Source organism: Ruegeria sp. 6PALISEP08 (assembly GCF_001238295.1).
Classification (GTDB): Bacteria; Pseudomonadota; Alphaproteobacteria; order Rhodobacterales; family Rhodobacteraceae; genus Ruegeria.
The window spans coordinates 173,015-230,685 of sequence record NZ_LGXZ01000005.1 but is presented as its reverse complement, the minus strand read 5'-3'; the positions used below and the strand labels follow the sequence as shown (position 1 = coordinate 230,685).

Below are 57,671 nucleotides of genomic sequence, written 5' to 3'. Positions count from 1 at the left end.
CGTCAGAGTCGCGCGCTAAGGACGCAAGGTCCTCTAGCGGGGCAAGATCGCCTTCCATGGAATAAACGCTTTCCACTGCAATCCAGATTTGGTCCGCCCCACCCGTTGCCCGCCACTCGGCCAAAACCTTGCGCGCATCTTCAACGTCATTGTGGCGAAAGGCGCGCAGATCGGCGCGACTGGCACGCATCCCTTCATGGGCACTGGCATGGACTAATGCGTCATAGAGCACCAGATCTCCGGCGGCAGGCAAGGTTGAAAAGATCGACTGATTGGCCTGGAACCCTCCACCCATGAAAAGCGCTGCTTCAGACCCGAAGAATGCGGCGGCTTCCTGTTCCAGTGCCTCATGCTCGGGGTGATTGCCGCGCAGCAAGCGCGAGCCCCCCGAACCAACCGGCACACCGCGCGTCAAGGCCGCCAGTGCTGCATCTTGCAACAGTTTTGATCCGGCCAAACCCAGATAATCGTTCGACGCAAAATCCAGCCCGCGCGCAGGGATCAAAGCCCGGCGACGGTGCCGGGCTTCAAGCGCATCAAGCATGGAGTTCAGCCGATCGACTGCTTTCATTCGGCAGCTTCCGTGCGATTATGTTCTTCAGCCGTTTCAGCCTGAAGCCCGAGCTTGGCAAACAGGATCGAGTCGGTGTCTTCTTCGGGGTTTTCTGCCGTCAGAAGCGTTTCACCGACAAAGATCGAGTTCGCACCGGCGAAGAAACACATTGCCTGCATCTCGTCGCTCATGTCGCTGCGCCCGGCAGACAGGCGAACATAGGATTTGGGCATCAGAATACGGGCGGTTGCAATGATCCGCACAAAGTCGATGGGATCGATCGGTTCTGCTTCGGCCAGCGGTGTGTCAGCCTGCGGCATCAGCATGTTGATCGGCACAGAATCCGGCGGAGGGGTCATGTTCGCCAGGGTCAGCAACATGTCGATACGGTCGCCGGTATGTTCACCCATCCCCAGGATACCACCCGAGCACACCTTGATACCTGCTTCCTGCACCCGGTTCATTGTGTCGATCCGATCCGAGAATGTACGGGTGGTGATCACTTCGGAATAATAACGCTCTGAGGTATCGATATTGTGGTTGTAATAGTCCAGCCCGGCGTCGCGCAGTTGGACGACCTGAGTGTCGTCCAGCATGCCCAGGGTCATGCAGGTTTCCATGCCCATCGCTTTGACACCTTCGACCATGGCGACCAGAGCAGGCATGTCGCGCGATTTGGGCTCTCGCCATGCGGCCCCCATGCAAAACCGGGTTGCGCCGCCATCCTTGGCCTTCTTAGCCTCAGCCAGAACGCGCTGAACCTCGATCAGTTTCGACGCCGGAAGTGTTGATCCGTTGCGGGCCGATTGCGAGCAATAGGCGCAGTCCTCGGCACAACCACCGGTCTTGATCGAAAGGAGTTTCGATGTCTGGACCTTATTGGGGTCAAAGTTTTCGCGGTGCACGGTTTGTGCCCGAAACAGAAGATCCATCAAGGGAAGATCATGAACAGCTTGCGCAGACTTTCGGGTCCAGCCGGAATGAGGGATGATCATTTTATCTATAAAACTTCCTGCAGCTTGCGTTGCGGCAGATTTATTATCAATAAAATTGAATTGCGCAAGCGTGTTGGCGCAAACGATCCCAATTCAAGCGGAAATGCCGCGCCCTTAGAAGTCGAGACCCAGATCAACAGTACGCGCCGAATGCGTCAGCGCACCGGACGAGATATAATCCACGCCGGTTTCAGCGATGGACGCTACGCGCTCTAAGGTCACGTTGCCGCTGGCTTCGGTTTTCATCTGACCATCCACCATTGCGACAGCTTCGCGCAGCATGTCGTTGTTCATATTGTCCAGCAACACGACAGAGGCACCGCCAACCTTGAGCACCTCTGCCAACTGGTCCAGACGGTCGACTTCAATCTCGACCGCCATCATGTGGCTGGCCTGGGCCTTTGCGGCCTCCAATACCTGAGGAACCCCACCCGCTGCAGCGATGTGATTGTCCTTGATCAAGATCGCGTCGGACAGGGAATAGCGGTGATTGAACCCACCGCCATGCAAAACGGCCTGCTTTTCTACGATACGCAGGCCAGGCGTGGTCTTGCGTGTGCAGGTTACTCGGGCTCTTGTGCCTTTGGTCTGCTCGCTAAATGCCGCAGTCATCGTTGCAATACCAGTCAGGCGACCGGCAAAGTTCAACGCGACCCGCTCACCCGACAGAATCGAGGCGGCAGATCCCTTGATTGTCATCAGCGTATCACCCCGGCAGCAGCGCGCGCCGTCTTTGACCAGCACCTCGACCTCAAGCGTAGGGTCCACAAGACGGAATGCGATTTCGGCGACCTGCATCCCGGACACGACAGCATCTTCGCGCGCGTTCAGCCGGGCCGTATACGTGGTGTCCTGCGGGATCACCGTCCGGGTGGTAACATCGCCGTAACTTCCCAAATCCTCCATCAGCGCCGCGCGGATCACAGGCTCAAGGATCAGATCTGGCAGGGTTGCAAAAGTCATGTCAGTTCCTTGCAGGCTTCGGCCCGAATGCTCAGGGCCTCAGAGAGATACATCTTGGACCGTTCGCCGAGTCCATCACCGGTTTCCGGGAAGTCAGAGCGTTCATGCGCTCCGCGGCTTTCTTCGCGCTGCAAGGCAGCGGCGGCAATCAGAGTTGCGGTCGCGCACATGTTTCTGAACGAGGGGCAATTGCCGTGGCGGGCCTCCAACTCGGCAATGGTTTGCAATGCACGGCTCAGCCCAGAACCTTCACGGACGACGCCGACATCACGTGTCATGGTATTGCGCAACTCCTGAACCGCTTGCGCCGTATCGGGTGCGTTTCCCGGAGCAAACCGCAAGTCTACCTCGCTGACATTTGTACCTGCAGGCAGCGACCCTGCTATGCTTTCGGCACAGATGCGGGCAAAGACCAGCGCTTCGAGCAGCCCATTCGATGCCAGACGGTTGGCCCCGTGCAGACCCGTCGAAGACGCCTCACCACAGACCCACAACCCGTCCAGAGTCGCCCGACCATCCGTATCCGTGGCGATCCCGCCCATGTGATAATGGGCCGCCGGGGCGACTGGGATCGGGTCGTTGGCCGGGTCAATGCCGTTGCGCGCGCAAGAGGCTGCGACCGCAGGAAACAGCTCACGAATCCGTGTACCCAAAGCGTCGCGTGTGTCCAGCATGGGTCGATTGCCCGCCTGCACTTCGGCAAAGATCGCGCGCGCAACAACATCTCGCGGGGCCAGTTCGGCCTCTGGATGAATGGCTTGCATGAACCGGTCGCCTTGCTTGTTGACCAGAATCGCCCCTTCCCCACGCAGCGCTTCGGTGGCCAAGGGCGCTGGGTCCTCGCCCACGTCCATAGCTGTTGGATGGAACTGAACAAATTCAGCGTCAGCAATCAACGCCCCGGCGCGTGCAGCCATGCCAATGACTTGCCCCCGGATTCGCTCTGGGTTGGTCGTCAGCGCGTATAGCCCGCCAGAGCCGCCGCCAGCCAGCAACACCGCTGGTCCACGTAATGTAACGTGCGCAGTGCCGGTCTGTGTTGCGTCTTGCAGCACAACCCCTGACACAATGTCCTCGTCCATGCCCAAAGCCACGGCAAGGACGCCTTCTAATACCTGAACTGAAGGCGTCTCACGCACGCGCTCGATCAGGGCAGCCATGATCTCGCTGCCTGCCTGATCCCCTTTTACACGGACGACACGCGCGAAACTGTGTGCGGCCTCCCGCGAAAGAACGTAACCGCCATCTTCGGTACGGTCGAACGGCGTGCCGATCTCGGTCAGGTCAAGGATGTACTTGCGCGCTTCGCGGGTGACCAAGTCTGCCACATCAGGCTCGACGGTGCCTGCCCCTGCATTGACCGTGTCCACAGCGTGGCTTTCCGGGCTGTCGGCCAGGTCCATCGCCGCTGCAACACCGCCCTGCGCCCAAACCGAACTTGCGCCTTCCCCCAACGGGTCGGGCGAGATCACCACCACAGGTCGCGGTGCCAGTTTCAGCGCTGCGTAAAGCGCACCGATTCCGGCCCCAACGATAATGACCCGATCCGTGGTGATGTCCGTCATTTCAGGTCAGATGCCGAGCTTGCGGGACAGATCAATCATGGCCTGAACGGATTTACGTGCCTTTTTCGCCACGTCTTCTGCAACCTCGACCTGACCATCCATCGTGTGCAGAGCGTAGAGGATCTTTTCCAGCGTGATCTTCTTCATGTACGGGCACATGTTGCAGGGGCCCACGAAATCGACCTCGGGCAGCTCATCTGCAATGTTCGACGCCATCGAACACTCGGTAATCAGCATCGCCTTTTCAGGCTTCACGTTATGCACATAGTTGATGATGCCGCTGGTCGAACCGGAATAATCTGCCTCGGCCACAACATCCGGTGGACATTCGGGGTGGGCAATCAGCTGCGTGCCGGGGTTCCATTCACGGAAATCGCGCAAATCCTGAGCCGTATATTGCTCGTGCACGATGCAGGACCCGGGCCAAAAAACCACGTTCTTGTGGCTTTGGTTTGCGACGTTTTGGGCAAGATACTGATCCGGCGTCATGATAACCGTGTCGCTTTCCATCGCGTTCACGATCTGTAGCGCGTTCGACGACGTGCAGCAAATATCCGATGCTGCTTTGACCTCGGCGGTTGTATTGACATAGGTGACAACCGGCGCGTCGGGATATTTGGCGCGCATCTCATCAATCCCGTCCGCAGTGATCGATTCTGCTAGCGAACAGCCCGCCTCCATATCCGGCATCAAAACAGTCTTTTGCGGGCTCAGGATCTTCGATGTCTCAGCCATGAAATGCACACCAGCCTGGACGATCACTTCCTCTTCGACTTCACTGGCCTTGATCGCCAGTTGCAGACTGTCTCCAACGAAATCGGACACACCGTGATAGATTTCGGGCGTCATGTAATTGTGCCCAAGGATCACGGCGTTACGTTCTTTCTTGAGCGCGTTTATGGCCCGCACATACGGCGCGTAGATCGCCCAATCCGGGGGGCTGACCACACGATCCATGCGGGCAAACGTGTCTTTCATCTCATTAGCCAGTGTGGCCGATGGGGCGAGGTCGTAGACGTCCGAAAGAACCGAGCGGACATGTGTAATATCGAGCAACGGGCGAGCCACCTTTGTCAGTTGTCGTTAGCCTTGCGGGCTGCTTAACGGCTTAGCCCTAGCCGAAAGACACCTGGTTCGAAACCGGAAATTTCAACGTTAGCGCTAAGCCATGCCGACAAATTCAAAGATGAATGAGCAAATCAGCCCAGAATACCCGGCAGACGCAGCCCATGCTCGCGTGCACAGGCCTTGGCATCCTCATACCCGGCATCCGCGTGACGCCACACACCCGAGGCCGGGTCGTTCCAGAGAACCCGCTCCAGCCGCTTGGCCGCTTCGTCGGTGCCGTCGGCGCAAATGACAACACCTGCGTGCTGAGAGAAGCCCATGCCAACGCCGCCGCCATGATGCAGCGAAACCCATGTTGCACCTGAGGCGGTATTGACCAGAGCGTTCAACAGGGGCCAATCGCTGACAGCGTCAGAGCCGTCTTGCATCGCCTCAGTTTCACGGTTTGGCGAAGCGACCGAACCGCTGTCCAAGTGGTCTCGGCCGATGACTACGGGCGCTTTCAGCTCACCGTTGCGGACCATTTCGTTAAAAGCCAGGCCAGCGCGGTGACGGTCACCCAATCCGATCCAGCAGATGCGGGCGGGTAGGCCTTGGAAGGCGATACGCTCGCGCGCCATATCCAGCCAATTGTGCAGATGGGTGTTCTCGGGGAACAGTTCCTTCATCTTGGTGTCCGTCTTGTAGATATCCTCGGGGTCGCCCGACAGAGCGCACCAGCGGAACGGGCCGATGCCGCGGCAGAACAGAGGACGGATATAGGCAGGCACGAAGCCGGGGAAAGCGAAAGCGTTTTCCAGCCCCTCATCCTGAGCCACCTGACGGATGTTGTTGCCGTAATCCAACGTTGGAACATCGGCGTTCCAAAAGTCGACCATCGCGGCCACGTGTTGCTTCATTGAGGCGCGGGCGGCTTTCTCAACTGCCTTGGGATCGCTTTCCCGCTTGTCCTTCCATTGCGCCATGGTCCAGCCCAGCGGCAAATACCCGTTGACCGGATCATGGGCGCTGGTCTGGTCGGTGACGATGTCGGGGCGCATCCCGCCCGCCTGCATCCGCCGGTAGATCTCAGGGAAGATTTCGGCCGCATTGCCCAGCAGGCCGACCGATTTGGCTTCGCCCGCCTTGGTCCAGCGGTCGATCATCTCAAGCGCTTCGTCCAGTGTCTCGGCCTTTTCGTCCAGGTATTTGGTACGCAGGCGAAAATCGATGCTGTCGGGGTTGCATTCCACCGCCAGACAGCAGGCCCCGGCAAAGACAGCCGCCAAAGGCTGCGCGCCACCCATGCCGCCCAAGCCGCCGGTCAGGATCCATTTACCGGTCAGGTCGCCGCCATAGTGTTGACGCCCGGCCTCGGCAAAGGTCTCATAGGTGCCCTGCACAATGCCCTGCGTGCCAATATAGATCCACGAGCCAGCGGTCATCTGGCCGTACATCATCAGACCCTTCTTATCGAGTTCGTTAAAGTGATCCCAATTGGCCCAATGCGGTACGAGGTTTGAGTTGGCGATCAGCACACGCGGCGCATCCGTATGGGTACGGACAATGGCCACCGGCTTGCCGGACTGCACAACCAGCGTTTCATCCTCTTCCAGATCCTTGAGGCTGGCGACAATGGTGTCGAAATCGTTCCACGTCCGCGCAGCGCGCCCGATGCCGCCATAGACCACCAGCTCATGCGGGTTTTCGGCTACGTCGGGGTGCAGGTTGTTCATCAGCATCCGCAGCGGCGCTTCGGTCATCCAGCTTTTGGCGTTCAACTCCGGTCCTGTGGGCGGATAGATGTCACGGGTGTTCTTGCGGGGGTCGGTCATCGGGGTCCTCCGGTGAGCTGAGGGGCCAGCGCGGCCAGGCTGTCGAGTATGGTTTTGAGATAAGAGCGCAGACGATCGGCTTTGCCTGTATCAAAGGTCCAGGGTGCGGTCTCGGCGCTCAGATAGGTGGATTGTGCCAGTTCCATCTGGATTGCATGAAGGCCGTCAGCCGGACGGCCATAATGGCGTGTAGTCCAGCCGCCCTTGAAGCGGCCATTGAGTACGGTGCTGTAGCCCGCCGCTGTTTCGCAGATGTCCAGGACAGCTTTCTCGACCCGCGCGTCACAGGTTGCGCCGAGATTGGTGCCGATGTTGAAGTCTGGCAGCACCCCGTCGAACAGGAACGGGATGTGGCTGCGGATCGAGTGACAGTCATACAGAATGGCAAACCCATGCAGCGCCTTCACCCGCGTCAGTTCAGCCGAAAGAGCGGCGTGGTAAGGCACGTGGAAAGCTGCGCGCCGTGCGTTAATTTCGCCCCCGGACGGGAGCTGCGCCCAGATATCCTGTCCGTCAAAATCCGTCAACGGCACCAGCGTCGTGGTGTTCTGGCCGGGATAAAGCGACACGCCGGACGGGTCGCGGTTGGCGTCGATCACATAGCGGTGGAAAGTGGCCCGAACCGTGGTGGCACCGGGAAGCAACCCGTCATAGAGTGTGTGGATGTGCCAGTCAGTGTCATCCAGTCCCCGGCCCCGGTCATTCAGCTGGGACGCGATCTCGGGCGGCACATAGGTGCCAGTATGCGGCAGGCCCAGGACGATGGGACTGTCGCCGCGGGTGATCTCAACCGCGTCAGTCACGTGCCAAGCTCCGGCATGTCGACGCCCGTGCCATGGGCAATCTCGCCGCTGGCGATCAGGGCTGACGCTGCTTCGATGTCCGGCGCGGTATAGCGGTCATCACCCAGGGGTGGCACGACCACACGCAGCCGCGCCATCACGCCCTGCAAGACCTCGCTGGTGGGCAGCGGCGCGCGGAATTCGACCCCTTGCGTGGCACAGAGCAGCTCGACACCCAGAATGCGCTCCAGATTTGTGACCATCTGCCCCAATCGACGCGCGCCATGGGCAGCCATGCTGACATGGTCTTCCTGATTAGCCGATGTGGGTGTGCTATCCGTCACGCAAGGGTTGGCCAGGTGCTTGTTCTCGCTCATCAGTGCTGCCGTTGTAACTTCGGCAATCATCAGCCCCGAGTTCAGCCCGGGATTGGGCGTCAGGAAGGGTGGCAGATCAAAACTGAGCGCCGGGTCAACGATCAGAGCAATGCGGCGTTGGGCAATTGCCCCGATTTCGGCCAGCGCCAGTGCAATCATGTCGGCGGCAAAGCCCACCGGTTCCGCATGGAAGTTGCCGCCCGAGACGATCAGCCCGGCCTCGGGCAGAACAAGCGGGTTGTCGGTGGCGGCATTGGCTTCGATCTCGAGGGTCGTAGCCGCCTGCCGAAGCACATCCATCGCGGCACCAACAACCTGCGGCTGGCAGCGAATGCAATAGGGATCCTGCACCCGGGTATCGCCTTCGCGATGACTTTCACGGATCACCGAACCGGCCAGAATGGCACGCATGGTGGACCCTGCCTCGATTTGACCGCGATGGCCGCGCAGCGTATGGATTTCCGGCTGCAATGGCGCAGTCGAGCCCATGATGGCATCTGTGGTCAGCGCTGATGTGACCAGCGCACTCTGCGCGGCCTGCCATGCTCCGAACAGACCCGCCAGCGCAAATGCCGTCGAGAACTGGGTGCCGTTGATCAGCGCCAGACCTTCCTTGGGGCCCAGCTCGATGGGCGTCAGACCCGCTGCCGCCAAGGCCTGATCGCCGGGCATTACAGTGCCACTGAACTCGGCTTCACCGGCCCCCATCATCACAGCGGCCATATGCGACAGCGGTGCCAGATCCCCTGAAGCCCCGACAGAGCCCTGCGCCGGGATCACCGGGGTCACACCCTTGTCCAGCATATCCTCCAGCAGGACGATCAGTTCCATCCGTACGCCGGATGCGCCGCGTCCGAGGCTGAGCAGCTTCAGCACCATCATCAGCCGCGCGATCGCGCGCGGAATTGTAGGACCCACGCCGCAACAATGAGACAGGATCAGGTTACGTTGCAGGGTCGCGGTATCCTCAGCCGCGATCTTGACGCTGGCCAGTTTGCCAAAACCGGTGTTGACCCCGTAAACCGCCGCCTCACCCGCGGCTGCATCGGCGATGCGCGCATGGGCCGCCTCGATACCAGGCCGGCAAGCCGGCTCCAGCCGCACTGGACATTCTTCGCGGTAAACCTGTTCCAGCTGTGCCAGAGAGACTTCGCCTGGAGTAAGCGTCAGGGTGGTCAAGTTGTGTCTCCAATAATGCGGGTGTGAAGCGGGTTAAAGCCAATGCGATAGGCTAGCTCGGCCGGATGGGCGACATTCCAGACAGCCAGATCGGGGCGCAGGCCGGGGATAATGCTGCCACAATCCGTTAAGCCCAGTGCGCGGGCCGCATGGATGGTCACGCCCTGCAGTGCTTCTTCGGGCGTCATGCGGAACAGGGTGCACCCCATGTTCATGGTCAGCAGCAGCGAGGTCACAGGGGCCGACCCCGGGTTGCAATCGGTGGCCAGCGCCATCGGCACCTTATGCTGACGCAACAAATCAATAGGCGGGGCTTGGGTCTCACGCAGGGTATAAAAGGCTCCGGGCAGGATCACACCCACGGTGCCAGCCTCGGCCATAGCCTTCACGCCATCTTCATCGAGGTATTCGATGTGATCCGCCGAAAGAGCGCCATAAGAGGCGGCAAGTTTTGCACCCCCCAGATTGGACAACTGCTCGGCATGGCATTTGATCGGCAAGCCAAGCTCTTTCGCCACGTCAAACAGCGGCACCAGCTGGTCCGGCAAGAACGCGATCCCTTCGCAAAACGCATCAACCGCATCCACCAAACCTTCCCGGTGCGCCGCGCGCAGGGTTGGGATACAGACCTCTGCGATGTAAGCTTCGGGGCGGTCTTTGTACTCGACCGGAACCGCATGGGCGCCCAGAAAGCTGGTCACAACCCGCACCGGGCGATGATCGGCCAAGGCCCGAGCGGCGCGCAGCATGTTCAGCTCAGTTTCACGATCCAACCCGTATCCCGACTTGACCTCGATCACCGAGACACCCTCGGCCAGCATTGCATCCACACGGGGCAGCGCCTGTGCGATCAGATCGTCAACTTCAGCCTCTCGTGTGGCCTTCACCGTCGAGATGATCCCGCCGCCTGCCCTTGCAACCTCTTCATAGCTGGCTCCGTTCAGGCGCATCTCGAATTCTACGGCGCGGTGACCGCCATGCACAACATGGGTGTGGCAGTCAATCAGCGCAGGCGTCACCAGACGACCTTCGAAAGACGTGCGCGGCAACGCCGCATATGCGTCTGGAACGTCAGACTGACACCCAACCCAGACGATCCGCGCACCCTGTACGGCAATTGCCGCATCCTCGATCAATCCATATGCGCCTTCACCGGTCATGGTGGCGGCATTCAGATCGGTGAACAGCTGATCGCGAACTTGCATTCGAATCCCTCATTCCCGCAATTCTCTCTTTTCTCGTACATGGCTTTGTGTATTATGTCTATTCATAAAATTGGAGAACAGCGTGACGACCATTTTCGCGAACCGCGCCCTATTGGCGACTGGCTGGGCCGAGAATCTGCGGCTTGAGATTGAAGGCGGGCTGATCGGGCGTCTGACGCCGAGTGCGATGGCGCAACCAGGCGACACGCAGGTCGACACTCTGCTGCCTGCGCTGGCCAACCTCCACAGCCATGCCTTCCAGCGCGCCATGGCAGGCATGACCGAGTACCGCATGGCCGGACGTGACAGTTTCTGGACCTGGCGGGAAATGATGTATCGCTTCACCGCCCATCTCAGCCCCGAACAGGTGCAGGCCATTGCTGCGCTGGTCTATCTTGAGATGCAGGAGGCCGGATATGCCTCGGTCGGAGAGTTCCACTACCTCCACCATCAGCCGGACGGGCAGCCCTATGATCGCCTCGCCGAGCTTTCAGACCGGATCATGGAAGCCGCAGCCGAGACCGGGATCGGCCTGACCCATCTGCCGGTGCTCTATTCTTATTCAGGCGTCGGGGAAAAACCCCTTGAGGCCGGGCAAGCCCGGTTCGGCAATGATGTGGACCGCTTCTGCGCGATGGTCGAACAGGCGCGCGGCGCGCTTGGTGCCTTGCCAAACGACTGCCGCGTCGGCATCGCGCCGCATTCCCTGCGCGCCATCTCACCCGCTGATTTGGCAAGAGTTGTGGCCGCACAGGACGATGGTCCGATCCATATCCATATCGCAGAACAACCCAAAGAAGTGGCCGAGATTCAGGCTGGCCTGGGCGCGCGTCCGGTCAAGTGGCTGCTGGACAATGCGGCAGTCGACACCAAATGGTGCCTGATCCACGCCACCCACATGACCGAGGAGGAGACCCGCGCCATGGCCGCCACCGGTGCCGTCGCGGGCTTGTGCCCTGTGACCGAGGCCAATCTGGGCGATGGACCTTTTAACGGTCCGACTTACCTGAGCGCGGGCGGAGCCTTTGGTGTAGGTTCGGATTCGAACGTGCTGATTTCCCTGACCGAAGAACTGCGCACGCTGGAGTATTCCCAACGCCTGCGCGATCTGTCCCGCAATGTGATGGTTGTCGGTGAAGGCTCGGTCGGACAGACCTTGTACACGGGCGCGGCCTTGGGCGGTGCGCAGGCTCTGGGCCGCGACGCCGGAGAGATCGCCCAAGGCAAACTGGCCGATCTCGTCGCCATCAACAGTCAGGACCCGGCGCTTTGCACGCTGAGGTCGGATCAGTTGCTGGATGGTCTCGTTTTTGCTGCCAAAGACCATGTTGTCACCGACCTGTGGTCTGCAGGCCGCCATCAGGTGCAGAACGGCCGTCATGTGGATCGCGAACGAATCACGTCCAATTACCGGACTTTGATGACCGGGCTTCTGTCGGACCTTTAAGCGGGAACTTCCGCAAAGCGGACATGCAGCACTTTGGAGTCAGGAGCCGGAGCGAGCATCGCGGCGCCAGCCGTCCTAATCGCGTCCCCCGCCACCAGCCACGTGCGGTCCGTCGAGACTGTCCCCGACACAACAAAGACAAATTCATCTTCCGCAACATAGAAAGCCTGCTTACCTGAATGAACATCCACAGTGATCGAGACGATCTGCGGGTCATAAATCACGTTGAACGCTCGGCATGGTCCGTCCAGCAGCCGCGCTGTCACGGCCAGCGCCCCGTCAAACCGAAGAGGTTCAAACGGACGTGCGCTGAGCACCTCATCCGCGCCATGCAAGGCCAGCCCAGCCCCTTCGATAATCGTGTGCACCCGCGCCAGCCCCGGAAAGCGCGAGAAGGGCCCTTCCCTTTCGATCTCAGCCACGCTGATGCGCCAAGCGACCTGACCCCCGACCCGTTTGGCCGCCAGTTCCCGGGTCACACCACCGCCATTGGCCCAGCGGGTGGCTTTGCACGCGTCCACTCTCATCATCAGTCGGATCAATTTCTTTGCATATCCCTATTATTCTGGACATAATATGATTATGAGCATCAAAAATACAGGGGCAGAGCGTGTCTGAACAAAAGAATGTCGGTTTCCAGGACATCCGCGACGAAGTGCTCAACCGCATTCAGACCCGCGTTTGGCCGCAGGGCAGCCTGCTGCCCACCGAAATCGAATTGGCCGCAGAGTTTGGATGCGCGCGCGCCACTGTCAACCGCGCCCTGCGCGAACTGGCCGATCAGGGCATTGTCACCCGCAAACGCAAAGGGGGCACCCGTGTTGTCACCACACCGGTCAAACAGGCCAAACTGCCCATCACCGTGGTCCGCAAAACCATCGAAGAGATGAACGCCCAGTACCGCTATGCCCTCGTCAGTCGCACCGTGATCGACTGCCCTGCATGGCTGCAGGCCAAGCTCGGCCTGCCAGAGGCCGCGAATATCGTACATCTGACTTGCATGCACCAGGCCGACAACCGACCTTTCCAGTTCGAAGAACGCTGGATCAATGTCGATGCAGTGCCACATGTGACGAACGAAGACTTTCTGACCACCGGCCCCAACGAATGGCTGCTGGCCGAAGTCCCGTTCTCAAACGCGGAAATCGCTTTCTCGGCCGTCCCAGCAACCGGCCCTCTGCAAGAGTTCCTATCCGTTCCGACAGGTACACCACTCTTCCAGCTCGAACGCACAACATGGTTCCAAAACAAACCCGTCACGTTTGTGCGCATGACGTTCCATCAAGGGTATCAAATGAGAACGACTTATTGAGGCCATGGAAGTGAATAGGTTTTGACGTTGGTGAAAAATTTCATCGCTTCGATAACGCCTTCCTTGACGCCATTGCCGCTGTCCTTGATCCCCCCGAAAGGTGACATTTCGATCCGATAGCCGGGCTGTTCCCAAATGTTACAGGTGCCCACGTCCAGCCCATTAATATAGGCGATAGCCCGGTTCAGATCGTTGGTGCACACACCCGACGACAGGCCAAACGCGGTGCTATTTGATATTTGCATAACCTCCGCGTCGTCATCCGGCACACGCACGATAGGAATGACAGGGCCAAAAGTCTCTTCCATGACCAACTCGCTGCCATGGGGCACTTTGTCGACAACGATCGGCGGCAGCAATGCGCCCTGCCGACCCGGATGGTACAGGATGTCCGCCCCCTGTTCTGCCGCTTTTAGCACGCGGTTCTCAAACAGCTCTGCGGCCTCGGCATGGATGACACAGCCCAACTCGGTCTCGAGGTCCTGAGGATCACCGAACCGGATGGCTTTGGCTTTCTCCAGCACCATGGGAACAAAACGATCCGCTACGCTGGCTTGAACCAGGATTCTCTTGATGGCGGTGCAGCGCTGACCCGAGTTCCCCGTGGCGCCAGCAACCGCAATTGTCGCAGCGCGTTCCAGATCAGCGTGACCCAGATCATTCAGCACAATCAGGGGGTCATTCCCGCCCAACTCAAGCGCCTGTCGCTTGTAGCCTGCCTTTGAGGCGATGAGCTTGCCTACAGGGACGCCGCCGGTGAAAGTGATGATGTCGATATTGTCATTGGTGATCATTTCGTCGCCAATGTCCTTTGGCCAGCCGGTGACGACCTGGAACATCTCGGGCGGCAGGCCCGCCTCGTACAGAATGTCGGCCAATGTCAGTGCTGTCAGTGGTGTCAGTTCGGTTGGTTTGCAAACCATACAGTTATTGGTTGCAATCGAAGGCGCGATCTTGTGGCTAACCATGTTCAGGGGGTGGTTGAACGGAGTAATCGCACTGATCGCTGTGACAGGTTCACGCTTGGTGAAGATTTTTCGCGCTTTGCCATTTTGCGTCAGATCGCAGGAGAACACTTCTCCATCATCTTTCATGGCTTCGGCGGCGGCGAATTGAAACACGTCTTGCGCGCGTTTGGTTTCATATACCGAATGCTGATGGCATATGCCCAGCTCCAGTGTCAGCCATTTAGCCAGATAGTCGCGTCTTTCTCCTATCAACTCCGCTGCTCGTCGAAGAATCTGGCTTCGCTCGTATCGGGTCAGGGTTGGGGTGTAGATTGCCGCAACCTCAAAAGCTTGCCGTACATGTTGGACAGTTCCAGCTGGAACGGTGCCGACCACCGCATTTGTATAGGGATAATGCACAGGAACAGTGTCTTCCGTGAACACAACCTGTCCACCGATGCGCATACCTTCGTGTCGGATCTCGGTTTCGGCCATGTCCCTGTTCCAATTTTTCGGCGGCCACAGTTACGCGTGGCCGACCATCCGGATATCAACGAAACAACCGATAGTGCTGCACTTTGCCTTGCGTCAATAGAATGTACGGATAGTCCCGCTCTATTTCGTGGAACCAAGTCTGTGGCTCAATAGGCAGCTACATTTTCTCGGGCACAGGTTCAGAATTGGTGGGTCTGAGTGGAGTCTCGTTTTCCGGCTGATAGGTGGGGATTACACCAACCGGCGGGTTTTCCAAGATGTAGGCTCCGATACGCGCTAGCATCGGCTTTCTGGGGCAGTTTGGTCGGGTGGCCGCGCCAAGATCCCGCAGGTGTCCCGGGGCGTCAAATGGAATGAAACACAAAGGCCAGTTATCCCGTTTGAATTGTTCCGCTGCCAAAGCCGAGACAATGGTGCAATCGTCGGAATGGCAGAGATGACGGCAGATCGTCTCAAACCGCAATGCGGTCAGATCAAAGCGCTTGCTGATCCGGGTTGTCCCGTCTTGCTTGGGCAGCCGATCTTCGAGATCGTATCCGAAGCTATGTGGTAACCGGATGAAGTCATGTTTTGGCACCTCTTCAGGGGCGATGGAAGACAGTGTGCACAGGGGGTGCCCTTCGCGCAGAGCCAAAAACAAGGGTTCGGACCAGATCGAAGTGAAGTCCAAAGATGCACTGTTGTTGATCTTGGCGACCAGCGCCATGTCCAGCGTGTGATCCTCGACCCTGCGCAACATGTTTTGTGGCAGGTCCTCAACCAGCGTGACTCGCATCTTGGGAAACAGAGTACTGAAGAGCGTGGAAAAATACCCGGTCAGATACGGGGCCAACGTAGGGGTCATGCCGATTGTCAGGGGGACGGCCTCGGGGTCGCGGAATTCAGTGGCCGTATCGCGGATTTCCCGCGCGTCGTTCAGAATGCGCCGCGCGATTTCCGCAACGCGGGTGCCGTATAGTGTCGGGCGCACCTCATTATTGAGGCGCAGGAACAGGTCGGTGCCCAATTCCTGCTCGAGCTTTTTGATCTGGTTCGACATGGCGGGCTGGGACACGTTGCAAGAAGATGCCGCCTGACTGAACTGGCCGTGTTTTGCGATGGCAAGTACATATTCCAGATCTCTGAGGTTCACGGGGCATCCATTCCTGAAGCAACTTCTTCCAGATAATCGTCTATCAAAATACGATCTGGCGACAGAATTCAGAAGGCCACTGAGACGATTCCGGCCGGTTTGCCGCTCACATCCGTTAACAAATCTGTCAAACCCCGAAATCGAATAGACTTGCAGCCAACCCAGCCTGGACGAAAACGCCGTGTTTGTTGCGACTTCGATGTTTCGTTCCTCACGAAGATCGTGAGTATTTGCGATGGTTATACACCCGATTTGGATCATGAATTTCAGATGCTGTGCGGGGCGGCCTAGTCCTTTGTTGCGTCGGCTGCCCAGAAAACGGGCCGCCAGCACGAACGCAACTTAATGACGGAGTGATCCATGCTGTCCCAATTTGCAGAAGGCCTACGCGCCCGTCTCTTGACCACGTCGACCCTGGCACAAGAGACATCCCGCGATGGTCAAACCCTCATCAACAACTTCTTTCAATCCACGGTCGTTGACGACACGCCGGCCTTTGTTTTGGCATATGATTTTTCGCGCCTGCTGAACTTTGGCGAGATTGTCACCAACAACGCCGTTGCCGCTGTTCAGGCACAGGGTCAGGATGTTGATATCTTCAACTTCCGCTCGGGTCTGATCGAGGCGAATAATGGTCCTGATGCCCTTTCAACTGGTGTTCAGGTCACCGGCGGCGCCTCGGTTCGTAACTTTGGCGAGATCGCGGGTGAATTCAACGGTGTGCAATTTGCGGGCGCTGAAAGCTCAGGCAATCTGGACAACTTCCGCAGTGCCGTCATCTCTTTTGACAGTCGTGCGGTCGATATTCAGGGCCAGGGGGTCAATGTGCGCAACTTCGGCGATATCATCGGCACCGGCGACCAGCGCAACGGCACCATCTATACCAACTCGACTGCCGAGGATGTGTCGATCTCGAACTTCACCGGCGGCCTGATTGATGCGGGTGAAGGCAATCAGGGTGCTGGCATCTCGCTGCAAATTGGAGATGAGGTTGATGATCGCGTCGAAACCGATGTGTTTAATGGGTTTGGGGCGACCATTCAGGGTCGTGGTCAAGCGGCGTCGAACACATCACTGTCCGGTGACGGTATTCGTATCGATGACGGTGCTCAGGGCACCGTTCTTGAAACCGAGATTGTCAACAGCGGCCTGATCTCGACCGAAAGCAATCAGGGCACCGCAGCTGGTATCCGTATTGCCGATGGCGCAAATGCCGAAGGTGAAATCCTGAACACCTCGACCGGGGTGATCGAAGGCCCGCGCAATGGCCTGTATATCGGTGATGGTGAGCACGATCTGGATGTGCTGAACTTTGGCACCATCCGGTCCGGCAGTCGCGCGGTGAATATCGACGGCTCGGGCGTCGATATCATCAATGGTGGCGACATTCTGGGCAAAGGTGACCAGCGCAATGGCACGATCTATGCCGATGACACGGCCCGTGACTATTCGATCAACAACCTTGCCACAGGCACGATTGATGCGGGTGAGCACAACAACGGCGCGGGGATTTCACTGTCGTTGGCCGAAGACGGAAATGGCGAGGTCGAGATTGAAAACGTCGGAACTATCGCCGGGCGCGGCAACGCGGGGGCGGCACTGGGTACTGCGGGTGACGGTATTCGCCTGGAAGGCGTGCGTCAGGAAGATGGCTTTGCCCCTGCCTCGTTTACCGGCACCATTACCAACAGTGGCACTGTCACATCGGAAGGAGCAAACGGTACTGTCGGTGCATTCCGTGCCGTGAACAACGTCAATTTCCAGGGACAGCTGGTCAACGAAGAAACCGGCGTTTTCGCGGGTGGTCAGAACGGCGTTTATTTCGGCACTGGCGACCATTCTGGCGGTTCGTTCCTGAACCAGGGTACCGTGACCTCGGACAGCCGCGCGCTCAACATTGACGGTGTCGGGCTGTCGGTCGAAAACGACGGATACATCCTAGGCACTGGAAACCAGCGCAACGGTACTGTTTATGCAGATGGCTCCGCGGACAACTATACCTTCACGAATACGGGTGTGGTGGACGCAGGCGAAGGCAACAACGGCTCGGCCGTGTCGCTGCAGACCGGCGACGTATCGGGCGATGTGGTTTCGGCCGCTGTTCTGAACGAAGGCACGCTGCAAGGTCGCGGTGACGCTACCGAGGGCAATCAGGTTGGCGATGGTCTGCGTCTGTTTACCAGTCAGGATGAGGCGTCCTTTGCCGGTGTTGTGGTCAACGAAGGTCTGATTGCTGGATCCGAGGACTCGGATGCCGCTGCCGGTATCCGCGTGGATGGTGGTCTGAACCTGCTGGGTGCAATCCTAAACGAGCGCGAGATCCGTGGCACCGTCAACGCCATCGACGCGTCGGATGCAGGCATAGTCACAATCATCAACGACGACGAAGGTGTGATCAACGGCGACGTTCTGCTGAGCGATGGCGATGACATATTTGTCGATCTGGGCACCACCAATGGCAACATTTACGGTGGAGCTGGCGATGATGTTCTGATCGCGGGCGAAACAGACAATGTTCTGACTGGTGGTCTGGGCAATGACTTCATCGACGGTGGCGACGGCATCGACACGGCCGACTTCTCGGATCTGGATGTCGCAGTCGAGGTTCGCCTGGATGCCAATGGCAACGGGACAGCCACACGAGACACCGGGTTCAGCGTATCGATCACGGACGCGGTTGTCGCGGCACCTGATCAGTTTGGGGCAGACATCCCGGACGGTGCATGGTTTGTTGAGGAAGCGGTTCAAGGCAACCTGTACTACAACATCCACACGGAAGAATTCCCGGCTGGTGAAATCCGTGGACAGTTGCTGGTTGATAGCGATGTGACGGAAGGCGGTTTTCGCACTGTCACACTGAGCGGCGATCTGGATGCTACGCAGGAGCCGGGACCAACCTCGGACAGCGCAGCAACGGGTGACGCAACCGTTGTCATCACTCAAAACCTGGCAACCGGTGAAGTCACCTATTCCAGCGAACTGAACGTTGTGGGCCTGAACGAAGCTGACCTGAATACCCCGATCCCTGGTGTCGTTTCTGCCATCCATTTGCACAATGCACCTGCCGGACAAAACGGCCCGGTTGTCCAGGATACGCTTGTGGATGCTGGCGCTACTTTGGACGAGGATTCTGCGGACGGCACCGGTGTCATTGGTCAGGACGTCATCGATAACCAGATCGAAACCGACACTCTGCGGTCAATTGAAAACGTTATCGGTTCCGATGAGGGCGACGTGATCGTCGGCGGTAGCTCAACCAACGTATTGTACGGCGCAGGCGGAGAAGACGTGCTGAACGGTGAAGGCGGCGATGACGTCCTGATCGGTGGCGCAGGAGCGGATACGTTCCAGTTCGGCGCGAACTTCGGCAACGACACCGTCGAGGACTTCGAAGTTGGTCGTGATCAGCTGCAATTCAGTGATTTCGGACCAGACTTCGGTGCTCAGGTCAACGTGGCCCAGGACGGCGATGATGCCGTGATCAGCTTCGGCGAAGAAGGCACGGTCCGTTTGGTCGGCATCAACACAGCCGATCTGAACGAAGACGATTTCGTCGCCTAAGCAAACAATTGGCGGGGCGGCCCAGGGTCGCCCCACTTTTTCCAGTCGGAAAGGATCAACACGATGTTGCAGAAAACCAATCCCGTCAAAGCCGCCTGGGGGTCGCTGCGCAAAGGATTTGTCGCAGTTGCCTTCTTTAGCCTGTTTCTGAACCTGCTGATGCTGGCTGGACCGATCTATATGCTGCAGGTCTATGACCGTGTACTGACCAGTCAGAACGCTGACACGCTGATCGCCCTGTCGCTGCTGCTGGCGGGTGTCTTTGTGGTCATCGCCTGCCTTGACCTGATACGGATGCGCATTCTGGGCCGACTTGCCGCACGGTTCGAGATGAACGTCGGCGCCCCTGTACTTGGGGCTGCCATGAAACGCAGGGTCCAGGGTGAAGCTGGCGCGGGCGACAATCTGGTCGAGGACGTGAACGGATTTCGCGAGTTCCTCTCGGGCACAACCCTGACCGCTTTTTTCGACGCCCCGTGGATACCGATTTACCTGTTGGTTCTGTATGTTCTGCACCCCCTTCTTGGATTGCTCGGACTGGTCGGGGCTTTGACGCTGACCGCTATGGCGCTGATCAACAATGCCCGTGCACACAAGTCGATGCAGCAGGCAGCACAGGCGCGCGGCCGCTCGGATGCGCTGTTTCGAACCGGAGATACCAATGCCGAGCTGGTCCATGCGTTGGGCATGAAGTCCGATCTGGTTCGGCGCTGGACTGCTTTGCAGATCGAAGCACATCGCCAGAAGACCCGTGTCGCCGACCGGATCGCCAGTTTTTCGGTCATGTCCAAGACACTGCGCATGGGGCTGCAATCCGCAGCTCTTGGTCTTGGCGCGGCACTGGCCATCACAGGTGAAACCACAGCAGGCGTCATGATCGCGGCCACGATCGTGCTGGCCCGTGCTCTGGCCCCAATCGATCAGTTGATCGGGCAGTGGCGCACCTTTCTGGCCGCGCGTGGCTCATATGCCAAGATCACAAAACTCACCGAAGATTTTTCGGAAACACCTGCCAATCTGCACCTGCCCCGTGCTTTTAAGTCTCTGGACGTGAGAATCGCGCAGGCGGGTCCGCCACGCGCGGTCAATGCCACCCTGCGTAGTATTGATTTCAGCCTGTCTGCCGGCGATGTGCTGGCGATCATCGGCCCCAGCGGCTCCGGCAAAACAACGCTAGGCAAGATGCTGGCCGGGATCTGGCACCCGCAACGCGGCGAGGTTTTGTTGGATGGCAGCCCGATGTCGAAATGGAACCATGAAGATCTGGGCAAGCAGATCGGCTATCTACCGCAGGACGTGGACCTGTTTGACGGCACGATCCGTGAAAACATCGGTCGCTTTGCAGTTGCCATCGACGACGCCGAGGTCCTGCGCGTTGCTCGCGAGGCCGGAGTGCATGAGCTGATCAGCAGTTTGCCCGACGGGTATGAAACGCGCATCGGTCAGGGGTTTTTCCTGTCCGGCGGACAGCAGCAGCGCCTTGCCTTGGCCCGCGCTCTTTATGGTGATCCGTTTGTGCTGGTGCTGGATGAACCCAACTCGGACCTGGATGAGGATGGTGAAAAAGCCCTGCGTGACGCTATTCTGGCGGCTCAGGCCCGGGGTTCGATCAGCATCGTTATGACCCATCGCCCAGCCACATTGCAGGCGGCCAACAAGGTCATGGTCATTCGCAACGGATCACAAACCCAATTTGGCGACAAGGACGACGTGTTGAAGGTCAAGGCCCGCAACGTGCTGAAATCCGCGGCGCAACACGCAGCCTCCGGCAAACCTGCCCTGTCCCTTCCAGAAACCACCCGCCTTCAAGGAGCCGCCCAATGACCCGGATCGTTCCCTTTACTTCGAGCAACTCCTTGCCAGACCTCCATGATGCGCAAGTTGTCGACATGACCGAAACCACACCCGGCATCCGGATGTATGTTCTGTTTGGTCTCTTCACATTGCTGGCCTTTGTCAGCGGCAGCATCTACTGGGCTTTTGCGTCCCGGCTTGACGGTGCTGTTGTCGCGCCTGCGTCCTTTGTCGTCGAAGGCGATCGCAAAACAGTTGAGCATCTGGACGGCGGCATCGTCCGGTCCATTCTGGTCGCCGATGGTGAAGCCGTCGAGCAGGGACAACCTCTGATCCGTCTCGACAGCACAGAGATCGACGTTGATCTTAGCGTGCTTGGTAGCCAGATCGGAGAGCTTTCCGTACGCCGCGCACGACTAAACGCCCAGATGCAGGGGTCGGCTCAGTTTGGTGAAGCCGCAGCGTTCCAGAACTTTGAGGAAGATATGAACCGTCTGCACTGGTCCTCGGCCTTCCTAACGCAGAAACAACTGTTCGATGCGGAATACCGCGCCCGCGCGACCGAAGCAGAGATCAACGCGCAACGTATTTCGGCGCTGCGTGATCAAATCGATGGCCTGAATGAGCAACGGATCAGCACGCAGAACCAGATAGCAATCACTCGGACAGAGTTGGAAAGCCTGCAGACCCTTCTGGACAAAGGCTTGGTTGCCGTCACGCGGGTGAGCTCACGGCAGATTGAGGTTGAACGGCTTTCGGGCACTGATGCTTCGCTTCGGACACAGATTGCCCAGGCAGAAAACCAGGTCAGCGAGTTGCAATTGACAATGATCAGCCAGCAAAAGTTACGGGATGAAGTACTTGCCAGTGAGTTGGCCGTTGTCGATGCCCAGCTTGACCTCTTGCGCCCGCAGTTTTCCGGCGCCGTGGAACGCCGCAAACGGATCGAGATCCTTGCGCCAGCCAGCGGCCGTGTTGTGAACCTTGCCGCGTCGACCACTGGCGGGGTGATCAGACCCGGTGAACACATCATGGAAATCGTGCCTGCAGATCAGGCGCTGATTGTCGAAGCCCGTGTGAAACCAGGTGACATCGACAAGCTGAAGATCGGTCAGGCCACACGTATCCGCCTGTCCGCTTTTGCCCAAGCCGATGTGCCCGAGGCCCAAGGTGCAATCTTTGATATATCGGCTGACGCATTGGAGGACGAGCGGACGGGTGAGGCCTACTATGAAGCGCGGGTAAAACTGGATGAACAACAATCCGAAGAGGTGGCAGCTTTGGAACTGGTGCCCGGTATGCCCGCAGACCTGTTCGTCACCACAGGCGAGCGTTCTGTGATCGCTTATCTGGCACAGCCCGTCAGCGAACGCTTGGCGCGAACTTTTATCGAGTAAAGAGTTTCACAAGACTTTTACCCGTAGGTTGATCAGTATCGAGTGTTTTGTTGCGTGAGCGATGGTCTGTGTCCCATTTCGGGGCACGGGCCATCACTTTAAAAAATTAGCACCCGTAACGGGCCAGGAACATGTCCACAGCCTGTGTCGCAACTTCGTCTATCTCACTCTGACTAAAGTTGTTCTGAATACCAAACGCCGCGCGGGTCCATATACGGACCTTACACAGTTCGGAAAACTGCTCGGCCGCGATTTGCACGTTTTCTATCGCCAGTTCCCCTTTGGCCACGGCCTTTTCCAGATACTCTACCATCTGCCGCTGGCCGTTTTTTGGCCCCGCCTCGTAAAACGCGAGGCCAAGCTCGGGGAAACGGTCCCTCTCGGCCACACAGATCCGAAACACTTGCTGCGCGAATTCCGAGACCAGAAAAGCGGTCAGCTGCGTGGCCGCGATTTGCAGCACTTCGCGCGCCGGTTTGGTCTCATCGATCATCGAAATAATGCGCTCTGACATCAGGCGGCATTCCGTTTGCGCAACTTCCATGAACAGCAAGCGCTTGTCCGGGAAATAGCTGTACAGGGTTGCCTTCGACACACCGGCCGCGCGGGCTATGTCGTCCACGCTTGCACCTTCAAACCCATCTGCCATGAAAACCTCTCGGGCCCCGCGCAAAACTTGGTCGAACTTTCGGCCTGTGCGCAGGATGGTGGCAGTCTGAGTCATGTCTTCTCCGGGATCATTGATTGCGCCAGCTTATAAACCGCTCGGTTCAGATACAATGGTTTTCAACTTTTTTGAGAAAACCTTCCGATCCGTCATTGGCGGTGACAGGGGCTTGCCGCGCGCACAAACCGTGCTAGGAGTTTGCCCATGGTCGATGTCTTTTTGCGCACACTTCCCTTTTTTGCAATCATCGGTCTGGGCTATTGGGCCGGACGCACACGGTTTTTCAGCGCTGAGGCAACCGCATATCTGACCAAGTTTGTTTTCTACTTTGCGCTTTCGGCAATGTTGTTTCGGTTTGCGGCCACATTGCCCTTCGCCGAGATCTTCAATGCACGCCTTATCCTTGGATATCTGATCGGTACGGTTGCGGTCTATGCTCTGGCGACATGTGTCGCATGGTTGCGGCGGCTGGATGTTCCGACAGGCGCGGTCGAGGCGCAATGCGCGGCCATCGGCAATGTCGGCTTTCTGGGCTTACCCATGCTCGCGCTTTTGTTCAGCGAAGCCGCCATCGGTCCGGTGATGATTGTTCTAACAGTTGATCTGGTCGTTTTTTCATCCCTCATCGTGATTTTGATTAATGGCGGGCGTGATGGCAGGCTGACGCCGGCCACGTTCAAATTGATTGGTCTGGGTCTGGTCAAAAACCCGATGATCGTTTCCATTTCCGCGGGGTTGATCTGGTCATCTCTTAAGATCCCAGTTCCCGGACCCTTGTACGACTTCCTGACCATTCTAGGTGGCGCAGCCACGCCCGGCGCATTGTTCGCCATCGGGGCGTCTCTGGCGGGCAAATCGGCAGAACGCATCGAAATCGCAGCCTGGCTGAGTTTTTGTAAACTGGTGATCCACCCGATCTGCGTTGCGGTTGCTCTGCTCTGGCTTGTGCCAATCGACATCTTCCCGGCCACGGTTGCCATTGCGGCAGCCGCCTTGCCGGTCGCCGGCAATGTGTACATGCTGGCCGCGCATTACAGGATTGCTCCTCAGCGGGCCTCTGCCGCCATTCTGCTCTCGACTGTTTGCAGCATTTTGACTGTACCGCTTGCCATCTCGTGGCTGAATGGTCTCTGACCTTCACCTTTTCGAAAAATACTCTCGCCGAAGGCTGTCGGACTTTACGCCGGGTCTTAGGACCGTTAGCCATATCGCGACTCTAATGTAAGGACCATGCCTGATGGAAACCCTCTCGGAAAACGCCTGTTTTGGCGGAGTGCAGGGCGTATACCGCCATGCCTCTTCGGCTTGCCAATGTGACATGACCTTTGGCCTTTTTCTTCCGGCCGAGGCGAAAGATGGTCCGGTTCCGATCCTGTGGTACCTCTCGGGCCTAACCTGCACCCATGAAAACGCCATGACCAAAGCCGGTGCTCAAGCCTGGGCCGCAGAACAAGGGATAGCCATCGTATTCCCTGATACGTCGCCGCGTGGCGAAGCGGTTGCGGACCACGAAGACTATGATCTGGGTCAGGGCGCAGGGTTTTATGTAAACGCGACGCAAAACCCGTGGGCCCCGCATTTCCAGATGTGGGACTACATTGCTGAAGAACTGCCCGCCTTTCTGGTTGAAAACTTTGCAATCGACAGCGAACGCCAGGCTATCACCGGACATTCCATGGGTGGTCACGGAGCCCTGACGCTGGCGATGAACCTGCCCGGACGATTCCGCTCAGTATCGGCCTTTGCACCGATTTCGAACCCGACGGGTGCAGATTGGGGCCGCAAGCAGCTTAGCGCTTATCTGGGCGGTGATGAGACCCTCTGGGCCAAGCATGACGCGTCTTTGCTAATGAAGGAAAAAGGGTTCGATGGCCCGATCCTGATCGACACCGGCGCCAATGACCAGTTCATGGACCTGCTGCGCCCCGAAGCACTGGCCCAAGCCATCGCCGAACGCCGTCAGCAGGCGACATATCGCTTTCAGCCGGGTTATGACCATTCGTACTTCTTCGTTTCCACCTTCATGGAAGACCACGTCACGTTCCATGCTGAAGCGCTGTACGGAGACTGAGACATGAGCAAATACGATTACGACCTGATCATCATCGGGTCCGGCCCTTCGGGGCGATCCGCTGCCATTCAAGCGGGGAAACTGAAGCGTCGGGTATTGGTCATCGATCGCAAAGATCGGTTTGGTGGTGTGTCGGTCCATACTGGCACTATCCCATCCAAAACCCTGCGCGAGACGGTGCTGAACCTCTCGGGCTGGCGTGAGCGTAGTTTTTACGGCCGCTCATATCGGGTCAAAGATCAGATCCGCGCCGAAGATCTGAAGGCCCGTCTGCATATGACGCTCGACCACGAGGTCGACGTGTTGGAGCACCAGTTCAACCGCAACCATGTCGAAACGTTGGATGGCCTGGCCAAGTTCATTGGGCCTCATGAGGTGGAAGTTGCCACCGACGCCGGTGAAACCACACGGGTGACGGCTGCCAAGTTTCTGATCGCCACAGGAACCAAAACCTACCGCCCGGAATACGTACCTTTCAACGGCAAGACCGTGGTCGACGGCGACGAATTTCTGGAAATGGCAGAGATTCCACGGTCACTGGTCGTTATTGGCGCGGGCGTCATTGGGGTCGAATATGCCACAATGTTTTCGGCCCTGGACGTGCGAGTGACATTGATCGAACCGCGCGACACCTTCCTGGACTTCATCGACAGCCGTTTGATCCATGATTTTACCCATCAGATTCGGGAAAACGGCGTTGACCTGCGATTGGGTTCGGCTGTTGAAAAGATCGAAGATGCTGGCGAGCACGTGGAAGTGACGCTGGAAAACGGTCGCCATCTTCGGGCCGAAATGCTTCTGTTCGCAGCCGGGCGCATGGGCGCGACGTCAAAACTCAATCTCGATTTCGTTGGGTTGGAAACTGACCACCGCAACCGGATCAAGGTCGATCGCAAGACCTATCAGACATCTGTGTCTCATATCTATGCGACCGGCGATGTCATCGGGCACCCCTCTCTGGCCTCGACCTCGCTGCAACAGGGACGTGTGGCCGCCTGTCATGCACTTGAAACTCCCACGTTGCCGGAAAGCCCTTGGTATCCTTATGGCATCTATTCAGTGCCCGAGATTTCCACTTGCGGCATGTCCGAGGAAGAACTGCAGGAACGCGGTATCCCTTATGAGGTTGGTGTTGCCCGGTTCCGCGAAACATCACGCGGGCATATCATGGGGCTGGAGCACGGGATGCTGAAAATGCTGTTCTCGCTCAAAACCCGCCGGGTCTTGGGTGTGCAGATCGTTGGCGAAGGCGCGACCGAGTTGATCCACATCGCGCAGGCTGTGTTGAACCTTAAGGGCACTGTGGATTACTTCGTTCAGAACACGTTCAACTATCCAACTCTGGCCGAAGCCTACAAGATTGCCGGGCTGGATGCGTTCAATCGGATGCCGATCCCCGAAGAGTTCAAGGTGCGCAAACAACCAGCCGAGCCCGCCAAGAAGGAGGCCAAGAAGGCGTGACCACGCTTTATGTCGATGGCGATGCCTGCCCCGTGAAGGCTGAAGCTGAACGGGTTGCAACACGGCACAAAGTGACCATGGCGCTTGTGTCCAATGGCGGGCTTCGCCCATCGGCCAATCCTTTGGTGCAGGTCATCATCGTCTCGGAAGGTGCTGATGAGGCTGATAAGTGGATCGCCGAGCGGTGTGGAACTGGGGATGTGGTTGTAACATCCGACATCCCTCTGGCCGCCAAGTGTGTCGAGACAGGCGCGCGTGTTCTGCGCCCGAATGGTGAAGCCTTTACGGCGGCCAACATTGGTCAGCAGCTGGCGATGCGCGACTTGATGGCAGACCTGCGCGCGGCCAATCCACTTGGTGCGGGTGGTGGCGGACGACCGTTCAGCAAAGCGGATCGGTCCCGGTTTCTGGATGCTTTGGAACGGGAAATTCGCGCTGCCATGCGAGGTTAGCGCGACCTTCAACCGATCAAAATACTGACGCCGAACTGGAAACGCCCGTTTACAAGTCCTGCGTAAGAACGCACCTTATGTTTGAATTCTGGTCAGACCATTCGAACACGGAGGCTGCATTATGCAAGTACAGGGCACTCACTATCGATCGATTTGGTGGGACAAGTCGCAGGGTGAGGTTCGGATCATCGATCAACGCTGGCTGCCGCATGATTTCCGGGTCGTGACCTTGAAAACGTTGGATGAGTTTGCAGCGGCAATTCGGGATATGTGGGTCAGGGGTGCACCTCTGATTGGCGCAACGGCCGCTTTTGGCATAGCTGAACAGATGTCTCGTGACAGTTCCGAAGCCTCGTTTGATGCGGCATATGATGTTCTGCACGCAACCCGCCCAACCGCAATCAACCTTCGTTGGGCTTTGGACAGATGCCGAGAGGCCCTGATGCCGCTGGCCGCGTCTGATCGCGCCGAACGCGCCTGGGCCTTGGCACAAGAAGTCGCGGACGAAGATGTCGAAATCAATGCTGCGATTGGTCGACACGGGTTGGAGCTGATCAAGGAGATCGCCGCGCGCAAACCCGCGGGTGAACCGGTACGGTTGTTGACCCATTGCAATGCGGGCTGGCTGGCAACCGTGGATTGGGGTACGGCCACAAGCCCGATGTATCACGCGCGTGACGAGGGCATCCCCCTGCATGTTTGGGTGGATGAAACCCGGCCCCGCAATCAGGGTGCGTTGACCTCATGGGAATTGGGTGAGCATGGCATTCCCCATCGATACATCGTGGACAATGCCGGCGGCCACCTGATGCAACACGGGCTGGTTGATCTGGTCATCACCGGCACGGACCGCACCACTGCACAAGGCGACGTGTGCAATAAGATCGGCACCTACCTCAAGGCTTTGGCAGCGCAAGACAATGGTGTGCCGTTTTATGTCGCCCTGCCCTCGCCCACGATTGACTGGACTGTACGTGACGGTGTGGCCGAGATCCCGATTGAGGAACGCGATGCACGGGAAGTGAGCCACGTCATGGGTGTCGATGACAGCGGGAAAATCGCGGATGTTTGTGTAACCCCAAAAGGTACGGAAGCCGGCAATCCCGCTTTTGATGTTACACCGAACAGACTTGTGACCGGGCTGATCACAGAGCGTGGTGTGTGCGCTGCCTCAGCCGAAGGGCTGGCAAACCTGTTTCCGGACAAGGTTGGTTAACTTTTTGTTTAAGCCTGTACACGAACCTGCCGCAAACCCTTAGGGGCACGTGCGCTTAACTTGCTGAGATTGAGAATGATTGAAAACTGGTACAAGGCAGACGAGGCCCAGAAATGGCGCGAACAGGCAGGGGCCGATCCGGCCGATCAGGAACTGGGTGAACGTGTCTACACCTCGCGGCTTATTGGTCAGAACCCCGATCTGTTGATGCATGGTGGCGGCAACACTTCGGTCAAGCTGTCGCGCCCGGATCTGTTTGGCACGCCGCAGCGTGTTCTTCATGTCAAAGGGTCAGGATGGGATCTGGACAGTATCGAGGCGCCGGGCTTGCCTGGGGTTTGGCTGGATCCACTGATGGAACTGCGCGCACTGGGTCATCTCTCTGATTTCCAGATGGTCAACGTTCAGCGTGCCAACCTGTTGGACTCCGGCTCTCCGAACCCGTCTGTCGAGACGTTGCTTCATGCGTTTCTACCGCACAAATACGTGGACCACACACATGCGACCCCATTTCTGGTATTGGCAAACCTGCCCAATGCCGAGGAAATCTGTCGTAAGATATTTGGCGACCGGCTGGGCATCGTGCCTTACATTATGCCAGGCTTCGGCTTGGCGAAGAAAGCGGCAGAAGTGTTCGACGCAAATCCAAATGTCGAAGGGCTTTTGCTGCTCAATCATGGGCATTTCACCTTTGGTGCCACGGCCCGGGAAAGCTATGACCGGATCGTTTCGCATACCAATGAGGTCGCTGCCTATTTCGGCATGAAAAAGCTGACGACGATCGGACGGCGCGATCCCGCAACGAACCTTGACGCCCTGCCGATCCTGCGCGGGGTCATCGCGGAGGTCGCGGCCCAACGAGACGATGCTATGCCTGTCTTCGATCTGCGTAACGGACCGGAAGTCATGCAGTTCTTTGACCGGTCGGATCTTGAGGAGCTATCCCAGCGCGGCATGGCTTCGCCGGATCATGTGTTGCGCACAAAAGGATGCCCGCTTGTTCTGCGCGCGTCTGACCTTGCCGCCGGAAGGGCGCAGCTTAAGGCAAAAGTCGAAGCTTTCGCTGACGCTTATCGCGCATATTTTGACCGGCAGGCACCACAGGCGGATGAACCCAAGACGTTGCTGACGCCAGATCCCAAACACGCGTGGATCGAAGGCGTCGGACTGTTGGGTATTGGTGCAAACGCCAAGGCCGCCTCAATCGCTGCGGACCTTGCAGAGCAGAATGTTCGTGTCCGGTCCGTGGGTGAAGACGCGGGCGGATTTTACCCGATCGGTGAAAAAGACCGTTTCGATTGCGAATACTGGTCACTTGAGCAGGCAAAACTTGGCAAGAGCGCACCTCCGCCGTTGCAAGGCCGGATCGTGATGGTCACCGGCGGTGCGGGTGCAATTGGGCTGGCGACAGCCAAAGCCTTTGCACGCGCCGGGGCCAACATCCTTTTGGTGGATCGGGATGAGACAGCACTGGAAGTGGCCCGATCAGACCTGGGTTCCTGGCACGCAACATTTGCCTGCGATGTAACCGACAAGGATGCCCCAGACGCAGCAATGGCTGCTGCGGTCCATCGGTTTGGGGGTCTCGACATTCTTGTCTCCAACGCCGGGACTGCGACCTCGGGCGCGTTGCTGGAGCTTGGGGATGAAGAGTTTCGCCAAGCTTTCGAGCTGAACTTCTTTGCCCATAAGGTTTTTGCAACACGCGCCGCGCAGGTGATGCGGGCACAAGGCCGGGGTGGTCAGATCTTGTTCAACATCTCGAAACAGTCCATAAATCCAGGCCGCAATATGGGCGCGTATGGTACGCCCAAAGCCGCCACCCTGTTCCTGATGCGCCAACTGACGCTTGAACTGGCCGAACATGGTGTTCGCGTCAACGGCATGAATGCCGACCGCATTCGATCCGGACTGTTGACGGACGGGTTCATTCAGGAACGCGCCGCAGCGCGCGGGGTGTCTGAAGAAACCTATATGTCCGGCAACCTGCTTGGCCGCGAAGTTGAGGCGCGGCATGTGGCAGATGCCTTCGTCGCCTTGGCACTGATGGAGCGCACCACGGGACATGTTGTGACCGTAGATGGAGGCAACACCGAAGCCGAACTGCGATAATGCCCAACAGCTCTTGCATCGCCCCCTGACCTGCGGCTTGGAAACTGGCCTCAGGCCGGGATGGCCGAGCGGTTTTCGCGGATGGGCAAATGCACGATTGCGCTGAACGCCCCGATTGCGACGCCAATCCACCAGACCGTGCTGTAATCGCCGAACTGGTCATACATGCGACCGCCCAGCCAGACGCCCAGAAAGCTACCAAGCTGATGGCTGAAGAAGATAATACCGTACAGCGTGCCCATATACCGCAAACCGTAAAGATGCGCCACAAGACCCGACGTTAGCGGCACAGTGGCCAGCCAGAGCGATCCCATCACCAGCGAGAACACGATGACCGAAAGCGGCGTGATCGGGAGCAAGAAAAACAACGCCGCAGCCAATGTTCGACCCGTATAAACGGCGGCCAACAGGTATTTCTTGGGAAAATGGTTCCCCGCCCATCCTGCCAGCAACGTACCGCCGATATTGGCCAAACCAATCAGCGAAATCGACACGGCCCCAAGCGCTGAGGTCGAGGTGATGCCGAGGGAATGCAAGACACCACCGGGCTGGATCGGGCCACACATCTCGGTCACAAAGGCCGGGAAATGGGCGGTGATGAACCCCAACTGATATCCGCAACTGAAGAACCCCAGAAAAATCAAAGCATAAGAAGGATCGCGGAACGCCTTACCTAAAATCTCGCCCATGCTTTCTTGCAGTTCCGCCTTGTTGACGGGTTTCGGCGCGCGCATGAAAGGCAGGGCAAGCACAAGCGCCAGGATCGCAACCGCAAATATGATGAAAACCTGCTGCCAGGGCAGGAAGGTCATGAGCCATTCGGCGATGGGCGCGCCGAGAACCTGCCCGAAACTGCCTGCGGCTGTGACGATCGCAAGCGACATAGAACGGTTTTCGTCAGAAGACGCGCGTCCAACTACGGCCAGGACAACACCGAACCCGGTACCAGCGATACCGAAACCGACCAGCCACGCATAGATTTGGTGCTCGAACGGCGTGACGGACCACGCCGAAAGCACCATACCGGCAGCATAGGTCAGAGCACCGATCACGATCGCCTTGCGATCACCCACCTTCTCAGCAATCGCGCCAAAGATCGGTTGTCCGATGCCCCACGCCAGGTTTTGGATGGCAATTGCCATTGAGAAATCAGTACGCAACCAACCAAACTCATCCGCAATTGGAATCTGGAACACGCCGAACGATGCACGCACGGCAAAACTGACTGTGACGACGATGCATCCGACGATCAGGATCGGATTCAGCAAGCGGGCGGATTGGGGCATCGGGACCTCGGGCGTTTCGCCCGAAGGACCGTATCGCTTTGGCAGGCGACGTCAATTCAGCAGATTTGCGGTCACGGATAAGCAAATTTGATGTGCCACGAAAATTGGTTTCTTTTCAACGGGCGATAGGGCGTTTAAGGCTCAGAGTTATGACGGATCTGATATCGCTATACGAGGCCCGCGTCGCGGATGGAACCCTGACCCGCGATGACGCACAAGAGGCTGTTCTGCCTCAATTCGAACGTATCCGTGCGGCGCTGTCTGAGCCGGTCAAACGCGGGTTCTTTCGCAAGGCTCCTCCGCCACCCAAAGGTTTGTATCTTTGGGGAGGGGTCGGACGCGGCAAATCGATGCTGATGGATATGTTTGTCGAAACGCTAGGCGAAATACCTGCGCGGCGTGTCCATTTCCATGCGTTCATGCAGGAAATCCATGCTGGGATGCACAAGGCTCGGAAAGAGAATGTCGAGGATGCCCTGGCACCTGTGGCCAAAGATGTAGTCAAATCCGTCCGGTTACTGGCATTTGATGAGATGCAGATTACGGATATCACCGATGCAATGATTGTCGGACGTCTGTTCGACCTATTGCATGAGGGGGGCGTGGTGGTGGTAACGACCTCGAACCGGCACCCGGATGATCTTTATAAGGACGGTCTGAACAGGCAGCTGTTCCTGCCTTTCATTGCGCATATCAAAGAACAGCTTCGGGTTTGGGAGCTGGTTTCGCCGACGGATTACCGCCAAAACCGGCTGGAAGGCGCGCCGGTTTATTTTGCGCCAATCGGCCCGGAAGCCCGGCAGAAAATCCGAGAGGTTTGGGTGGACCTTGCAGGCGGCCCTGCGGAACCGCTTGTTTTGCAAGTCAACGGCCGCGCCGTTGAACTGCCCGCATTTCGCAACGGGGTCGCACGGGCCTCGTTCTACGATCTGTGTGGACGGATGTTGGGACCTGCTGACTATCTGGCAATAGCCGACGCGGTGAAAGTGCTGGTGCTCGAAGACATCCCACGCTTGTCGCGGAACAACTTTAACGAAGCCAAGCGGTTCGTGACCCTTATCGATGCGCTTTATGAGTCCCGGGTACGCTTGATCTGTTCAGCAGCGGCCGAGCCCGAGATGCTGTATGTGGAAGGTGAAGGGACGTTCGAATTTGAACGCACCGCCTCACGCCTGCGGGAGATGCAGGATAAAGATTGGGGGACATAAGTAGGGGGCTTTGCCCCCGACATGCTGCGCGGGCTCCTATGGTGCACTTAGGGCCAGATGAAGGGGTGCGGCACGTGCCTAGCCGTTTTCGCGCAGGATATTGCCCGCAAGGTAGAGCGAACCGCAGATCAAAACGCGGGCTTGAGGATCCTGGCTTGTGATCGCCTCCAGCGCGTCTGACACGCTGTTTGCAGTAGACGCTGGCAAGTTGACTTTTGCCGCCGCAGCCGCAGTTTCTTCTGCGCTGAGCGTAGCGGCCTCTCCCGGAATCGAAACGGCCGTCAGACTTGCAGCCTGCCCGGCCAGAGGTGCGAGATACCCGGTCACATCCTTTGTGTTGAGCATACCGCAGATCATGTGCGTCGGTTTCTGAGGCAGCTTTGCCAGCACATCAGCCAGCGCAATACCCGCTGCCGCATTATGACCGCCATCCAGCCAAAGTTCGGCCTGTGGTGCCTGTTCGACCAACGGGCCGGTTTTCAGGCTTTGCATACGGGCCGGCCATTCGGCTTTGGTCACGGCTGCCTCATAGGCATCATCGCCCATATCCAGATGGCGCAAAACCGCCAGAGCTGCGCCCGCGTTCTGAATTTGGTGTGCGCCCAGCAGGTTGGGCAGTGGAAGATCCCGCAGCCCGGTCTCGTCCTGATAGATCAAGCGACCGTTTTCTTCATACACATGCCAATGTTGACCATGGACCAACAACGGCGCGCCCAAACGGGCGGCCGTGTATTCAATGACCTCAAGAGCTTCGTCTTGTTGAGGGCCGACGATGCAGGGCACGCCGGGTTTGATGATCCCGGCTTTTTCGGCGGCGATCTTGCCCAGAGTATCGCCCAGAAACTGCTCGTGGTCGATCGAAACTGGCGTAATTACAGTCACGGCTGGATTTTCGACCACGTTGGTAGCGTCCAGACGCCCGCCCAGGCCAACCTCAAGAAGAGTATAGTCCGCTTTTGCTCGGGCGAACGCCAACAAAGCGGCACAGGTGGTGATTTCGAAATAGGTGATGTTTTCACCGCCATTCGCGGCGTAGCATTCGTCCAGAACTGCGGTCAGATCGGGTTCTGAAATCAGTTTTCCAGCAAGACGAATTCGCTCATGAAATCGCGCCAAGTGAGGCGAGGTATAAGCATGTACCGAGCGCCCTGCCCCCTCAAGCCCGGCGCGGATCATGGCCTGAGTCGAACCTTTGCCATTGGTACCGGCAATATGGATAACCGGAGGCAGCTTGAGCTGCGGATGATCCAGCGCAGCCAGAAGACGCCAGACGCGGTCCAAGGTCAGATCAATGATCTTGGGGTGCAACGCCATCATCCGATCTAGAATGGCGTCAGATGTTTGAGCGGTCATTTCTGGCTGGTCTCTTCGGCCGGTGCCTCAGCAGCTTCTTCGGGTGTTGGCGGGGGCAGATCGCCCATGATTGCCGGAGGCTGCTTCATCAGCATTCGGGTGATGGAAATTAGCTCATCACGCATTTTGGTACGCTTGGTGACACGGTCCAGCATACCGTGATCCAACAGATATTCGGCGCGCTGGAACCCTTCGGGCAGTTTTTCCCGAATCGTTTGTTCAATAACGCGGGGACCGGCAAAGCAGATCAAGGCGTTGGGTTCCGAGATATGGACGTCGCCCAGCATCGCGTAAGACGCTGTTACACCCCCGGTGGTGGGGTGTGTCAGAACGACGATATAGGGCAGTTTCGCCTCTTTCAGCATCTCAACCGCAACAGTGGTCCGCGGCATTTGCATCAGGCTGAGGATACCTTCCTGCATCCGTGCGCCGCCAGCAGCGGAAAACAGGATCAGTGGACGCTTGAGCTTTACTGCCTCTTGGGCGGCAGCAATGATCGCGTTGCCGACATACATGCCCATCGACCCGCCCATAAAGGAAAAGTCCTGCGCAGCTGCGACAATCGGAGTGCGGCCAATTTCACCCAAAGCAACCAGCATCGCTTCTTTTTCGCCGGTCTTTTTCTGCGCCGCTTTCATACGGTCGGGATATTTCTTCTGATCGCGGAATTGCAGCGGGTCGTCCTTGGGGGCCGGAACGTCAACTTCTGAGAAGATACCACCATCGAACAGGTGCTTGAACCGGTCACGAGGTGTAATCGCCATGTGGTGGTCGCATTGGGTGCAGACATTCTGGTTCTCTGCCAGTTCGCGGTGGAACAGCATCGTTCCGCACTCGTCGCATTTATGCCAGAGGTTTTCTGGCACCTCGCGGCGCGAGAAGATCGAGTTGATCCGGGGACGGACGTAATTTGTGATCCAGTTCATGTCGGAACCTTGGCTTGTGCGGCGTTGACGTCAAATAAGACGCCACGCAAGGAAATGCAATCAGCGCCTGAGTGCAACCCGCGCTGCGAGCCAGCAAACAAACATCACCGCCAAATCCACCACTAGCCAGGGGCGAAGCTGGTCTGCGTCGGATGTGTCAAAAGGCAACAGGAACAGGGACAACCCGCTGAGGCTGTCAGGAAGAGAGATGAAAAGCAGGGCGATGAGGTTATTGAAGAAATGCAAGGCGATGGCAGGCCCCAGCGTTCCCGCGCGAGCAGTCAGATCAGATGTCAGAAGGCCAAAAGCAAGGGCCCATGCAGCGATCAAAAGCGCGTTGCTCCCGGCCATGTCCGGCGTGTAATGGCCCGCAGCAAACAGGACCGATGGCACGCCCATCCAGATGACAGGCGACTTGAACCGGGCGGCAAGAGTTTGTTGGATATACCCCCGAAACAGAACTTCTTCGGCGCTGGTCTGAATCAAGACAGCAAACGCGGCAACCGGGAACAACAGCACCCATGTTGCAAACGGCAGATTCTGGGTCAATTCATCGCCCAATCCGTACGGCGGAAGCAGAAACCCGATAGCGCCCAGGATCAGGAGTGACTTCAGCACTTTCAGAAACTGTGCCACGGCGAGGCGGCGGTCGCCGACGATGGACCACAACGCGCGATGCTGAAACCAACGCGCGGCAAGGGTCACACCAAGGGTTATGAACCCAAAGCTGCCCAACAGCAGAAGCAGCGCCATTGGCGAACTTCCCAGCAGAAGCTCCTGCGCCCACTGATCCGGGCCCATCCCTACGAGCACGGCGAAGAAGACCATGTTCAGAAGGCTGACCAGCACGCCGATCAACAGAAGGCCCAACAGCAGACGCCAGATCTCGGGCCGCGCGCGTGCGGTCTCTGTAAGGTATGCGTGAGCGGAATATGCCTTAGGCATTCTTTAGGGGATCCTCTGCTTCATGAGATACTGAAGGCAACACATCTTCAGGATTTTGAACACCATTGATCCTGTTGGACAGCGTTGTCAGATATCCTGCGACAGTGCGGAGTAGCTGTGTCGCCACAGATGCATCGCTTTCCACCACAGCACGCAGTTCCTCAGCTCCGATACGCAGGAAACGACAATCCTTGGTCGCGATCAGATCCAATTGACGATTCTCTCCGGTGATGATCGAAAGATCCCCAATAAGACGCCCTGGTTCGATGATTGAAATCGGGCGCTTTGTTCCGTCTTCGTTGAACCAATCCAACCGAGCCTCACCTGAAATGCACAGATAAGCGGCATCCGGGGCCTGCCCGCGAGAGAATATGACTTGTCCAGCGTTGACCTCATACCACTGGGCCGAGAACGCCAGGAGCCGCTGGTTTCGGCCGTCCAGCCCGGAAAACAATTCCGTGCCCGATAGAATTTCAAGCTTCCGGCTCAGATCGTCTGAGGTGCCGCCCGTATGCTCGAATTTGGTGCGGGAAACTCCGTCAATCCGGCCGTCCTTGATTTCGACAAACAGATCATAGGCTTCGGGATGCGCAAAATGATCCTCCATGAAGATCATGATCGAATCGGGCAAAAGCTCTCGCAGTTTCAAGCGTGTACGCAACCGGCTTTCCGAATCGTGGCTGGCCAGCGCTTTGTCCAAAATCAGGATATCAGGTCGCTTGATCCCTGCGCGGGAAAACGCGGCGCGTTCTTGAAAGACGGTGGGCAAGTTGTTACCGCCAAGACCCGAAGGCAGATCATAGATGATGGCAGCGGCCCTGCGGCGCAGACCCGCTTCGTTCAGCGCATCAGCAACAACGTCTTCGATATCATCTGCATGTGCGCCTGCCATCAGAGATACACGACCATAGATTGCATTCTCCATGACCGTTAGGCGGGGCACATAGAGCTCAGGCGTTACCGGCGTGAACAAACCATTCATCGCTCCACGCAGCCGTTCCGCCTGGCTTTTGCGGATCGCTAGGATTTTGTCTTTGTATTCCTCGGGGAAATCCGGGCCGATCTGCTCAGCAGTCAGAAGGAAGGGAACGGTCAGCAACAAGGCGCGGTCTTCCTGACTGAGCGCAATATCACCCTTGACCTTGCGCTGGTCTTCTATGTCGAGCAACCTATGAAACATGTCTTTCGACATACCCAGCCGCAGGAACAAGGGGTGATCCGCACCCTCCCGCCCGAATGTTTTGCCAAGCGTGTCCAGGACCGCGTTGGAAATGCTCAGGGCATCGTCCGCCAGATCATGCGCGTTGAGCATTTTCATGAACCGGGCATCCTCGACCAGAAAATCGGGTGAGATATCCCGTGACGGTGCCGCATAAAGCAGGTTTCCACCTAACGGAACCGCCGGGTTAAACAGATCCGGATCGAATCGGTAGACATATCGATCCAGACCCTTTGCTTTCAGACGTTCGGCTATCGTTTCTCGCAGATTGACCACTTCGCGTGCCAAAACTGGATGGACTTCGGGATCAAATTGCGTGCGCAGCGTTCGACGGAACATGAACTCGTCGATGCCCATGGCTTCGACCAGTTGGAACCACCAATCACGGATGTCTTCGATATCGTCCAGACCAGCCAAGCCGGGATCAATCCATTCATCCTCCAGCGAATCGGAGGGATTGCCCGACCGGACCGCTTCGATCTGCTTGCGGGTCGGAACCCGCATTGCCTCTGCCTCGCGTTGCGGATGTGTGCGCAACGGCATCATCAGATTGTCACCCAGCGTTCCGTCAAACAGGTAAGGGCGAGAATAGGCATAGCCAATCCGCGCGGCAATCACGGCCTGATGCAGAGTATTCAGGCTGTGCCCCGCAACGATCACATCCCCCTGAACCGGTAGAATCTCTCGGGTCAGAAGCTGACCCAGAGCACTTCGTTCCGAGGCGTGAGAAGACTGGATGGCAACACGGGCCCCATGCGGGATGGTCAGATCCAGATCCTCCAGAATGGTTTTGCCGTCGCTATCTCTGACCGTCACATTGCGCAGCTCAATCGCCCCGTCCAGGCGCGGCATCGACTCGGGCTTTCCGGAAAACAGTTCCTCGGGGATCATCTGGTCGGGGGCAAACCGTTCTGTCACAACCTCCCACCGCAGTGACATGTCCTGGACCTGGTTGTAATAGGTCAACAGATCCTTCCAGGGGCCGCTCAAATCCTTGTACGCCCCTAGCGCTGCCACCAGAGCCCCCACCGTCACCTCGCCCGTGATCGCCAGATAGCCCCCCACGGAATAGAACAGGAAGGGCGTCATCTGAGTGATCAGATTGTTGAGAAACTTCATAAAGAATTTTTTGTTGTAGATCTTGAACCGGATCTCGAACAATCTTCCCAAACGGTCGCTGAACTGAGCCAGTCGATACCGCCAGCCGCCATTGGTGCGCAGGTCGCTGATGCCCGCAGCACTTTCGCCGATTTCAGAGCTCAGACGCCGGACTTCCTGAATACGGTCTTTGTTCAGCAGGTTGATTTGTCGCTGCAATTTGGGAATCAGCCAAGCCTGCAGGGGGATGAGCGCAATACTGGCCAGCCCAAACCACACGCTTTGCATGAACAGGAACGTGACGATGGTCATCATTTGACCAAACTGGAACACCGGCTGAGCGATCGCGTCGCCCATCAGGCCACCCATCGGCTCGGCTTCGGACGTGATCATCGAAACCAGCTCACCCTGACTGGTGGTGGCAAAATAGGACTTTGGAAAGCGCATTGAACGTTCAATCAGCATGAAGCGCAACCGGCGCAACATGCGCTCGGCCAGAACGCCCTTCATCGTGTTGATGCGCATCTTCATTAGGCCGCTGGCGATCACTGTGCCAAGAAAGGCGACGCACAGTATCAACAAGTAATGAACCTGCGTTACCGTGATGCCCCAGATACTGACGGTGTCACCCGGGGCACCGATGGCATCGTTGATGATCTGCTTGGGCAGCTCCAATGACGCGTAGAGGAACGGAAATGACAGCACCGTCAGCAGCAATAATATCAACTGCTGTTTCTTCGAATACTTCCAAATAAAAGAAAATAAAGTGGGCTCCATGTCCTGGCCTTATCGATAGCTAAACGGATGTGTGGCTAAAACCGGGTGACCCATTTTGCAGGAACCCTGACGGTAAGCGGTGGTCCTGTCTAATGCAAGAATAGACAGGCACACACTCATCCACGGGCAGCTATCCTATTTGTTGGTGGCACCCAACCAGAAAACGAAAGGCAAAAGTAGCAATTATGTTATTGCGGGTTTGTTTCAGTAGCCATCTTGACTAAAGAGGCTCTGTATCGGACGACAAGGCCATGGGCAGGATTCTTGATCGCTATATTCACCGTAAGGCGTTGGACCGATGGCGACGGGCGGCTCAACATGCGCCGGGTGCAGCGCAGGCAGACTTGCGGCTGCAAAGGGATGAAGCGCGATCATTGCGGGCCCATCTTGATCGGTTGATCCAATTGGCTGATGCACGCTTGCTCCGTCCCAAGATCGGATCCAAGCAGTTTCCCAAGCCTGTTGACACAGATTGGAGTTGCAGACCCGATCTGTGGCGCGGCCCTTTGGCGCGACCGGGTGTGGCTTCGGCCCCGCGCAGGACAGATCTTGATGCGCAGGTCAAACTGTTTCATGACTGCCCCATCGCTGAGATCACCATACGCCAAACTCGAAATCGCGACACAGGCGATCTGGCCCCGTTCAGCCTGGCAGTCGAAGTGTTCAGCTTCGAAGGTTCTTTCCTTTCGGTGTCCGTCGATTTGCCGGCGGAAGCAGTGCTGAACCTAACCCGTGAACATCTGATAAGGATGCAGACCGTCATCGAATGCGAACGACACACAAGTATGTTCGCCCGCCTCAACATTCAGCACGGCCCCAATTCCGAGCAGGTTCTGCGGCAATTGCCCCCATCACAGGCCCCAAGCACGGTTGATTTTGATCTAGCCCATCTTCCCCTGAACGAGCGTCGGATCGAGAAGATCTGGGTTGATTTGATTTTTGAATCTCCGACCATGAACCGGATGGTTGTGCGGGACTTGACGTTCTGCCGTTTCCACCGTGCTGATTTGTGAAGCGACCCGACATGACACAAACAAAACTGACCTTCATCCGGTTCGAAAACGGCATCTGGCAAGGCCAAATTCAGGCTGTGCAGGAACCTGCCGTAGAGGTGCTATATCAAGGCGAAACACTGGAGAACGCCACTCTGTCACCGGCAGAAAACGGGTGGGTTCTGAGCATCAAGGTGCCTACCTCAGCACTGTCTGAAGGTGTCCACAGCTTTGTCATCGCAGATGCGTTCACTGCCGAACAGCTGGGAGATTTCACCATTATCGCAGGTGCGCCGGCAGCGGATGATCTGAGAGCCGAAGTTGCGCTCCTGCGCGCCGAGCTGGACATGCTGAAACGCGCAATCCGCCGGGCCTACCGTAACGGCGACTGAGCCGACCCAAGGCAAGTCTCTATCTTTTCAGCCAATTTCCGGGCATCATGGTCGAATTCAAAATGGATCGCGCCCGTCATGGACCGCAGCAGTATTGTTAAAGTCATCGCACTAATGGTGACGGGATTTGGTATCGGCATAGATTTTACCGGTGCTCTAATGCTGGTGCCTGCGATCGAAAACAGCTTTGATGCGGATATCACAAGCACCCAATGGGTCCTGAACATTTACGCCCTGTTTTTTGCGATGACCATGGTCGCCGGCGGGCGCCTGGGTGACATGTATGGCCATCGCAAGATGATGATCATCGGTCTTTGTATTTTCTTATTCTCGTCGGTCATGTGTTTTTTCTCGCCCAGCCTTGATTTTCTGATCCTGGCCCGCGCCCTGCAAGGCATTGGCGCAGGCTGCGTCTGGCCCTGCACATTGGCTTTTGGGGCAACCAAAGTGTCCCGACCTGAACATCGGGCCCTTATAATGGGTCTGATTTTGGCGGGTGTGACCATGGGCAATGTATTTGGCCCAATGATCAGCGGATTGGCCGTAAACTTGGGCGAATGGAGGTATTTCTTCCTGGCTAACGTCTTTTTTTCCTGCATTTCTATGGCCACCGCTCTGATCCTGATGGAACGCGAAACGCAGCATAAAACGGACGAACATCTCGACCTTGCTGGTATGGGTCTTTTGGCGTTTGCGGTTCTGTTTTTGCTTTACGGGCTGGATGTCGGTGCGGATTGGGGATGGACGTCAGTGCCATTATTGATGCTGTTTTTCATCAGCGCCGTGCTGTTCCTTCTGTTCCCCAAAGTCGAGAAACGCGTTTCAGAACCACTGCTGTTACCGCAGATGATGCAAAACCGCCAGTTCACGATCACGCTTGGCCTGAATATGTTCAACGTCTCTGCCGCCTTTGTTGGATTGCTCTATTTCCCGCAATACATGCAAAAGGTTCTGGGCTGGTCGACGTTTGAGTCTGCGTTGGGTCTGGCCCCGCTTACGGTGTTGCTGGCGGTGGGATCGATTGTTTCAGGCACGCTTTACAACGATTTCGGGCCCAAACGGCTGCTGTTCTGGGGTTATTTGATTGCGACAATCGGGGCTGCGACGGTTGTCTTGTTGCCAAGCGATCTGGGATATTTCCGCATTCTGCCAGGCATGGCGATGATCGGGCTGGGCGCGACCCTGACCGTTGGGCCATCCGGAACGGCTGCGGTCTGTGCAGTCAAGCCCGAGCGGGCCGGTCTGGTCGGCGGTCTGAGTTTCATGACGCATCTGGTGTACGGTGCCATTTCCGTCGCCTGCGCCACGGCTATCATGTATGTCGTCAGCCTGTCCAAACTGCGCGACGGTCTGCACGCCTCAGGTATCAAACTATCAGAGGCTGACCTGAGGGCGATCAATGGCGGAACGCTGGACACGCCTTCGGCACATGCGGTGATCAGCCGTTTGAGCGCTGCTGACTTGGAGAAAGTTCAATCCGCACTGTCCGCGGCTTTTAACAGCGGCATGAGCACGGCCTTTGTCTTTTCGACCGCATCCGTATCGGTTGGTATTGTGCTGGCGCTGCTGCTGGATGAAAAGAAACTGCACAAGATCGAAAGCTAGCGCATTTTCAGTCACATTAGGATCTGGGTTTCGCGGCCTGACTATTTGCAGGCGCGCAACAAGCACCACGTTTTGCCTCAACGAAAAGGGGCCGCGGTAAGCGCGGCCCCGGTTGGGTTACTGAGACGGTCCGTTGGGATTGAATGCCGACAGACCTTTGAGGATGTCGATGGCATAGGCCAACTGGTAATCCTCTTCCCGCAGTTCAGCCGTGGCTTCGGCCTTGGCACGATCTTCTTCGATCTGGCGGATTTCATCCTCGCTGAGGCTGTCATTGTTCAGGCTACCACGCAGCTCGGCCTCGGACCGGGTAAAGCGGCTGTCCTCTTCTTCTTCAGCTTCGGGCTGCGGGCGTGGCTGTTCCACGATGATATCCGGGCTGACACCCAGGGCCTGAATTGAACGACCCGACGGTGTGTAATAGCGCGATGTTGTCAAACGCATGGCCCCATCACCGCGCAGCGGCATGACCGTCTGAACAGACCCCTTCCCGAAGCTTTTCGTGCCGACCACGATTGCACGGCGGTGATCCTGCAAGGCACCGGCGACAATTTCGGACGCCGAGGCCGAACCGCCATTGATCAGGACCACGATCGGCTTACCTTCGGCCAAATCGCCGGGCGCGGCGTTAAACCGTTCTCCTTCTTCGGGATCGCGGCCACGGGTTGAAACGATTTCGCCTTCGTTCAGGAACGCATCCGAAACTTTGATCGCCTGCGTCAGCAGGCCGCCCGGGTTGTTGCGCAGATCCAGAACAAAACCATTGACCTTGTCGATGCCGCCCGCTTCTTCGATCTGTTCCTGCAAACCTTCTTTCAGGTTCGGGAATGTCTGATCATTGAACGTGGTCACACGCACAACCACGCTAGCGCCTTCGGTGCGTGCACGAACAGCCGTCAGCTTGATCGTGTCACGGATGATTGTAACGTCGAAAGGATCCGGCTCACCTTCGCGAACAACAGTGATAACAATCTCAGAGCCCACCGGACCACGCATCAGATCAACAGCCTTGTCCAGCGTCAGACCCAGAATGCTTTCTCCATCTACATGAGTGATAAAGTCCCCGGCCTCAATTCCAGCTGCGTCGGCAGGGGTGTCGTCAATCGGCGATACGACTTTGACAAAACCGTCCTCCTGCGTGACTTCGATGCCAAGTCCGCCAAACTCACCTCGTGTCTGCACGCGCATCTGCTCGGCATCGTCGGGCGAAAGATAGCTGGAATGCGGATCGAGAGAGGTCAACATGCCATCAATGGCTGCCTCGATCAGTTCTTCGGGTTCGACTTCTTCGACATATTGGGCGCGGATGCGTTCAAAAATGTCACCAAACAAATCCAGTTGCTCATAGACGCTGGCCTTGTTTTCAGCCTCCTGCGCCAGCAGGGGTCCTGCGATCTGGGTTGTTGCAAGAATACCTGCCACAGTTCCGGCCAAACCGGCCATCACAAATCTCTTCATACTCGTTTATCCATCCTTGTCGGTCCGAAACCATGATTCCGGGTCCACGGGGCTATTATCTTCTCTTACCTCTATATAGAGCGTTTCTGAGCGATCAGTTCCAGTGCCATCACCGCTTGTTGACAATATTGCGCCGATTTCGGGCGTTTCACCGGGCATCAAACCCACCGGAGTGCCCTCGGGGATCACCTGACCAGGGTGGCCGTAGACCTCTTGCAAGCCAGAAAACACGAAAAGCAGCCCCGGCTGCGGTTCAAGAATGACCAGATTCCCCAAATCCAATAGGGGGCCTCGATAACGGATCGTGGCCGCTGTGGGCGATGTGACCAGCGCACGAGGGCGGGTTCCTAGTACCAAACCCTCGCGTTTCACTCCGGCCGCATCCGTTTCACCAGCCTTGTGCAACATGACCCCCTGAACCGGTAAAGGGATTTGCCCTTTCTGACCCGAAACGTCAGCGTCGGTTTCGATGATTTCGCCTTCCGAGATTTCAGACAGTCCACTTGCAAACCCGTCCAGCGTTTCGGTCGAGGATATCAGAATGGCCGTGCGCACGGGGTCTTCGACAAATCGCCTTGGCAGATCCTTGCGATCGGCCACGGCCTCGCTCAGGCGGGAGCGCGCATCCTGCGCGCCGGTAAGGCCCTCGGTCAGAGTTTCCGATGCGCTTTGCTGTAGCAGACGCAGCGTCTTTACTTCATTCAGATCATCTGCCAGGGCCTGCGCTTTGGCGTTCAAGCCGGGCGTGACCTCGGACAGCATCATACCAGTGCGCGCCGCCCCCAACGGGCCTGAAGGGTGCAACATCAAGACCGGAGGTGCCGTTGTCTCAATAGTTTGCAAAACGCCGATCAACTGCCGAACGTCCTTTTCGCGTGCCCGCAACTCGGCGCTCAATTGTGCTTCACGGGTTGCGGCCTGACGCAACCCTTCCCGCATCGCGCTCAACCCCGCTTCATAGGCCTGGATCGTCTGGGTCAGCGCGCGCACCCGATCTCGGGCACTGTCAGCCTCAGTCAAAGACAGCGAGGCTTGCTCCAGCATCTTTGCCGCTTCCAGCGCCGCCTGAGATGAGCTGGTCTGGGCCAGCGCCGGAAATGCTGAAATCAGAGAAACCGCAAGGGCCAACAGCTTCATGACAAAAGGCTTTCCCCAGTCATTTCTGGTGGTTTTGGCAAGCCCATCAGTTCAAGCAGTGTGGGTGCCAGATCCGACAAACGCCCCTGCTTCAACTGCGCACCCTCAGGTCCACCGACCAGCACCACCGGCACCGGGTTCAGTGTGTGGGCGGTATGCGGACCACCCGTTTTGGGATCAACCATCATTTCACAATTCCCGTGATCAGCGGTGACAATCATCGCACCGCCGGCCTTTTCCAGTGCGGCGACGACTTGCGCCAGACCTTGATCCACGGTCTCACAGGCCTTGATCGCCGCCTTTAGATCGCCGGTATGGCCCACCATGTCAGGGTTGGCATAGTTCGTGACGATCAGGTCATACCCGTCTTCGATAGCCTCAATGAATTTGGCCGTGACCGCAGCGGCCGACATCTCGGGTTGCAGGTCATAGGTCGCAACCTTTGGCGACTTAGGCATAAAACGGTCTTCACCCTGCTCAGCGGTCTCTTTGCCACCGTTCAGGAAGAAGGTGACATGCGGGTATTTCTCGGTTTCAGCCAACCGGAATTGGCGTAACCCCTGTTTGGCCACCCATTCCCCCAGAGTATTCACGATGGCCCGTTTTGGGAAAACCGTGGTCATATAGGCGTTGTGGCCGTCCGAATATTCGACCATGCCCAATAGCGCCGAGAGCTTGGGCCGCGACCCTGTATCAAAGTCGAAAAATCCGGGCTCTCCAATGGCGCGCAGGATTTCCCGTGCCCGGTCAGCACGAAAATTGAGGCAGAAAAACCCGTCGCCGTCTCGAACGCCTTTGTATCCGTCAAGAACAGTCGGGGTGATGAACTCATCTGACTCTGACTGATTATAGGCATGATCGACCGCACCATGGGCGCTTTGCGCCGCCCTACCCTGCCCCTTGATCATCGCGTCATAGGCTTCGCTGACACGTTCCCAGCGATTGTCCCGATCCATGACAAAATAGCGCCCGCCAACGGTCACAATTCGCGCGTTTTCAGGCAGGCGCTCTTCCAGTTCCGCAATATAGGTCAGCGCCGATTTTGGCGCCACGTCCCGCCCATCGGTGACTGCGTGCAGCGCAACCGGGACACCCGCATCGGTGATCGCGGTCGCTGCGGCGATGATATGGTTCAGATGCCCATGCACGCCTCCGTCCGAGATCAGCCCCATCAGATGCGCTGTACCGTCCGCCGCTTTCACGTTGGCAATAAATGCGCACAGTGCTTCATTGTCAAAAAAAGACCCATCTTCGATGGCCAGATCAATCTGGCCCAAATCCATGGCGACAACGCGGCCTGCGCCGATATTGGTATGGCCGACCTCTGAATTGCCCATCTGTCCGCTGGGCAGACCTACGTCGGGTCCGTGGGTGATCAGAGTTGCATGAGGGCCATTGGCCATGATCGCATCAAATGTCGGCGTATGTGCCAGATACGGCGCGTTGGCTTTGGTGTCCGCGGACAGACCCCACCCATCGAGAATGCACAGGACAACAGGTTTGGGCGCGGCCATAGAAATTCTCCGATTACTGCTCGTGAGCCTCTTCTATCGTCTGCCCTTCGGCGGGTGAACCACCTTTGGGTCGGTGAAGAAGATTTAATCGACGCAGAGGCGTTATTCCTTGAGGTAGCTCTTGTAGGGGCGTGTCTTGCGATTGCGGTATTTCACCGTCAGATCCAGAGGCGCATCGTTTTCGTCATACACACCCAGAACAATGCCTCTGCCCCTGCTTTTGGTGCGCATGTCGATCAATTGCTGTTCCGATCGCGTGGTGCGCTGCGACGGTCGTCGTGCCCATGTGAACAGGTGATCATACATCTCGGCAATCACGTCTGCATGGTCCGCGCTGTCGCCCAGATCGTTCAGCTCTTGGGGATCGTTTTCCAGATCAAACAGGATCGGTCTGTGACCGCCTTCGCAATGGATCAGTTTCCATTTTTTGTTGGCCACCATGAACATTACCGCATCCCGGACCGACGATCCTACAATATCAGCGATCGGTGAGCCCGAGTAATCGTATTCACAGATAACAAAGTCCCGGGGCAACGTTCCTGCTTTTCCATGCAAAATGGGCAGCAAAGTGTGGCCTTCCAGGATATGTGTGGCCACGTCACCTCCTGCCATATCAACGAAGGTTGGAGCCAAATCGATGGACTCCACCAGCGCATCACAGACCGTGCCGCGTGTCGCATCTGCCTCGGGCGATGGGTCATAGATAATCAGCGGCATCTTGGTTGAAGCATCATGGAAGAACGTCTTCTCGCCCATCCAATGATCACCCAGAAAGTCACCATGATCCGAGGTCAGAACGATCATCGTGTCGTCCATCCGCCCGGTCTTTTCCATCCAGTCGAACAAACGTCCCATCTGGTCGTCAGCTTGTTTGATGAGACCCATATAGGCCGGAATCACTGCCTCGCGCACGTCCTGTCGTGAAAAGGTCTGACCAATCTTTGTGTCCATGAAAGCCTTCAGCACTGGATGCGCATTCTGACGCTCAACCTCGGATCGCACCACGGGTAGAACATGCTCTGGACCATACATCGAAGCATAAGGTTCAGGCACGATGTAAGGCCAATGCGGTTTAATAAAGCTCAGGTGGCAGCACCATGGCCCATCATGCGTTTCCATGAACTCGATGCCGCGGCCGGTCAGGTATGGCGTTTCACTGTCTTCCTCGGCGATATTGGCGGCTTCGGGTGCGTTCTTCAAAAACCAGCCGGACAAAACATTACCTTCGTCATCCAGCCCTGAATTGGCAAAGTCATGCCAGGGATTGTCGCTCTCATACCCTTTGGCCTTGAGATACTTGTTGTATTCCTTTGCGCCGTCCGGATCATAAAATCCGTCAGGCCCCTCGGGCAGCATACCGTCATCGCGCTCGAAAACGTCAAAGCCGCATTCGGCGACTCGGGCACCGATCAGACTGTCAGGCTCCAGCCCCAACCGCGCCATCCCTTCGGCATCCGCGCGCATATGGGTTTTTCCGATAAGCCAACACCCCATTCCCGCCTTGCGCAGGTGATCCCCCATCGTGATCTCGCCGACTTTCAACGGAATACCGTTCCAGGACGCCCCGTGCGAATGCACGTAGCGCCCGGTATAGGTCGACATGCGCGAACTGCCACAGATCGGTGACTGGATGTAGGCCCGATTAAACCGGACGCCTTTGGCTGCAAGGCGATCTATGTTGGGGGTATGCAGATGTGGATGCCCGTAACAGCTCAGGTAATCCCAGCGCAGCTGGTCGAACATGATGAACAGGATGTTTTTCGCCTTGGCCAACGCAATGCCCCCCAAACCTTACGGAGACCTAGTTAGCCATTTCAACCCGCAGAGCGAAGCAAAACTTCGCTTCAGGCCTGACGTTCCATCTGTTCCAGCATCTTCTTGGCGCGCTTGCATTGCAGTTGATCGCGCAACGGGCTGTCGGGGTCCACGTCTTTCTGGCATACAACGCACTTATCAGCACCGGAAATTGCGTTCAGGCCGCCACAACTGCCTTTGATGGTCTTGCCCATCAGCATGACGCCAAGTGACATACCTACCATGACGAGGGCGAGAAGAAGGAAGGCCAGAATAAAAGTGCTCATTTCAGCTCCACCTGTCAGTTTGAGTTCAGCGCGTCTTTGAACGCGGTGCTATGCGCCGTAATATAGGCTTCATCGCCGCCTGTCACATCCCGTGAGATGAAATACACGGCAAGTTTATGCTCTTCTGCCAGTTTCAGGCCCTTTTCCTGACCCAAAGACAGCATCGCGGTGGCCCAGGCGTCCGCCATCATCGCGTTTTCGGCCAGAACGGTGACAGAGGTTGTTCGGTGCGTGATCGGGCGGCCAGTGGTCGGATCGATGATATGCGAATAGCGCACGCCGTCATGTTCGAAGAAATTCTTGTAGTCGCCCGAACTGGCCATGCCGCGATCATTCAGCGACACGATCAACTGAATGGTCTGACTGCCCGTTTCCGGTTTTTCAATGCCGATCCGCCAGGCTTCGCCTTTTTCGTTCTGGCCTTGGGCGACAAGGTCTCCACCAATCTCAACAAGGTAATCCTCGATCCCTGCATCCCGCAAAGATTCAGCAACCGCATCAATGCCATAGCCCTTGGCAATGGCCGACAGGTTGATACCCACACTGGCATCAGATTTCGCGAGAGTACCGGCGTTAGTGTCGAGCGTCAGCAGTCGGCTTTGTCCAACGCCGCTGAGTGCGGTTTCGATTTCGGCGTCCGAGGGCACCGGATCTTCTGGCTTGCGGGGGCCAAATCCCCATAGCTCAATAAGTGGTCCCAGCGTTACGTCGAATGTGCCGCCGGATTTTTCGTGCACGTCGTTGGCGGCCGCGATGACCAAAGCGAACTCGTCCGAGACAGACATCGGATCTGTACTGGCCGATGCCGAAAACTCAGAGACTTCGGACTTCGGATCCCAATTGGACATCTTGGCATTGACCTCTGCCAAAGTCTTTTCAACCGAGATTGCCAGTTTGTTCTCGTCCAGATCGTCACCAATGGCGGTGACATTAAAGGTTGTCCCCATTGTTTCACCCGACAGGCGGACAACTTCGGGTTCCTTGTCAAAGAGGCAACCGGAAAGAAGGGCAACAAAAGCCACTGAGGGCAAAAGACGCATGGGGCGAGCTCCGGGAAATTCTGTGCTCGGCATATGCCAGCGCCCTCTGCCAGAGTCAAATCCACATCACAGCTTCAGAGGTAGGAAACCCAGCAACAACAGGCCGATTCCTGCTGGCAACCCAAACAGCCACGCCCGCTTCCGCCATCCCGGCGCCTGCTGCTTCCAAACCATGCGAAAATTGTGACCACACACGACGACTGCAAAGAAGATCAGAACGGCCACAGGCGGGGTAAGATAGAGTTCACTCACAAGCTTAATCGTCCTTTGTTGACCGCAGATTTCGCGCATTCGAGCAATTGTACCCTATACAGGTCATTTAGCTGCGCTAAGGTGAAAGGGAAAGACATTGCAAGAACCATAAGGAGATTGCCCATGGCCCCAACCTCGTACCAGTCACCATCACGCGGCGACAAGGCAGACAAGACGACCTACAGCCAATCGGCAGAATCGAACTTGTCACATTCGCAGACAACCGTGGCCAAACTGCTTGAGGGAAAAGGGGACGCGGTATTTTCGGTGCGGCCAAACGATACGATTCATTCGGTGGTCAACACGCTCAAGGACAAGCGGATCGGTGCCGTTTTGGTCACGGACCAGAACGGTGCATTGCAGGGCATCCTGTCGGAACGCGACATCGTACGGCGCATGGCGGACACGCCGGGCCAGACCTTGCCGCAAGCAGTCGAAGACCTGATGACCAAGGAGGTCAAGACCTGCACACCTGACGATCTGCTGAACGACGTTCTGAAAACAATGACTGACGGTCGATTCCGCCATATGCCCGTGCTGCGTGATGGCCATTTGTGTGGCGTCGTCACCATCGGAGATGTTGTGCATTTCCGCCTGAAAGAGCTGGAATATGAAGCCCTGCGGATGAAGCAGATGATCGTTGGCTAAGGTCAGGCGGTCGAAAGAAACCTGATGCCTCCGTCCTCGATTTCGGCAGCCGTAAGTCGGCCCGTTGCGAAAGCACCCGTGTCAATTGACAACACCTTGTTTCTGACACGGGGGTGGTCGACGATAGTGTGGCCATGCACCACCCACAGGCCGTCTCTGCGCGCAATTCTTGGGAACATGGGATGCCCCCAGAGGCAAATCTGACGGTCCTGAGCTTCGACAGGATTATGCGGATCCAAAGCTGCATGAACAAAAGCGACGTTACCGCTGGTCCAGATCAAGGGCCGCTCTGTCAGCCATTCAAGCAGATCCTGCCCCATCGCTTGCCGAAGGTCATCGGCCAGTTCGTTGACGTGCCGGCTGTCTTCTGGGTCTCCAGTCGGTTTGAGCCCAAACGACGCCAGCGTGTGCATACCTCCGTTTCGAAACCAAAGCCTTGCATGGCGTTCTGGATCGCCCAAGAAATGCAACAACATCTCTTCATGGTTACCAAGAAGGCAATGGACTTGCCGGTCTGACGCTTCGCTCAGATGGCGTAGGTGGTGCAACACTTGTGCGCTGTAAGGCCCCCGATCGATGTAGTCGCCAACAAAAACCAGAGGGCTTTGATCATCCAAGCGTGGCAATAGCGCATGCAGCAAGTCCAAACGGCCATGAATATCGCCCACCGCCGTCACTCGCGTAGTGGGGGCGATGTCGCAAGACACCGTATCGGTCGTTGGACGCGCCGTGCGGCTGAACCGCGATTTGATCCATTTCGTAACCATGCGCCCTGATCCCTACCCTTCTGAGCAAATGGCGGCAATGAACATCTGATTGAACAGGCAAATTGTTGACCAACGCCCTCGTGTTGTCCGAAATGACCTTCGAAGCGGTCGAAAAACGTTGATCTCAGGCGCGAAACAAAGTCTTTCGGTCAACGATGATTTCGTTGTGCAATCTGAGGGTTTTATGAAACGTGTTTTGATTACGGGCTCTGCGGGGTTCATTGGCTTCCATCTGGCCAAGCTACTTCTGGCAGATGGGTTTCGTGTGCATGGCTATGACGGGATGACCGACTATTATGATGTGACCCTGAAACAGCGCAGGCATCAGATCCTGTTGCAAACCCCCGGCTTCACCGCAACCGAGGATCGGCTGGAAAACTATGACCGGTTGGTGCAGGTGGCGGACGAATTCCAGCCCGATGTCATCGTTCACTTGGCGGCCCAGGCCGGTGTGCGGCACAGCCTCGAGTACCCCCGCAGCTATATCGAATCAAATGTCGTTGGGACGTTCAACGTAATGGAAATCGCGCGCCAGCATAAAGTCGGGCATCTGTTGATGGCTTCGACCTCGTCAATCTATGGCGCCAACGAAGAGATGCCGTTTACCGAGACGGAAAAAGCGGACACGCAATTGACCATCTACTCCGCCACCAAAAAGGCGAATGAGGCGATGGGGCATTCATATGCGCATCTGTGGGATCTGCCGACCACGATGTTTCGGTTCTTTACGGTCTATGGCACCTGGGGACGGCCCGATCTGGCCTATTTCAAATTTGTTGCCGCCATTCTCGACGGCCGTCCCATTGATATCTACAATCATGGCGACATGCATCGGGACTTCACCCATGTTGAAGATCTTGTGCGTGGGATAAGATTGCTGATCGATGTGCCCCCGGTTCGGCCTGCTAGTCCTGAGGATATTGAGGACGGCGACAGCCTTTCACCTGTCGCACCCTATCGCATCGTCAATATCGGCAACGGGGAGAAAGTGCGTCTGATGGATTTCATCGAAGCCATCGAAGAGGCCGTTGGGCAGAAAGCCGTCAAGAATTTCATGCCGATGCAGATGGGTGACGTTCATGCGACCTGGGCCGATAATCGCCTGCTGCAACGGTTGACCAATTATCGTCCACAGACCGACCTGAAAGACGGCATTGCCCAGTTCGTCGCCTGGTATCGGGACTATTACGGAAAATAGCGTTGGCTAACCGCCAAACAAAAAAACCGGCGTTGGGTGCGCCGGTTTTTCTGTTTCTTACCCGCCGAAATCGTCGAGCATGATGTCTTCACGGTCCACGCCCAGATCCAGCAACATGTTGATAACCGCCTGGTTCATGATTGGCGGGCCACACATGTAGAACTCGCAATCTTCCGGCGCAGGGTGGTTCTTGAGGTACTCATCGAATAAGACGTTATGGATAAAGCCGGTGTAGCCCTTCCAATCGTCCTCGGGCTGCGCATCCGACAGGGCGACATGCCATTCGAAATTATCGAACTCTTCGGCCAGTTGGTCGAAATCCTCGACAAAGAACATCTCTTTCCTAGACCGCGCACCGTACCAGAAGGTGATCTTGCGGTTGCGGTTCTCCAGGCGCTTGAGCTGGTCGAAGATATGGCTACGCATGGGCGCCATACCCGCACCACCGCCAATAAACACCATCTCTTTCTCGGTTTCGCGGGCGAAGAACTCACCAAACGGACCCGAGATCGTGACCTTGTCGCCCGGCTTCAAGTTGAAGATATACGACGACATCTGACCCGGAGGGATGCCTTCTGAACCCGGAGGTGGCGAGGCCACACGGACGTTCAGCATGATCATGCCTTTTTCGTCCGGGTAGTTGGCCATCGAATAGGCACGTTCAATCGGCTCGTTAACGACAGACTCATACTGCCACAGATTGAAGCGATCCCAATCCTCGCGGTATTCCTCTTCCACGTCGAAGTCAGTGTAATTCAAGGCATGCGAAGGTGCCTCGATCTGTATATAGCCACCGGCGCGGAAGTTCACGTCTTCGCCTTCGGGCAGGTCCAGCGTAAGCGCCTTGATGAAGGTTGCGACGTTCTCGTTCGAACGGACGGTGCATTCCCACTTCTTGACGCCAAAGACCTCTTCGGGAACCTCAATGTCCATGTCCTGCTTTACAGCAACCTGACAGGACAAGCGATCACCACACGAGGCTTCGCGCTTGGTGATGTGGCTTTCCTCGGTCGGCAGGATCGAACCGCCGCCCGAATGTACACGTACGCGACACTGGGCACAGGTGCCGCCACCGCCGCAAGCCGAAGGAACAAAAAGCTTCTCGGCCGCCAGCGTTTGCAGCAATTTGCCACCGGCGGGAACTGAAATGGTTTTCTCACCGTTGATGGTGATGTTCACGTTGCCTGTCGATACCAGCTTGGACCGGGCGGCCATGATAATGGCCACCAATGCCAGAACGATTACGGTGAAAAGGGCTACGCCTAAGGTAAAGGTTTCCATCGACGCCTCCTTACAGTTTCACGCCAGAGAAGGACATGAACGCCATAGCCATCAGACCTGCGGTGATGAAAGTGATGCCCAGACCTTGAAGACCGTCAGGGATATCCGAATATTTCAGCTTTTCGCGTACGCCCGCCATCGCGGTGATCGCCAGCGCCCAGCCAAAGCCCGAAGACAGGCCATAGGTTGCAGCCTCGGCAAAGTTGTAATCGCGTTCCACCATAAACAGTGAGCCACCGAGGATGGCGCAGTTCACCGTGATCAGAGGCAGGAAGATTCCCAGAGCGTTGTAGAGCGGCGGGAAATACTTGTCCAAAACCATCTCGAGGATCTGCACCATCGCCGCGATAACCCCAATGTAAGAGATCAGGCCAAGAAATGTCAGGTCCACATCCGGGAACCCGGCCCATGCCAGCGCACCGGGTTTCAGCAGATAATTCAACAACAGATTGTTGGCAGGTACGGTAATGGCCTGCACGACCATGACCGAAATGCCCAATCCCAGCGCGGTCGAAATCTTCTTGGACACGGCAATGAAAGTACACATCCCCAGGAAGAAGCTGAGCGCAAGGTTTTCGACAAAGATGGCCTTTACGGCCAGAGAAATCAGACCTTCCATCAGTGGGCCTCTACCTGCTGAATTTTGAATTCACGCTCTTCCACCTGGTTCGGCTTCCATGTGCGGAAGGCCCAGATGATCAGACCAATGATGAAGAACGCCGAGGGTGGCAGCAGAAGCATGCCGTTGGGCACGTACCAACCACCGTTGTTGACGGTCTCTAGAATGGTGACACCAAACAGCGAACCCGCGCCAAACAGTTCACGAATAAAGCCGACCAGCAGCAGGATCAGGCCATAGCCCATCCCATTGCCCATACCGTCGACAAAAGACGCAACCGGGGGGTTCTTCATTGCAAACGCTTCGGCGCGACCCATCACGATACAGTTGGTGATGATCAGGCCGACAAAGACCGACAGGGTTTTCGAAATCTCAAACGCATAAGCCTTCAGGATCTGATCCACGAGGATCACCAGCGAGGCGATGATCACCATCTGAACGATGATCCTGATCGAGCCTGGGATCTGGTTGCGCAGGCATGAGATGAAGAAGGACGAGAAAGAGGTCACGAAGATCACCGCAAGCGCCATTACCATCGACACCTGCAGTGACGAAGTCACCGCCAGCGCCGAACAGATACCCAGCACCTGCAAAGTGATCGGGTTATTGTCGACAAGCGGGTCGACCAGCATCTCTTTTTTGGTCTGGGACATCAGAGCTCTCCTGCTTGCAGTTTGGCCAGAAACGGAGCGTAGCCCGCATCGCCCATCCAGAATTTCACCAGGTTATCGACACCAACCGAGGTCAGAGTAGCTCCTGCCAGAGCATCGATATAGAAGTCCGGTCCGGCAGCAGGCTGTGACTTGGCAACGGTTATCTGAAGATCCCCGTTGTCATCACGCAGCTTCTTGCCATTCCACAGCGCTTTCCAGCGTGGGTTGTCCACCTCGGCGCCAAGGCCCGGGGTTTCACCGTGCTGATAGAATTGCAGGCCGTAGATATCGTTGCCGTTGTTTTCCAATGCGATAAAGCCATAGAGCGTCGACCAAAGACCATAGCCGTGCAGCGGTAGGATCACCTTGTCCAAATCACCCGCATCGTCGCGCAGCAAATAGATTACGCGGTACTTCGACTTACGGCCAATGCCTGCAGGATCATCGTCCAGCGCCACGCTCAGTTCAGGATCGCTCGCGGCAGCGATGTCGTCGAATGTGGTCGGGTCGAACTGGTCATCGACGAAGTTGCCGGTGGACAGCTCCAACACATGCGGCTCGAAGGCGGCGAAGGCTTCGGTCACGTCGATGCCGGGCTCGAACACGCCGGCCACTTGCAGAACGTTGACCTGCTTGTCCTTCAGACGGTTGGTTTCCTGAACTGGGCGCAAGCTGACAGCGGCGGCGGACACGACCATTGAGGCAACGAGACAAACGGCAACGGCGACGAAGATCGTTTTGCCAACCGAATCCGGCGAGGCCGCCAGGAACTTGGCCAGTGCGCCTTTAGGTTCTGGGGATTGCGTATCAGACATGGCGACGCGCCCTCCGTTTGATGTTGGCTTGAACAACGAAATAGTCGATCAGCGGTGCAAAGACGTTGCCGAACAAGATGGCCAGCATCATACCTTCGGGGAAAGCCGGATTGATGACACGGATCATCACAACCATGACACCGATCAACGCACCATAGATATAGCGGCCGACGTTGGTATGGCTTGCCGAAACCGGTTCAGTCACCATGAAGGCGAGACCAAAGGCATAACCGCCCAGCACGATATGCCAGTACCATGGCATCGCGAACATCGGGTTCGTGTCCGATCCGACCGAGTTCAGCAGCAGTGTAAAGCCGATGGTTCCGGCCAGACAGCCCACTATCAGGCGATAGTTGGCGATCTTCGTCATCAGCAGGAAAGCCAAGCCGATCATACAGGCAAGCGTAGAAGTCTCACCAAAGCTGCCCTGAATCTGGCCAAAGAAAGCGCTCGACCAAGTGATGCCATCCGCCGCCAGCGCCTGAACGCCGTCCGCAGCCGAGACCGCCAGAGCTGTTGCGCCTGAGAACCCGTCAACGGGTGTCCAGACCGCATCGCCCGACATCTGAGCGGGGTAAGCGAAGTAAAGAAAGGCCCGACCAACCAGCGCCGGATTGAGGAAGTTCTTGCCTGTTCCACCAAACACTTCCTTACCGATCACGACGCCGAAAATGATCCCCAGTGCAACCTGCCACAGGGGCGTGGTTGCGGGCATGATCAGCGTGTAGAGCATTGATGTAACAAGGAAACCCTCGTTCACCTCGTGCCCGCGCACGGTCGCGAAGATGACCTCGAATATGCCGCCAGCCACAAGCGTGACTATATAGATCGGCAGGAAATACATCAGCCCGTGCATCACGTTCGCAAATATGCTGTCTGGGCTCAGCGAAATACCAAAGGTCTGCAGAATGGCGATCCGCCATCCTGTGGCCGAGTCTGGCCCAAGCGTGGCAATAGCCGAGTTGGCTTGATAGCCGGTATTGTACATCCCCCACAGAATACATGGGATCGTCGCGATCACGACATAGGTCATGATCCGCTTCATATCCACGTAAGACCGTGCATGAGGGGCGACAGTGGTCACAGTTTTCGGAGTGTAGATAAAGCTTTCGACCATCTCGTAGATGGGGAAATACTTTTCGTACTTGCCGCCCTTGGTAAAGTTCGGCTCAATCCGATCGAAGAAGCTGCGCAAACCCATTTGGATCAGCCCTCCTTTTCAATCTTGTTCAGGCAGTCGCGCAGCGCCAGCCCGTATTCATATTTCGCCGGACAGGCAAAGCCCACAAGGCCCAGATCCTCTTCGTCCAGCTCCAGCGCACCCAGCGCCTGGGCGGTGTCGGTATCCATCACCAACAAGGCTCGCATCAGCTGAGTGGGCAAGTAATCCTGCGGCATCAGTTCCTCGAACACACCGGTCGGCACCATCGCGCGACGCCCGCCGTTCAGGTTGGACGTGAACGCATACAGCTTCTTGGCGAATGCCGACCCCAAAACCGGCTGGACAGAATACTTTGACGGCATTGGACGAATCCAGCCCATTGGGATTTGGTCGGGATCTTCACGGATGATGCTGATCTGACGGGCGAACCGACCCAGATAGGCCGTCGGCCCATCTGCGTGTTGCCCTGACAGGATCGAGCCGGAAATAATGCGGGGTGTTCCGTCGACATTCACCTCATCACGGGTCAAATCATCGGTGGATGCACCCATGACTGTGCGGATCAAGCGTGGCTGACGTGCGCCCGGACCGGTCAGAGCAACCACGATGTTTGGGTCGAGGTGACCGGTCTGCATCAGACGGCCAATTGCAATGACGTCCTGATAGCCGATGGTCCAGAC

At 57.1% G+C, this 57,671-nt stretch carries 49 protein-coding genes (2 of these 49 running past the window's edge); 17 read left to right on the top strand and 32 right to left on the bottom strand.

What is annotated here, in order from left to right; all coding sequences use genetic code 11:
- The 9 genes from ALB80_RS09730 to hutI all read right to left on the bottom strand — a co-directional run.
- Positions 1-571 carry the 5' portion of an 8-amino-7-oxononanoate synthase gene (locus ALB80_RS09730; protein ID WP_050603858.1) on the bottom strand. Its footprint begins 563 nt before the window's first position, so only the first 571 of its 1,134 coding nucleotides appear in the window; its start codon is at positions 569-571; its stop codon lies off the left edge, out of view.
- Positions 568-1,548 (bottom strand): biotin synthase BioB, encoded by a 981-nt coding sequence (bioB, locus tag ALB80_RS09725; protein ID WP_050603857.1) that lies wholly within the window; start codon positions 1,546-1,548, stop codon positions 568-570. The genes ALB80_RS09730 and bioB overlap by 4 nt, the downstream gene beginning before the upstream one ends.
- A 114-nt stretch (positions 1,549-1,662) precedes the next feature.
- Complete coding sequence (gene nadC / locus ALB80_RS09720; protein ID WP_050603856.1) at positions 1,663-2,511, bottom strand: carboxylating nicotinate-nucleotide diphosphorylase; 849 nt, start codon at positions 2,509-2,511, stop codon at positions 1,663-1,665.
- Positions 2,508-4,076, bottom strand: coding sequence for an L-aspartate oxidase (locus tag ALB80_RS09715; RefSeq protein ID WP_050603855.1), 1,569 nt, complete (start codon positions 4,074-4,076; stop codon positions 2,508-2,510). Before ALB80_RS09715 ends, nadC begins: the two co-directional genes overlap by 4 nt.
- Before the next feature lie 6 nt (positions 4,077-4,082).
- Complete coding sequence (gene nadA, locus ALB80_RS09710; RefSeq protein WP_050603854.1) at positions 4,083-5,132, bottom strand: quinolinate synthase NadA; 1,050 nt, start codon at positions 5,130-5,132, stop codon at positions 4,083-4,085.
- 143 nt (positions 5,133-5,275) lie between these two features.
- Complete coding sequence (hutU, locus tag ALB80_RS09705) at positions 5,276-6,958, bottom strand: urocanate hydratase (protein ID WP_050603853.1); 1,683 nt, start codon at positions 6,956-6,958, stop codon at positions 5,276-5,278.
- Positions 6,955-7,761, bottom strand: a complete 807-nt coding sequence (hutG, locus tag ALB80_RS09700; protein WP_050603852.1) for an N-formylglutamate deformylase — start codon at positions 7,759-7,761, stop codon at positions 6,955-6,957. The genes hutU and hutG overlap by 4 nt, the downstream gene beginning before the upstream one ends.
- Positions 7,758-9,296, bottom strand: a complete 1,539-nt coding sequence (hutH, locus tag ALB80_RS09695; protein WP_050603851.1) for a histidine ammonia-lyase — start codon at positions 9,294-9,296, stop codon at positions 7,758-7,760. Before hutH ends, hutG begins: the two co-directional genes overlap by 4 nt.
- Entirely contained in the window at positions 9,293-10,501 is a 1,209-nt protein-coding gene (gene hutI, locus ALB80_RS09690; RefSeq protein WP_050603850.1) for an imidazolonepropionase, read from the bottom strand. The genes hutH and hutI overlap by 4 nt, the downstream gene beginning before the upstream one ends.
- Before the next feature lie 82 nt (positions 10,502-10,583).
- Here hutI and ALB80_RS09685 point away from each other — a divergent pair, with 82 nt between their 5' ends.
- Positions 10,584-11,948 (top strand): formimidoylglutamate deiminase, encoded by a 1,365-nt coding sequence (locus tag ALB80_RS09685; RefSeq protein WP_050603849.1) that lies wholly within the window; start codon positions 10,584-10,586, stop codon positions 11,946-11,948.
- Here ALB80_RS09685 and ALB80_RS09680 read toward each other — a convergent pair.
- The gene (locus tag ALB80_RS09680; RefSeq protein WP_050603848.1) at positions 11,945-12,478 is read right to left on the bottom strand and encodes a HutD family protein; all 534 of its coding nucleotides are present in this window, start codon (positions 12,476-12,478) and stop codon (positions 11,945-11,947) included. The genes ALB80_RS09685 and ALB80_RS09680 overlap by 4 nt on opposite strands.
- An 80-nt stretch (positions 12,479-12,558) precedes the next feature.
- Here ALB80_RS09680 and ALB80_RS09675 point away from each other — a divergent pair, with 80 nt between their 5' ends.
- Complete coding sequence (locus tag ALB80_RS09675) at positions 12,559-13,260, top strand: GntR family transcriptional regulator (protein WP_083445253.1); 702 nt, start codon at positions 12,559-12,561, stop codon at positions 13,258-13,260.
- On the opposite strand, the gene phnY is transcribed toward ALB80_RS09675, so the two are convergent.
- Positions 13,254-14,702: a phosphonoacetaldehyde dehydrogenase gene (phnY, locus tag ALB80_RS09670; RefSeq protein WP_050603846.1), complete on the bottom strand. Its 1,449-nt coding sequence runs from the start codon at positions 14,700-14,702 to the stop codon at positions 13,254-13,256. The two genes, ALB80_RS09675 and phnY, sit on opposite strands and share 7 nt — an antisense overlap.
- A gap of 157 nt (positions 14,703-14,859) precedes the next feature.
- Positions 14,860-15,834 (bottom strand): LysR family transcriptional regulator, encoded by a 975-nt coding sequence (locus ALB80_RS09665; RefSeq protein WP_050603845.1) that lies wholly within the window; start codon positions 15,832-15,834, stop codon positions 14,860-14,862.
- Positions 15,835-16,194: 360 nt separating this feature from the next.
- Here ALB80_RS09665 and ALB80_RS09660 point away from each other — a divergent pair, with 360 nt between their 5' ends.
- The 3 genes from ALB80_RS09660 (at position 16,195) to ALB80_RS09650 (ending at position 22,586) form a co-directional block, all read left to right on the top strand.
- A complete protein-coding gene (locus ALB80_RS09660) occupies positions 16,195-19,395 on the top strand; it encodes an S-layer family protein (protein ID WP_050603844.1) in 3,201 nt (1,066 codons plus the stop codon).
- A gap of 63 nt (positions 19,396-19,458) precedes the next feature.
- A complete protein-coding gene (locus ALB80_RS09655; RefSeq protein ID WP_050603843.1) occupies positions 19,459-21,219 on the top strand; it encodes a type I secretion system permease/ATPase in 1,761 nt (586 codons plus the stop codon).
- A complete protein-coding gene (locus ALB80_RS09650; RefSeq protein WP_050603842.1) occupies positions 21,216-22,586 on the top strand; it encodes an HlyD family type I secretion periplasmic adaptor subunit in 1,371 nt (456 codons plus the stop codon). The genes ALB80_RS09655 and ALB80_RS09650 overlap by 4 nt, the downstream gene beginning before the upstream one ends.
- A gap of 106 nt (positions 22,587-22,692) precedes the next feature.
- Here the strand turns inward: ALB80_RS09650 and ALB80_RS09645 are convergent, their stop codons facing one another.
- Positions 22,693-23,310: a TetR/AcrR family transcriptional regulator gene (locus ALB80_RS09645; protein WP_050603841.1), complete on the bottom strand. Its 618-nt coding sequence runs from the start codon at positions 23,308-23,310 to the stop codon at positions 22,693-22,695.
- Positions 23,311-23,457: 147 nt separating this feature from the next.
- Here ALB80_RS09645 and ALB80_RS09640 point away from each other — a divergent pair, with 147 nt between their 5' ends.
- The 6 genes from ALB80_RS09640 (at position 23,458) to ALB80_RS09615 (ending at position 30,565) form a co-directional block, all read left to right on the top strand.
- Positions 23,458-24,387, top strand: a complete 930-nt coding sequence (locus ALB80_RS09640; protein WP_050603840.1) for an AEC family transporter — start codon at positions 23,458-23,460, stop codon at positions 24,385-24,387.
- Positions 24,388-24,490: 103 nt separating this feature from the next.
- A complete protein-coding gene (gene fghA / locus ALB80_RS09635) occupies positions 24,491-25,324 on the top strand; it encodes an S-formylglutathione hydrolase (RefSeq protein WP_050603839.1) in 834 nt (277 codons plus the stop codon).
- A gap of 3 nt (positions 25,325-25,327) precedes the next feature.
- Complete coding sequence (gene sthA, locus ALB80_RS09630; protein ID WP_050603838.1) at positions 25,328-26,785, top strand: Si-specific NAD(P)(+) transhydrogenase; 1,458 nt, start codon at positions 25,328-25,330, stop codon at positions 26,783-26,785.
- Positions 26,782-27,237, top strand: coding sequence for a YaiI/YqxD family protein (locus ALB80_RS09625; protein ID WP_050603837.1), 456 nt, complete (start codon positions 26,782-26,784; stop codon positions 27,235-27,237). The genes sthA and ALB80_RS09625 overlap by 4 nt, the downstream gene beginning before the upstream one ends.
- A 121-nt stretch (positions 27,238-27,358) precedes the next feature.
- Positions 27,359-28,453, top strand: coding sequence for an S-methyl-5-thioribose-1-phosphate isomerase (mtnA, locus tag ALB80_RS09620; protein WP_050603836.1), 1,095 nt, complete (start codon positions 27,359-27,361; stop codon positions 28,451-28,453).
- Positions 28,454-28,528: 75 nt separating this feature from the next.
- Entirely contained in the window at positions 28,529-30,565 is a 2,037-nt protein-coding gene (locus tag ALB80_RS09615) for a bifunctional aldolase/short-chain dehydrogenase (protein ID WP_050603835.1), read from the top strand.
- Between the two features lie 50 nt (positions 30,566-30,615).
- Here ALB80_RS09615 and ALB80_RS09610 read toward each other — a convergent pair whose 3' ends face one another.
- Positions 30,616-31,851, bottom strand: coding sequence for an MFS transporter (locus ALB80_RS09610; RefSeq protein WP_050603834.1), 1,236 nt, complete (start codon positions 31,849-31,851; stop codon positions 30,616-30,618).
- Positions 31,852-32,000: 149 nt separating this feature from the next.
- Here ALB80_RS09610 and zapE point away from each other — a divergent pair, with 149 nt between their 5' ends.
- The gene (gene zapE / locus ALB80_RS09605) at positions 32,001-33,059 is read left to right on the top strand and encodes a cell division protein ZapE (RefSeq protein ID WP_050603833.1); all 1,059 of its coding nucleotides are present in this window, start codon (positions 32,001-32,003) and stop codon (positions 33,057-33,059) included.
- 78 nt (positions 33,060-33,137) lie between these two features.
- Here zapE and ALB80_RS09600 read toward each other — a convergent pair whose 3' ends face one another.
- From ALB80_RS09600 to ALB80_RS09585, 4 genes are read right to left on the bottom strand one after another with little or no spacing between them, the layout of a single operon-like run.
- The gene (locus ALB80_RS09600) at positions 33,138-34,412 is read right to left on the bottom strand and encodes a folylpolyglutamate synthase/dihydrofolate synthase family protein (protein ID WP_050603832.1); all 1,275 of its coding nucleotides are present in this window, start codon (positions 34,410-34,412) and stop codon (positions 33,138-33,140) included.
- Entirely contained in the window at positions 34,409-35,338 is a 930-nt protein-coding gene (accD, locus tag ALB80_RS09595) for an acetyl-CoA carboxylase, carboxyltransferase subunit beta (RefSeq protein ID WP_050603831.1), read from the bottom strand. Before accD ends, ALB80_RS09600 begins: the two co-directional genes overlap by 4 nt.
- Positions 35,339-35,398: 60 nt before the next feature.
- Positions 35,399-36,283: a CPBP family intramembrane glutamic endopeptidase gene (locus ALB80_RS09590; RefSeq protein ID WP_050603830.1), complete on the bottom strand. Its 885-nt coding sequence runs from the start codon at positions 36,281-36,283 to the stop codon at positions 35,399-35,401.
- Positions 36,276-39,377, bottom strand: coding sequence for an ABC transporter transmembrane domain-containing protein (locus ALB80_RS09585; RefSeq protein ID WP_050603829.1), 3,102 nt, complete (start codon positions 39,375-39,377; stop codon positions 36,276-36,278). The genes ALB80_RS09590 and ALB80_RS09585 overlap by 8 nt, the downstream gene beginning before the upstream one ends.
- A gap of 251 nt (positions 39,378-39,628) precedes the next feature.
- Between ALB80_RS09585 and ALB80_RS09580 the strand changes: the two genes are divergently transcribed.
- The 3 genes from ALB80_RS09580 to ALB80_RS09570 all read left to right on the top strand — a co-directional run bounded on the left by ALB80_RS09580 (position 39,629) and on the right by ALB80_RS09570 (position 42,366).
- Entirely contained in the window at positions 39,629-40,390 is a 762-nt protein-coding gene (locus tag ALB80_RS09580) for a DUF6478 family protein (protein WP_050603828.1), read from the top strand.
- 11 nt (positions 40,391-40,401) lie between these two features.
- Positions 40,402-40,761: a hypothetical protein gene (locus ALB80_RS09575; protein WP_050603827.1), complete on the top strand. Its 360-nt coding sequence runs from the start codon at positions 40,402-40,404 to the stop codon at positions 40,759-40,761.
- 78 nt (positions 40,762-40,839) lie between these two features.
- Positions 40,840-42,366, top strand: a complete 1,527-nt coding sequence (locus ALB80_RS09570; RefSeq protein ID WP_050603826.1) for an MFS transporter — start codon at positions 40,840-40,842, stop codon at positions 42,364-42,366.
- 117 nt (positions 42,367-42,483) lie between these two features.
- On the opposite strand, the gene ALB80_RS09565 is transcribed toward ALB80_RS09570, so the two are convergent.
- The 7 genes from ALB80_RS09565 to ALB80_RS09535 form a co-directional block, all read right to left on the bottom strand.
- Positions 42,484-43,824, bottom strand: coding sequence for a S41 family peptidase (locus ALB80_RS09565; protein ID WP_050603825.1), 1,341 nt, complete (start codon positions 43,822-43,824; stop codon positions 42,484-42,486).
- Positions 43,825-43,830: 6 nt separating this feature from the next.
- Positions 43,831-44,961, bottom strand: coding sequence for a murein hydrolase activator EnvC (locus ALB80_RS09560; RefSeq protein WP_050603824.1), 1,131 nt, complete (start codon positions 44,959-44,961; stop codon positions 43,831-43,833).
- Positions 44,958-46,475, bottom strand: a complete 1,518-nt coding sequence (gene gpmI, locus ALB80_RS09555; RefSeq protein ID WP_050603823.1) for a 2,3-bisphosphoglycerate-independent phosphoglycerate mutase — start codon at positions 46,473-46,475, stop codon at positions 44,958-44,960. The genes ALB80_RS09560 and gpmI overlap by 4 nt, the downstream gene beginning before the upstream one ends.
- Before the next feature lie 102 nt (positions 46,476-46,577).
- Entirely contained in the window at positions 46,578-48,248 is a 1,671-nt protein-coding gene (locus tag ALB80_RS09550; protein ID WP_083445262.1) for a sulfatase-like hydrolase/transferase, read from the bottom strand.
- Between the two features lie 71 nt (positions 48,249-48,319).
- Positions 48,320-48,556, bottom strand: a complete 237-nt coding sequence (nqrM, locus tag ALB80_RS09545; RefSeq protein WP_050603822.1) for a (Na+)-NQR maturation NqrM — start codon at positions 48,554-48,556, stop codon at positions 48,320-48,322.
- 14 nt (positions 48,557-48,570) lie between these two features.
- Positions 48,571-49,596: an FAD:protein FMN transferase gene (locus tag ALB80_RS09540; RefSeq protein ID WP_050603821.1), complete on the bottom strand. Its 1,026-nt coding sequence runs from the start codon at positions 49,594-49,596 to the stop codon at positions 48,571-48,573.
- A gap of 66 nt (positions 49,597-49,662) precedes the next feature.
- Entirely contained in the window at positions 49,663-49,848 is a 186-nt protein-coding gene (locus tag ALB80_RS09535) for a hypothetical protein (protein ID WP_050603938.1), read from the bottom strand.
- Between the two features lie 123 nt (positions 49,849-49,971).
- Between ALB80_RS09535 and ALB80_RS09530 the strand changes: the two genes are divergently transcribed.
- Positions 49,972-50,496 carry a CBS domain-containing protein gene (locus tag ALB80_RS09530; protein WP_050603820.1) on the top strand — a complete coding sequence of 175 codons (525 nt, stop codon included), beginning with the start codon at positions 49,972-49,974 and terminating at the stop codon, positions 50,494-50,496.
- A gap of 2 nt (positions 50,497-50,498) precedes the next feature.
- Here the strand turns inward: ALB80_RS09530 and ALB80_RS09525 are convergent, their stop codons facing one another.
- On the bottom strand, positions 50,499-51,263 hold the full coding sequence (locus ALB80_RS09525; RefSeq protein WP_050603819.1) for a metallophosphoesterase family protein: 765 nt from the start codon (positions 51,261-51,263) through the stop codon (positions 50,499-50,501).
- Between the two features lie 184 nt (positions 51,264-51,447).
- On the opposite strand from ALB80_RS09525, the gene ALB80_RS09520 reads away from it, so the two are divergent.
- Positions 51,448-52,461 (top strand): NAD-dependent epimerase/dehydratase family protein, encoded by a 1,014-nt coding sequence (locus ALB80_RS09520; protein WP_050603937.1) that lies wholly within the window; start codon positions 51,448-51,450, stop codon positions 52,459-52,461.
- A gap of 57 nt (positions 52,462-52,518) precedes the next feature.
- On the opposite strand, the gene nqrF is transcribed toward ALB80_RS09520, so the two are convergent.
- The 6 genes in view from nqrF to ALB80_RS09490 are tightly spaced (at most 10 nt apart) and all read right to left on the bottom strand, a layout consistent with a single transcriptional unit that may run on beyond the window.
- Positions 52,519-53,742, bottom strand: coding sequence for an NADH:ubiquinone reductase (Na(+)-transporting) subunit F (gene nqrF, locus ALB80_RS09515; RefSeq protein WP_050603818.1), 1,224 nt, complete (start codon positions 53,740-53,742; stop codon positions 52,519-52,521).
- Positions 53,743-53,752: 10 nt separating this feature from the next.
- Complete coding sequence (gene nqrE, locus ALB80_RS09510) at positions 53,753-54,361, bottom strand: NADH:ubiquinone reductase (Na(+)-transporting) subunit E (protein WP_050603817.1); 609 nt, start codon at positions 54,359-54,361, stop codon at positions 53,753-53,755.
- Entirely contained in the window at positions 54,361-55,014 is a 654-nt protein-coding gene (locus ALB80_RS09505) for an NADH:ubiquinone reductase (Na(+)-transporting) subunit D (RefSeq protein WP_050603816.1), read from the bottom strand. Before ALB80_RS09505 ends, nqrE begins: the two co-directional genes overlap by 1 nt.
- Positions 55,014-55,829 carry a Na(+)-translocating NADH-quinone reductase subunit C gene (locus ALB80_RS09500; RefSeq protein ID WP_050603815.1) on the bottom strand — a complete coding sequence of 272 codons (816 nt, stop codon included), beginning with the start codon at positions 55,827-55,829 and terminating at the stop codon, positions 55,014-55,016. Before ALB80_RS09500 ends, ALB80_RS09505 begins: the two co-directional genes overlap by 1 nt.
- Positions 55,822-57,030 (bottom strand): NADH:ubiquinone reductase (Na(+)-transporting) subunit B, encoded by a 1,209-nt coding sequence (locus tag ALB80_RS09495; RefSeq protein WP_050603814.1) that lies wholly within the window; start codon positions 57,028-57,030, stop codon positions 55,822-55,824. The genes ALB80_RS09500 and ALB80_RS09495 overlap by 8 nt, the downstream gene beginning before the upstream one ends.
- A gap of 5 nt (positions 57,031-57,035) precedes the next feature.
- Positions 57,036-57,671 carry the final stretch of a Na(+)-translocating NADH-quinone reductase subunit A gene (locus tag ALB80_RS09490; RefSeq protein WP_050603813.1) on the bottom strand. 708 nt of this gene lie beyond the right edge of the window, so only the last 636 of its 1,344 coding nucleotides appear in the window; the start codon falls outside the window, past its right edge — the gene reads right to left on this strand; its stop codon occupies positions 57,036-57,038.

Excerpts from the sequence above, each read along its gene's own strand:
- bioB (WP_050603857.1), bottom strand. The coding sequence starts at position 1,548 with ATGATCATCCCTCATTCCGGCTGGACCCGAAAGTCTGCGCAAGCTGTT.
- nadC (WP_050603856.1), bottom strand. The coding sequence starts at position 2,511 with ATGACTTTTGCAACCCTGCCAGATCTGATCCTTGAGCCTGTGATCCGC.
- ALB80_RS09715 (WP_050603855.1), bottom strand. The coding sequence starts at position 4,076 with ATGACGGACATCACCACGGATCGGGTCATTATCGTTGGGGCCGGAATC.
- hutU (WP_050603853.1), bottom strand. The coding sequence starts at position 6,958 with ATGACCGACCCCCGCAAGAACACCCGTGACATCTATCCGCCCACAGGA.
- hutI (WP_050603850.1), bottom strand. The coding sequence starts at position 10,501 with ATGCAAGTTCGCGATCAGCTGTTCACCGATCTGAATGCCGCCACCATG.
- ALB80_RS09680 (WP_050603848.1), bottom strand. The coding sequence starts at position 12,478 with ATGATGAGAGTGGACGCGTGCAAAGCCACCCGCTGGGCCAATGGCGGT.
- phnY (WP_050603846.1), bottom strand. The coding sequence starts at position 14,702 with ATGGCCGAAACCGAGATCCGACACGAAGGTATGCGCATCGGTGGACAG.
- ALB80_RS09660 (WP_050603844.1), top strand. The coding sequence starts at position 16,195 with ATGCTGTCCCAATTTGCAGAAGGCCTACGCGCCCGTCTCTTGACCACG.
- ALB80_RS09655 (WP_050603843.1), top strand. The coding sequence starts at position 19,459 with ATGTTGCAGAAAACCAATCCCGTCAAAGCCGCCTGGGGGTCGCTGCGC.
- ALB80_RS09650 (WP_050603842.1), top strand. The coding sequence starts at position 21,216 with ATGACCCGGATCGTTCCCTTTACTTCGAGCAACTCCTTGCCAGACCTC.
- ALB80_RS09645 (WP_050603841.1), bottom strand. The coding sequence starts at position 23,310 with ATGACTCAGACTGCCACCATCCTGCGCACAGGCCGAAAGTTCGACCAA.
- ALB80_RS09640 (WP_050603840.1), top strand. The coding sequence starts at position 23,458 with ATGGTCGATGTCTTTTTGCGCACACTTCCCTTTTTTGCAATCATCGGT.
- fghA (WP_050603839.1), top strand. The coding sequence starts at position 24,491 with ATGGAAACCCTCTCGGAAAACGCCTGTTTTGGCGGAGTGCAGGGCGTA.
- sthA (WP_050603838.1), top strand. The coding sequence starts at position 25,328 with ATGAGCAAATACGATTACGACCTGATCATCATCGGGTCCGGCCCTTCG.
- mtnA (WP_050603836.1), top strand. The coding sequence starts at position 27,359 with ATGCAAGTACAGGGCACTCACTATCGATCGATTTGGTGGGACAAGTCG.
- ALB80_RS09615 (WP_050603835.1), top strand. The coding sequence starts at position 28,529 with ATGATTGAAAACTGGTACAAGGCAGACGAGGCCCAGAAATGGCGCGAA.
- ALB80_RS09610 (WP_050603834.1), bottom strand. The coding sequence starts at position 31,851 with ATGCCCCAATCCGCCCGCTTGCTGAATCCGATCCTGATCGTCGGATGC.
- zapE (WP_050603833.1), top strand. The coding sequence starts at position 32,001 with ATGACGGATCTGATATCGCTATACGAGGCCCGCGTCGCGGATGGAACC.
- ALB80_RS09600 (WP_050603832.1), bottom strand. The coding sequence starts at position 34,412 with ATGACCGCTCAAACATCTGACGCCATTCTAGATCGGATGATGGCGTTG.
- accD (WP_050603831.1), bottom strand. The coding sequence starts at position 35,338 with ATGAACTGGATCACAAATTACGTCCGTCCCCGGATCAACTCGATCTTC.
- ALB80_RS09590 (WP_050603830.1), bottom strand. The coding sequence starts at position 36,283 with ATGCCTAAGGCATATTCCGCTCACGCATACCTTACAGAGACCGCACGC.
- ALB80_RS09585 (WP_050603829.1), bottom strand. The coding sequence starts at position 39,377 with ATGGAGCCCACTTTATTTTCTTTTATTTGGAAGTATTCGAAGAAACAG.
- ALB80_RS09580 (WP_050603828.1), top strand. The coding sequence starts at position 39,629 with ATGGGCAGGATTCTTGATCGCTATATTCACCGTAAGGCGTTGGACCGA.
- ALB80_RS09575 (WP_050603827.1), top strand. The coding sequence starts at position 40,402 with ATGACACAAACAAAACTGACCTTCATCCGGTTCGAAAACGGCATCTGG.
- ALB80_RS09570 (WP_050603826.1), top strand. The coding sequence starts at position 40,840 with ATGGACCGCAGCAGTATTGTTAAAGTCATCGCACTAATGGTGACGGGA.
- ALB80_RS09565 (WP_050603825.1), bottom strand. The coding sequence starts at position 43,824 with ATGAAGAGATTTGTGATGGCCGGTTTGGCCGGAACTGTGGCAGGTATT.
- ALB80_RS09560 (WP_050603824.1), bottom strand. The coding sequence starts at position 44,961 with ATGAAGCTGTTGGCCCTTGCGGTTTCTCTGATTTCAGCATTTCCGGCG.
- gpmI (WP_050603823.1), bottom strand. The coding sequence starts at position 46,475 with ATGGCCGCGCCCAAACCTGTTGTCCTGTGCATTCTCGATGGGTGGGGT.
- nqrM (WP_050603822.1), bottom strand. The coding sequence starts at position 48,556 with ATGAGCACTTTTATTCTGGCCTTCCTTCTTCTCGCCCTCGTCATGGTA.
- ALB80_RS09540 (WP_050603821.1), bottom strand. The coding sequence starts at position 49,596 with ATGCGTCTTTTGCCCTCAGTGGCTTTTGTTGCCCTTCTTTCCGGTTGC.
- ALB80_RS09530 (WP_050603820.1), top strand. The coding sequence starts at position 49,972 with ATGGCCCCAACCTCGTACCAGTCACCATCACGCGGCGACAAGGCAGAC.
- ALB80_RS09525 (WP_050603819.1), bottom strand. The coding sequence starts at position 51,263 with ATGGTTACGAAATGGATCAAATCGCGGTTCAGCCGCACGGCGCGTCCA.
- ALB80_RS09520 (WP_050603937.1), top strand. The coding sequence starts at position 51,448 with ATGAAACGTGTTTTGATTACGGGCTCTGCGGGGTTCATTGGCTTCCAT.
- nqrF (WP_050603818.1), bottom strand. The coding sequence starts at position 53,742 with ATGGAAACCTTTACCTTAGGCGTAGCCCTTTTCACCGTAATCGTTCTG.
- nqrE (WP_050603817.1), bottom strand. The coding sequence starts at position 54,361 with ATGGAAGGTCTGATTTCTCTGGCCGTAAAGGCCATCTTTGTCGAAAAC.
- ALB80_RS09505 (WP_050603816.1), bottom strand. The coding sequence starts at position 55,014 with ATGTCCCAGACCAAAAAAGAGATGCTGGTCGACCCGCTTGTCGACAAT.
- ALB80_RS09500 (WP_050603815.1), bottom strand. The coding sequence starts at position 55,829 with ATGTCTGATACGCAATCCCCAGAACCTAAAGGCGCACTGGCCAAGTTC.
- ALB80_RS09495 (WP_050603814.1), bottom strand. The coding sequence starts at position 57,030 with ATGGGTTTGCGCAGCTTCTTCGATCGGATTGAGCCGAACTTTACCAAG.